The organism is Streptomyces sp. NPDC000410 (genome assembly GCF_040300305.1).
GTDB lineage: Bacteria > Actinomycetota > Actinomycetes > Streptomycetales > Streptomycetaceae > Streptomyces.
In genome coordinates this window covers 288,358-333,605 of the sequence record NZ_JBEPDM010000002.1, presented here as the reverse complement: position 1 = coordinate 333,605, position 45,248 = coordinate 288,358, and the positions used below count along the sequence as shown (strand labels likewise).

35 protein-coding genes and 2 tRNA genes (1 of these 37 running past the window's edge) are annotated in these 45,248 nt (G+C 70.8%); 8 read left to right on the top strand and 29 right to left on the bottom strand.

The window, feature by feature from the left end; translation table 11 throughout:
- The first annotated feature begins 169 nt into the window (after positions 1–169).
- Positions 170–970, top strand: coding sequence for a DUF3097 domain-containing protein (locus ABT342_RS04820; RefSeq protein ID WP_351567020.1), 801 nt, complete (start codon positions 170–172; stop codon positions 968–970).
- A 169-nt stretch (positions 971–1,139) separates the two neighbouring features.
- Here ABT342_RS04820 and hemW read toward each other — a convergent pair whose 3' ends face one another.
- The 4 genes from hemW to lepA form a co-directional block, all read right to left on the bottom strand.
- A complete protein-coding gene (gene hemW, locus ABT342_RS04815) occupies positions 1,140–2,372 on the bottom strand; it encodes a radical SAM family heme chaperone HemW (RefSeq protein ID WP_351567017.1) in 1,233 nt (410 codons plus the stop codon).
- A 133-nt stretch (positions 2,373–2,505) separates the two neighbouring features.
- Positions 2,506–4,464, bottom strand: coding sequence for a SpoIIE family protein phosphatase (locus tag ABT342_RS04810; RefSeq protein ID WP_351567317.1), 1,959 nt, complete (start codon positions 4,462–4,464; stop codon positions 2,506–2,508).
- A gap of 322 nt (positions 4,465–4,786) precedes the next feature.
- Entirely contained in the window at positions 4,787–6,676 is a 1,890-nt protein-coding gene (locus ABT342_RS04805; protein WP_351567014.1) for an AMP-dependent synthetase/ligase, read from the bottom strand.
- Positions 6,677–6,994: 318 nt separating this feature from the next.
- Positions 6,995–8,863, bottom strand: coding sequence for a translation elongation factor 4 (gene lepA, locus ABT342_RS04800; protein ID WP_351567011.1), 1,869 nt, complete (start codon positions 8,861–8,863; stop codon positions 6,995–6,997).
- A 233-nt stretch (positions 8,864–9,096) separates the two neighbouring features.
- Between lepA and rpsT the strand changes: the two genes are divergently transcribed.
- Entirely contained in the window at positions 9,097–9,363 is a 267-nt protein-coding gene (rpsT, locus tag ABT342_RS04795; protein ID WP_351567008.1) for a 30S ribosomal protein S20, read from the top strand.
- A 337-nt stretch (positions 9,364–9,700) separates the two neighbouring features.
- Here rpsT and holA read toward each other — a convergent pair whose 3' ends face one another.
- The 3 genes from holA to ABT342_RS04780 form a co-directional block, all read right to left on the bottom strand.
- Positions 9,701–10,687: a DNA polymerase III subunit delta gene (holA, locus tag ABT342_RS04790; protein ID WP_351567005.1), complete on the bottom strand. Its 987-nt coding sequence runs from the start codon at positions 10,685–10,687 to the stop codon at positions 9,701–9,703.
- A gap of 207 nt (positions 10,688–10,894) precedes the next feature.
- Complete coding sequence (locus ABT342_RS04785; RefSeq protein WP_351567003.1) at positions 10,895–11,140, bottom strand: hypothetical protein; 246 nt, start codon at positions 11,138–11,140, stop codon at positions 10,895–10,897.
- A 26-nt stretch (positions 11,141–11,166) separates the two neighbouring features.
- A complete protein-coding gene (locus ABT342_RS04780) occupies positions 11,167–11,976 on the bottom strand; it encodes an arylamine N-acetyltransferase family protein (RefSeq protein WP_351567001.1) in 810 nt (269 codons plus the stop codon).
- A gap of 123 nt (positions 11,977–12,099) precedes the next feature.
- Here ABT342_RS04780 and ABT342_RS04775 point away from each other — a divergent pair, with 123 nt between their 5' ends.
- Positions 12,100–12,555: a pyridoxamine 5'-phosphate oxidase family protein gene (locus ABT342_RS04775; protein WP_351566998.1), complete on the top strand. Its 456-nt coding sequence runs from the start codon at positions 12,100–12,102 to the stop codon at positions 12,553–12,555.
- On the opposite strand, the gene ABT342_RS04770 is transcribed toward ABT342_RS04775, so the two are convergent.
- From ABT342_RS04770 to leuS, 5 genes are all read right to left on the bottom strand, one after another.
- Complete coding sequence (locus ABT342_RS04770) at positions 12,540–15,041, bottom strand: ComEC/Rec2 family competence protein (protein WP_351566996.1); 2,502 nt, start codon at positions 15,039–15,041, stop codon at positions 12,540–12,542. The genes ABT342_RS04775 and ABT342_RS04770 overlap by 16 nt on opposite strands.
- Positions 15,038–15,964: a ComEA family DNA-binding protein gene (locus tag ABT342_RS04765; protein WP_351566994.1), complete on the bottom strand. Its 927-nt coding sequence runs from the start codon at positions 15,962–15,964 to the stop codon at positions 15,038–15,040. The genes ABT342_RS04770 and ABT342_RS04765 overlap by 4 nt, the downstream gene beginning before the upstream one ends.
- A gap of 381 nt (positions 15,965–16,345) precedes the next feature.
- Positions 16,346–17,191, bottom strand: coding sequence for a DegV family protein (locus tag ABT342_RS04760; RefSeq protein ID WP_351566991.1), 846 nt, complete (start codon positions 17,189–17,191; stop codon positions 16,346–16,348).
- 350 nt (positions 17,192–17,541) lie between these two features.
- Positions 17,542–18,288: a hypothetical protein gene (locus ABT342_RS04755; RefSeq protein ID WP_351566988.1), complete on the bottom strand. Its 747-nt coding sequence runs from the start codon at positions 18,286–18,288 to the stop codon at positions 17,542–17,544.
- Between the two features lie 122 nt (positions 18,289–18,410).
- Entirely contained in the window at positions 18,411–21,284 is a 2,874-nt protein-coding gene (gene leuS / locus ABT342_RS04750) for a leucine--tRNA ligase (protein WP_351566985.1), read from the bottom strand.
- Between the two features lie 456 nt (positions 21,285–21,740).
- Between leuS and ABT342_RS04745 the strand changes: the two genes are divergently transcribed.
- Both ABT342_RS04745 and ABT342_RS04740 read left to right on the top strand, forming a co-directional pair.
- Complete coding sequence (locus ABT342_RS04745; protein ID WP_351566982.1) at positions 21,741–23,216, top strand: ferric reductase-like transmembrane domain-containing protein; 1,476 nt, start codon at positions 21,741–21,743, stop codon at positions 23,214–23,216.
- Positions 23,213–24,787, top strand: a complete 1,575-nt coding sequence (locus tag ABT342_RS04740) for an NADH-ubiquinone oxidoreductase-F iron-sulfur binding region domain-containing protein (protein ID WP_351566979.1) — start codon at positions 23,213–23,215, stop codon at positions 24,785–24,787. The genes ABT342_RS04745 and ABT342_RS04740 overlap by 4 nt, the downstream gene beginning before the upstream one ends.
- A 66-nt stretch (positions 24,788–24,853) precedes the next feature.
- Here the strand turns inward: ABT342_RS04740 and ABT342_RS04735 are convergent.
- From ABT342_RS04735 to ABT342_RS04725, 3 genes are all read right to left on the bottom strand, one after another.
- Positions 24,854–24,926 (bottom strand) — tRNA-Ala (locus tag ABT342_RS04735).
- A 142-nt stretch (positions 24,927–25,068) separates the two neighbouring features.
- Complete coding sequence (locus tag ABT342_RS04730) at positions 25,069–25,302, bottom strand: hypothetical protein (protein ID WP_026277450.1); 234 nt, start codon at positions 25,300–25,302, stop codon at positions 25,069–25,071.
- Positions 25,303–25,541: 239 nt separating this feature from the next.
- Entirely contained in the window at positions 25,542–26,993 is a 1,452-nt protein-coding gene (locus tag ABT342_RS04725) for an MFS transporter (RefSeq protein ID WP_351566977.1), read from the bottom strand.
- Between the two features lie 110 nt (positions 26,994–27,103).
- Between ABT342_RS04725 and ABT342_RS04720 the strand changes: the two genes are divergently transcribed.
- Positions 27,104–27,955 (top strand): helix-turn-helix transcriptional regulator, encoded by an 852-nt coding sequence (locus ABT342_RS04720; RefSeq protein ID WP_351566974.1) that lies wholly within the window; start codon positions 27,104–27,106, stop codon positions 27,953–27,955.
- A gap of 62 nt (positions 27,956–28,017) precedes the next feature.
- Here the strand turns inward: ABT342_RS04720 and ABT342_RS04715 are convergent.
- The 6 genes from ABT342_RS04715 to ABT342_RS04690 form a co-directional block, all read right to left on the bottom strand.
- Positions 28,018–28,090, bottom strand: a tRNA-Ala gene (locus tag ABT342_RS04715).
- A 139-nt stretch (positions 28,091–28,229) separates the two neighbouring features.
- Entirely contained in the window at positions 28,230–28,889 is a 660-nt protein-coding gene (locus ABT342_RS04710; RefSeq protein ID WP_351567314.1) for a histidine phosphatase family protein, read from the bottom strand.
- Positions 28,886–29,326, bottom strand: a complete 441-nt coding sequence (gene rsfS / locus ABT342_RS04705; protein WP_351567311.1) for a ribosome silencing factor — start codon at positions 29,324–29,326, stop codon at positions 28,886–28,888. Before rsfS ends, ABT342_RS04710 begins: the two co-directional genes overlap by 4 nt.
- A gap of 193 nt (positions 29,327–29,519) precedes the next feature.
- The gene (locus ABT342_RS04700; RefSeq protein WP_351566972.1) at positions 29,520–31,196 is read right to left on the bottom strand and encodes an LCP family protein; all 1,677 of its coding nucleotides are present in this window, start codon (positions 31,194–31,196) and stop codon (positions 29,520–29,522) included.
- A gap of 19 nt (positions 31,197–31,215) precedes the next feature.
- A complete protein-coding gene (gene nadD, locus ABT342_RS04695) occupies positions 31,216–31,833 on the bottom strand; it encodes a nicotinate-nucleotide adenylyltransferase (RefSeq protein WP_351566969.1) in 618 nt (205 codons plus the stop codon).
- 38 nt (positions 31,834–31,871) lie between these two features.
- On the bottom strand, positions 31,872–32,033 hold the full coding sequence (locus ABT342_RS04690; RefSeq protein ID WP_351566967.1) for a hypothetical protein: 162 nt from the start codon (positions 32,031–32,033) through the stop codon (positions 31,872–31,874).
- 225 nt (positions 32,034–32,258) lie between these two features.
- Between ABT342_RS04690 and ABT342_RS04685 the strand changes: the two genes are divergently transcribed.
- Positions 32,259–33,332 (top strand): M48 family metallopeptidase, encoded by a 1,074-nt coding sequence (locus ABT342_RS04685; RefSeq protein ID WP_351566964.1) that lies wholly within the window; start codon positions 32,259–32,261, stop codon positions 33,330–33,332.
- A gap of 12 nt (positions 33,333–33,344) precedes the next feature.
- Here the strand turns inward: ABT342_RS04685 and ABT342_RS04680 are convergent, their stop codons facing one another.
- The 5 genes from ABT342_RS04680 to proB all read right to left on the bottom strand — a co-directional run bounded on the left by ABT342_RS04680 (position 33,345) and on the right by proB (position 38,481).
- A complete protein-coding gene (locus ABT342_RS04680; protein WP_351566961.1) occupies positions 33,345–34,415 on the bottom strand; it encodes an SCO2583 family membrane protein in 1,071 nt (356 codons plus the stop codon).
- A 78-nt stretch (positions 34,416–34,493) separates the two neighbouring features.
- Positions 34,494–35,108, bottom strand: coding sequence for an SCO2584 family spore wall biosynthesis protein (locus ABT342_RS04675; protein ID WP_351566958.1), 615 nt, complete (start codon positions 35,106–35,108; stop codon positions 34,494–34,496).
- A 66-nt stretch (positions 35,109–35,174) separates the two neighbouring features.
- The gene (locus ABT342_RS04670) at positions 35,175–36,458 is read right to left on the bottom strand and encodes a glutamate-5-semialdehyde dehydrogenase (RefSeq protein WP_351566956.1); all 1,284 of its coding nucleotides are present in this window, start codon (positions 36,456–36,458) and stop codon (positions 35,175–35,177) included.
- 214 nt (positions 36,459–36,672) lie between these two features.
- The gene (locus ABT342_RS04665; protein WP_351566953.1) at positions 36,673–37,191 is read right to left on the bottom strand and encodes a DUF8830 family protein; all 519 of its coding nucleotides are present in this window, start codon (positions 37,189–37,191) and stop codon (positions 36,673–36,675) included.
- Positions 37,192–37,353: 162 nt separating this feature from the next.
- The gene (proB, locus tag ABT342_RS04660) at positions 37,354–38,481 is read right to left on the bottom strand and encodes a glutamate 5-kinase (protein WP_351566950.1); all 1,128 of its coding nucleotides are present in this window, start codon (positions 38,479–38,481) and stop codon (positions 37,354–37,356) included.
- A 323-nt stretch (positions 38,482–38,804) separates the two neighbouring features.
- On the opposite strand from proB, the gene ABT342_RS04655 reads away from it, so the two are divergent.
- Positions 38,805–40,370: a hypothetical protein gene (locus ABT342_RS04655; protein WP_351566948.1), complete on the top strand. Its 1,566-nt coding sequence runs from the start codon at positions 38,805–38,807 to the stop codon at positions 40,368–40,370.
- 81 nt (positions 40,371–40,451) lie between these two features.
- Here ABT342_RS04655 and ABT342_RS04650 read toward each other — a convergent pair whose 3' ends face one another.
- The 3 genes from ABT342_RS04650 to ABT342_RS04640 all read right to left on the bottom strand — a co-directional run.
- Entirely contained in the window at positions 40,452–42,590 is a 2,139-nt protein-coding gene (locus ABT342_RS04650; protein WP_351566945.1) for a CDP-glycerol glycerophosphotransferase family protein, read from the bottom strand.
- A 154-nt stretch (positions 42,591–42,744) separates the two neighbouring features.
- Positions 42,745–44,244: an SDR family NAD(P)-dependent oxidoreductase gene (locus tag ABT342_RS04645; RefSeq protein ID WP_351566942.1), complete on the bottom strand. Its 1,500-nt coding sequence runs from the start codon at positions 44,242–44,244 to the stop codon at positions 42,745–42,747.
- Between the two features lie 199 nt (positions 44,245–44,443).
- Positions 44,444–45,248, bottom strand: partial view of a glycosyltransferase family 4 protein gene (locus ABT342_RS04640; protein ID WP_351566939.1) — the end only. Its footprint extends 1,430 nt past the window's final position; 805 of the gene's 2,235 nt are visible here — the last part of the coding sequence; its start codon lies off the right edge, out of view — the gene reads right to left on this strand; its stop codon occupies positions 44,444–44,446.

Below are 45,248 nucleotides of genomic sequence, written 5' to 3'. Positions count from 1 at the left end.
GGGCGACCCCCGGACCCCCGGCCACGGACCACGCGGTGCACGCACACGAGAATCGAGCCCATGCGCAGCTACAGCCCTGACCTGACTCCTCCCTGGCTGCATCCCCCGGGGGCGACCCCCGGACCCCCGGCCACGGACCACGCGGTGCACGCACACGAGAATCGAGCCCATGCGCAGCTACAGCCCTGACCTGACTCCTCCCTGGAAGAAGCGCCGGCCCGCTCCGGAGGTGGCCGCCGAGCCGGACCTGGTGGTCGAGGAGGTCACGACCGGCTTCTGCGGCGCGGTGATCCGCTGCGAGGCGGGGACGGTGACGCTGGAGGACCGCTTCGGCAAGCACCGGGTGTTCCCGATGGAGCCGCGCGGGTTCCTGCTGGAGGGCGAGGTCGTGACCCTGGTGCGGCCGTCCTCCCCGGGTCCCGTACGCCCCGCCCGTACGGCTTCCGGATCCGTGGCCGTCCCCGGCGCGCGGGCCAGGGTCGCCCGCGCGGGCCGCATCTACGTGGAGGGCCGGCACGACGCCGAGCTGGTCGAGAAGGTCTGGGGCGACGATCTGCGCATCGAGGGCGTGGTCGTCGAGTACCTGGAGGGCATCGACGACCTGCCCGCCGTCGTCGCCGACTTCGCCCCGTCCGCCGACGCCCGGCTGGGCGTGCTCGTGGACCACCTGGTCCCGGGCTCCAAGGAATCCCGCATCGCGGCCTCCGTCACCGACCCGCACGTCCTGGTGGTCGGCCACCCGTACATCGACGTCTGGGAGGCGGTGAAGCCCTCCGCACTCGGCATCGGATCCTGGCCCCGCGTCCCGCACGGCCAGGACTGGAAGACGGGCGTCTGCCGTGAACTGGGCTGGCCGGACAACACGGGCGCGGCCTGGCAGCACATCCTGTCGCGGGTGACGAGTTACAAGGACCTGGAACCGGCGCTGCTGGGCAGGGTGGAGGAACTGATCGACTTCGTAACGGCCTAGACCTGTTGTGGGCAGTCGTTCCGCAGGGCGGAACGGGTGGGCACAACCCCCGGGGCCGGCGCCGTTACGAGCTCCTGGGCCCCGACGGCCCGGCGGCACAGGCGGCACAGGCGGGGGGCACAGGCGGGCCCGGCGGCACAGGCGGGCCCGGGGGCACAGGCGGGCCCGGTCAGTCCACGAGGTCCCGCACCACCGCGTCCGCCAGCAACCGCCCCCGCAGGGTGAGCACCGCCCGCCCCTGCTCGTACGGCCCCGGCTCCAGCAGCCCGTCCGCCAGCGCCCGCCCCGCCGCCGCGAGCCCATCGGGCCGCAGGAGCTCCAGGGGGCATCCCTCGACGAGCCTCAGCTCCAGCAGGATCCGCTCGACCCGACGGTCCTCCGCCGGCAGGACCTCGCGCCCCGCCCCCGGCGACCGCCCCTCGGCCAGCGCGGCCGCGTACGCACCCGGGTGCTTCACGTTCCACCACCGCACGCCGCCCACGTGCGAGTGGGCGCCCGGCCCCGCCCCCCACCAGTCCGCCCCGCGCCAGTACAGCTCGTTGTGCAGGCAGCGCCCGGCCTCGGACGTGGCCCAGTTCGACACCTCGTACCACTCGAAGCCCGCCCCGGCCAGCCGCTCCTCCGCGATCAGATACCGATCGGCGTGCACGTCGTCGTCCGTCATCGGCACCTCACCTCGCCGGATCCGGCGCGCCAGCTGCGTGCCCTCCTCCACGATCAGCGCGTACGCGCTGACGTGGTCCGGCCCGGCCCCGATCGCCGCGTCCAGCGACGCCCGCCAGTCGTCGTCGCTCTCCCCCGGCGTGCCGTAGATCAGATCGAGGTTGACGTGGTCGAAGCCCGCCGCCCGCGCCTCCGCGACGCACGCCTCCGGACGTCCCGGAGTGTGCGTACGGTCCAGGACCTTCAGCACATGCTGCCGGGCGCTCTGCATGCCGAACGACACCCGGTTGAAGCCGCCCTCCCGCAGCTCCGCCAGATACGCCGGGTCCACGGATTCCGGGTTCGCCTCCGTCGTGATCTCGGCGTCGTCCGCGAGCCCGAACTCGTCCCGTACGGCGTGCAGCATCCGTACGAGGTCGGCGGCGGCGAGCAGCGTCGGCGTACCGCCGCCCACGAAGAGGGTCCGCACCTGGCGCGGGTCGTCGCCGAGGACCTTGCGGGCGAGGCGGATCTCGTCGATCAGCGTGTCGGCGTAGTTGTCGCGGGAGGCGAGCACGCCGCCGCTGCCGCGCAGCTCGGTCGCCGTGTACGTATTGAAGTCGCAGTACCCGCAGCGCGTCGCGCAGTACGGAACGTGCAGATAGAACCCGAGGGGCCGCTCGCCCGCGCCCGCCAGGGCGTGCGGGGGCAACGCCCCGTCGAGGGGCATGGGCTCACCATCAGGCAGTACGGAAGGCATACGGACCATTGTCCGTCACCCCGGGCATTCGCCGGGCCTGCGCCGACGCCGAGCGGCCCTGCCCGGGGGTTCCCCCTCCGTCGCTCCTCCTTCTCCGCTCCTCCTTCTCCGCTCCTCCTCCGCTCCTTCTCCGTCACTGAGCCTGGAGCACCAGCAGCGCCAGGTCGTCCCCCGGCGGGGCCTCGGCGAACGTGTGCACCGCCTGCCTTATCCGGTCCGCGACACCCTGCGCCGTGAGCCCCACGCACTGCGCGAGCGCACGCGCCAGCCCGTCCCCGTCATCGAACATCATCCGCCCGGAGCGCCGCTCCGTGACGCCGTCGGTGACACAGAGCAGGGTGTCACCGGGTGCCAGGTCGAAGGTCTGGCTCTCGTACGCGACGTTCCCGAAGACGCCGAGGAGCAGCTGGGAGGCGGCCGCCTCCCGTACGGTCCCGTCGGGGCGCAGCAGCAGGGGCAGCGGGTGACCGGCGCAGGCGAGCGTGCAGCGGACGCCGGCGCCGTCGGGGAGCGGCGTGAGCTCCCCGTACAACAGGGACAGGAACCGCGACTGATGGCCCTGCCCCTGGCCCTGGCCTTGGACTTGGCCTTGGTTGTCGGAGATACCGCCGTCTCCCGCCGCCACCATGAGCGCGGCCGCCTCGGCCGCCTCCGTCGCGTCGTCGAGGAGGAGCCCGTTGAGCCGGTCGAGGACCTGGCCGACCTGGTAACCCTCGCGGGCGAGCAGGCGCAGCCAGGGGCGGGCGAGGCCGGTGACGACGGCGGCCTCGGGCCCGCTGCCCTGGACATCGCCGAGCATGAAGCACCAGCGACCGCCGCTGCCCGCCGGGAAGATGTCGTAGAAGTCACCGCCCGCGAGTCCCTCGTCGCTCGGCTCGTACACGAGGGAGCTGTCGACGCCGGGAATCCGCGCGACCTGGGCGGGCAGCAGCCCGCGCTGGAGCACCCGGCTGATGGTCACCTGCCGGGCGTACTGACGGGCCGCGCCGATCGCGAGGCCCACGCGCCGTGCGAAGTCCTCGATCAGCGAGGTCACTTCGTCGGGGACACCCGGTCCTCCCTGCTCCTGGCCTTCGCGGCCCGCGTTGAATCCGCCCGTGACGCCGATCCCGTCGCCACCCGCGCCGAATTCCCGGCCGAGGAGGAGCGTGCCCAGGGGACGTGTGCCGGCGGTCAGCCGACAGGCGACGGCTGTGCCCTCCTCGCCCTCCGGCCACGGGACGGGAACCGACACGGCCGCGCCCCTCCGCTCGTCCGGTAACCGGGGCGGGTCCTTGGCCAGGGCCGTACGCAGTGACTCCAGAGCGGACTCGTCGGCGTGCCAGACCCGGGCCAGCCTGGGCTCGGGCCCCGCCTCGCCGTCCAGCCAGACCGCGCACCAGTCGGCGAGCCGGGGCACCAGGAGCTGGCCGGCGAGCGCCGCGACCATGTCCTCGTCGAGCTGGCCGGCGAGCAGGTCGGAGGCCTCGGCGAGGAAGGAGAGCGCGCCTCGGCCGGTCCAGTCCCGGTCGTCGCGCACGCTCCTGCGGGGCGCCGGAGCGAGGATCTCCGCCGCGCGCACCCCGCGCCGCGGTGCTCCCGCCGCCTCCGCCGCACCACGGCCGTCGAGGGCCAGGCGCGCCCAGACCGCTTTGAGCCCGGGCCGGTAGGTGATTCCCCAGGACGCCGCGAGCGCGGCGACGAGGTGCAGCCCGCGCCCGTACTCGGGTTCGCCGGACACCGCCCCCGGGTCCGGCGCGTCGCTGCGTACCGCCCGGGCCGGGTGGTGATCGGCCACCTCGACGACGAGCGACGCCGGATCGTCGTCGCTCGCGGCGTCCAGCCGTACGAGGACGTCCACGGTGGTGCCCGCGTGGACGACCGCGTTGGTCACCAGCTCGCTGACGACGAGCACGGCGTCGTCCGCGAGCCGGTCCGTACCCCGCGTCGCGACCAGGCCGAGGCGGGTCCAGTCGGCGAGCGCGGCCCGCGTGAAACGGCGCGCGGCGGCCGCGGCGAGCGGATTTCCGGGAAGACTGGTGCGGGCCACGGATCGTGCGTCGCCGCGCTGTGAGAGCAGGTGCACCGAGCGGTGCGTGGTCTCCTGCTGCATCGGAACGGACCCCACGCTTCGGCTCCTGTCCGGTTCTGGCGTCGCCCCGTGGACGACTGACGACACGGACAGAGTGACAGACTGAGCCCACTCATAAGCACCGAGTCATCGAACTGGCCGGAGAAACGCCCGCGCCTGCCGTCCCTGACGGCAGGCGCGGACAACGGCCCCGGACTGCGGAGCCGGACTGCTACGGACCCGGACGACGGCCCCGGACGCGTACGACGGAGCCGGCCGGCAGACGCGTACGACGGAGCCGGACTGCGAACCCGAACGGCGGCCCCATACGCGAACGACGGACCCGTACGGCGGACGCGGGCGTCTACGCCTCCCGCGACCCGGCGTACATGTCCTCGATCAGGTCCTTGTACTCCCGCTCCACGACCGGCCGCTTCAGCTTGAGGCTGGGCGTCAGCTCGCCGTGCTCGACATCGAGGTCGCGCGGCAGCAGCCGGAACTTCTTGATGGTCTGCCAGCGCTGGAGGGAGTCGTTGAGCCGCTTCACGTACCCCGCGATGAGCTGCTCGGTCTGCGGGGCGGCGACGACGTCGGCGTACGACTTGCCGTCCAGCCCGTTCTCCTTGGCCCAGCCGAGGATGGCCGGCTCGTCGAGCGCGATCAGCGCGGTGCAGAAGTTACGGTCCGCGCCGTGCACGAGGACGTTGGAGACGAACGGGCACACGGCCTTGAACTGGCCCTCGACCTCGGCCGGTGCGATGTACTTCCCGCCGGAGGTCTTGATCAGGTCCTTCTTGCGGTCGGTGATCCGCAGATAGCCGTCGGCGGACAGCTCGCCGATGTCGCCGGTGTGGAACCAGCCGTCGGACTCCAGCACTTCGGCGGTCTTCTCGGGCAGGCCGTGGTAGCCCTCCATGATGCCGGGGCCGCGCAGCAGGATCTCGCCGTCGTCCGCGATGCGCACCTCGGTGCCGGGAAGCGGCTTGCCGACCGTACCGGTGCGGTACGCCTCGCCCGGGTTGACGAAGGAGGCCGCGCTGGACTCGGTGAGGCCGTAGCCCTCCAGGATGTGGATTCCGGCGCCGGAGAAGAAGAAGCCGATCTCGGGCGAGAGGGCGGCGGAGCCGGAGACGGCGGCGCGCAGCCGGCCGCCGAAGGCCTCGCGGAGCTTGGAGTAGACGAGCGCGTCGGCGACCTTGTGCTTGGCGGTGAGGCCGAAGGAGGCGGAGGCGGTGCCCGTACGGCGGAAGTTGTCCTGGGACTCCTTCGCGTACGCGCGGGCGACGCCCGCCGCCCACTGGAAGATCTTGTACTTGGCGGCGCCGCCGGCCCGGGCCTTGGCCGCGACACCGTTGTAGACCTTCTCGAAGATGCGGGGCACGGCCGCCATGTAGGTCGGCTGGACCACCGGCAGATTCTCGATGATCTTGTCGACCCGGCCGTCGACGGCGGTCACGTGCCCGACCTCGATCTGGCCGGAGGTCAGCACCTTGCCGAAGACGTGCGCGAGCGGCAGCCACAGGTACTGGACGTCGTCCTCGGTGATCAGGCCGGTCGCGGCGATGGCCTTGGCCATGTACGACCAGTTGTCGTGCGGCAGCCGGACGCCCTTGGGGCGGCCCGTGGTGCCCGAGGTGTAGATGAGGGTGGCGAGCTGCTCGGAGGTGATGGCCTCGATCCGCTCGGTGACCGCCTCGGGGTGCTTGGCGAGGTGCTTGGCGCCGCGCGCCTCCAGATCCGCGAGGGAGAGCACCCAGCCCTCGGGGTCGTCCTCGGCGGGCTCGGCGCCGGCGGGGTCGATCACCACGACGTGCTTCAGGTGGGGCAGCTCGGCGCGCTTCTCGCGCGCCTTGGCCAGCTGTTCGGCGTTCTCCGCGACCAGCACGCGGCTCTCGGAGTCGGCGAGGATGTACGCGGACTCCTCGGCGTTGGTCTGCGGGTATACGGTCGTCGTGGCCGCGCCCGCGCAGAGGATGCCGAGGTCGGCGAGGATCCACTCGACGCGGGTGGCGGAGGAGAGCGCGACCCGCTCCTCGGGCCGTACACCGAGATCGATCAGCCCGGCCGCGACCGCGTACACCCGCTCGGCGGACTCCGCCCAGCTCAGCGACTTCCAGTCGGCGGGCCCCTGGCCGTCCGCGGGCGGGACCGGGTAGCGGTACGCCTCCGCGTCGGGTGTGGCCGCTACGCGCCGGACGAAGAGGGTCGCCACCGAGGGCGGTCGGTTCTCGATCTGGGTCTGTGTGTCGCTCACGACATCCTCCGGGCCTGCTGCGGCGTTGCTGCACGACTGGCGACTGGCTGGCTGCTACTGCTTCTGCTGGTTTTGCTGCTTGTGCTGGTTCTGACTGTTACTACTGGCGCTGACTCTGCCTACTGCTGACTGTGCTGCCGATGACACGGTTGGTCACAATTGTTTAACTCGCGAGTAACCACCGGGCGAGATCAGGGTAGAGCGCCGGGGTCCGCCACGTAAGAGGCTGCGGGCTGCCGCTTCATAACGAACGGGCCCCCGCGTGGCGACGCGGGAGCCCGTTCGGAGGATGCGCTGCTCGGCTGCGCTACTGGTGCGCTACTTCTTCGCCTTGCCGCCGGACTCGTCACTGGACAGCACCGCGATGAAGGCCTCCTGCGGAACCTCCACGGAACCGACCATCTTCATCCGCTTCTTGCCCTCCTTCTGCTTCTCCAGCAGCTTCCGCTTACGGGAGATGTCACCGCCGTAACACTTGGCGAGGACGTCCTTGCGGATGGCGCGGATGGTCTCGCGGGCGATGACCCGGGAGCCGATGGCGGCCTGGATGGGCACCTCGAAGGCCTGGCGCGGGATGAGCTCCCTGAGCTTGGCGACGAGCCGTACGCCATACGCGTACGCCGCGTCCTTGTGGGTGATCGCGGAGAAGGCGTCGACCTTGTCGCCGTGCAGCAGGATGTCGACCTTGACCAGGCTGGAGACCTGCTCACCGGTGGGCTCGTAGTCGAGCGAGGCGTAACCGCGGGTCTTGGACTTCAGCTGGTCGAAGAAGTCGAAGACGATCTCGGCGAGGGGGAGGGTGTAGCGGATCTCCACCCGGTCCTCGGAGAGGTAGTCCATGCCGAGCAGGGTGCCGCGGCGGGTCTGGCACAGCTCCATGATCGAGCCGATGAACTCGCTGGGGGCGAGGATCGTGGCCCGGACGACCGGCTCGAAGACCGAGTCGATCTTGCCCTCGGGGAACTCGCTCGGGTTGGTGACGGTGTGCTCGTTGCCGTCCTCCATGACCACGCGGTAGACCACGTTGGGCGCGGTGGCGATCAGGTCGAGCCCGAACTCGCGCTCCAGGCGCTCGCGGATGACGTCGAGGTGGAGCAGGCCGAGGAAGCCGACGCGGAAGCCGAAGCCGAGCGCGGCGGAGGTCTCGGGCTCGTAGACGAGCGCGGCGTCGTTGAGCTGGAGCTTGTCGAGGGCGTCGCGCAGCTCGGGGTAGTCCGAGCCGTCCAGCGGATACAGGCCGGAGAACACCATCGGCTTGGGGTCCTTGTAGCCGCCGAGCGCCTCGGTGGCGCCCTTGTGCAGGGTGGTGATGGTGTCACCGACCTTGGACTGGCGGACGTCCTTCACACCGGTGATGAGGTAGCCGACCTCGCCCACGGCGAGGCCGTCGGCCGGGAGCATCTCCGGGGAGTTGGTGCCGATCTCCAGCAGCTCGTGCGTGGCGCCGGTCGACATCATCTTGATGCGCTCGCGCTTGTTGAGCTGGCCGTCGATGACTCGTACGTACGTGACGACGCCGCGGTAGGAGTCGTACACCGAGTCGAAGATCATCGCGCGGGCGGGGGCGTCCTGCACGCCGACCGGGGCGGGCACGTCCCGGACCACCCGGTCGAGCAGGGCTTCCACGCCGAGACCGGTCTTGGCCGAGACCTTCAGGACGTCCTCCGGCTGGCAGCCGATGAGGTTCGCGAGCTCCTCGGAGAACTTCTCGGGCTGCGCGGCCGGGAGGTCGATCTTGTTGAGGACCGGGACGATGGTGAGGTCGTTCTCCATCGCCAGGTACAGGTTGGCGAGGGTCTGCGCCTCGATCCCCTGGGCGGCGTCCACCAGCAGGATCGTGCCCTCGCAGGCGGCGAGCGAACGGGACACCTCGTACGTGAAGTCCACGTGGCCCGGGGTGTCGATCATGTTGAGGATGTGGGTCTTGCCCTGGCCGTCGCCCTCCGAGGGCGCCCAGGGCAGACGCACCGCCTGAGACTTGATCGTGATACCGCGCTCACGCTCGATGTCCATACGGTCGAGGTACTGGGCACGCATCTGCCGCTGCTCGACCACGCCGGTCAGCTGAAGCATCCGGTCGGCAAGCGTCGACTTGCCGTGGTCGATGTGCGCGATGATGCAGAAATTGCGGATCAGAGCCGGGTCTGTACGGCTCGGCTCGGGCACATGGGTAGGGGTCGCGGGCACGCAGGGTCCTGATTCTTGAGCGCCGAGCGCTCGTCTCGGGTCGATGTCGGATCGATACGCAGGTACCTATGGTCCCACGACCGGTGACCTGCGCTCGGTTTGGGCCGGTCGGATGGCGGCTGGTAGTCTGGGCAGCTGTGTCTCGTGCCTCCCCGGAGGCACCTCCCATGCCCGACGGGCTGCGGGGGAGAGACGCGACCTGAAAGATTCATCGAACCTGAAAAGGCTCTTTCGTGGCGAACATCAAGTCCCAGATCAAGCGGAACAAGACGAACGAGAAGGCGCGCCTGCGCAACAAGGCCGTCAAGTCCTCGCTCAAGACCGCGATCCGCAAGGCCCGCGAGGCTGCCGCCGCCGGCGACGTCGAGAAGGCCACCGTGGCCGCTCGCGAGGCGTCCCGCAAGCTCGACAAGGCTGTCTCGAAGGGTGTCATCCACAAGAACGCCGCCGCCAACAAGAAGTCGGCGCTGGCGTCCAAGGTTGCCGCCCTCCAGGCCTGAGCTACTCCTTCTGTAGCTCCTGCTTCTGTGATGTAACCGCCGGGAGGAACTGAGCGGGCCCTCTCTCTTCCGCTCCCGCCCGGCACACCGGACTCGCACGCGGCCTGCGTTCGCCACGCGGGTGCGAGCCCAAACTCTCACCGGCCTCAGGGCCGGGACCCGAAGGCCCCGCCTTCCCGTCCTTCCCCAGGACGGGAAGGCGGGGCCTTCGTCGTCGTGCAGCCCGGTGGGCGTAGAGCCGGTGGTCGTCGTAACGGACCGGGGTCGTACAGCCGGGTCGCCGTACGGCGCGAGCGCGGTGGTCGTACGTCCCCGCCCCGGCTCGCCCCGCCCCTCGTCAGCGGCGCAGGCGGGCCGCCCTCGCCACCGCTACGACCGCCTTCTCCAGCGCGTAGTCGGGGTCGTCCCCGCCGCCCTTGACGCCCGCGTCCGCCTCCGCGACCGCTCGGAGCGCGAGGGCGACTCCGTCCGGGGTCCAGCCGCGCATCTGCTGGCGGACCCTGTCGATCTTCCAGGGCGGCATGCCCAGCTCCCGCGCGAGGTCCGCCGGCCGGCCGCCACGGGCCGACGAAAGCTTCCCGATGGCCCGTACGCCCTGGGCGAGGGCGCTGGTGATCAGTACCGGGGCGACCCCGGTCGACAGGGACCACCGCAGCGCCTCCAGCGCCTCGGCCGCCCGCCCCTCCACCGCCCGGTCGGCGACGGTGAAGCTGGACGCCTCCGCGCGCCCCGTGTAGTACCGCCCGACGACGGCCTCGTCGATCGTGCCCTCGACGTCGGCGACGAGCTGCGACACCGCGCTCGCCAGCTCCCGCAGGTCGCTGCCGATGGAGTCGACGAGCGCCTGGCACGCCTCGGGCGTCGCCGAACGCCCGAGCGCGCGGAACTCGGACCGTACGAACGTGAGCCGCTCCGCAGGCTTCGTCGTCTTGGGGCACGCCACCTCACGCGCCCCGGCCTTGCGGGCCGCGTCCAGCAGGCCCTTCCCCTTGGCGCCGCCCGCGTGGAGCAGGACCAGGGTGATCTCCTCGACGGGGGCGTCGAGGTACCCCTTGACGTCCTTGATCGTGTCGGCGGACAGGTCCTGCGCGTTCCGCACGACGACGACCTTGCGCTCCGCGAAGAGCGAGGGACTGGTCAGCTCGGCCAGCGTGCCGGGCTGGAGCTGGTCGGAGGTGAGGTCGCGTACGTCCGTGTCGGCGTCGGCGGCCCGGGCGGCCGCCACCACCTGCTGCACGGCGCGGTCCAGCAGCAGATCCTCCTGGCCCACGGCGAGCGTGACGGGGGCGAGGGGGTCGTCGTTCGTGTTCTTCCTGGTGGCCATCGCGGTCCAGCATCGCACGGGGCGCTGACACTCCGGACCCACCCGACCCACCGGGACGGCCCGGCGCCCAGGTGGCCGAGGCGGCACGGGCAGCCCAGGCGGCACTGGCCGGAACAGCACGGGCGGAACGGCCTGATGGCGAGCACCGAGCGGCGAGCAGCGGTACAGACCGTCACACCCGGGCCGCGGCACCGCGCCGCCCGCGCCCTACGGCGCTTCGCGCCAGCCGTCCCAGTCCGCGACGAACTCGTCCAGCTCGGCCGCGTCGAGCCGCCCCTCGGGGTCCTCGACGACCACCAGCCACTGGGCGTCCTCGGCGTCGTCCTCACCGGCAAGCGCGTCCCGGACCAGCTGGGGTTCGTCGGCAACACCGAAGCGGTCCCCTACGGCCTCCGCGACCTCCTCCGCGGCATCGCGGTCGGGCAGCACCAGCACATGTCTCACATCGTCCACCGCCACATTGTGCCGGTTCCCCGTTCTCAGCCGCCCTGCCGCCTGACCTGCGGAACCCGGTCGAGGACCAGGCCGAACCGGTCCCGGTAGGCGGCCAGCACCTCGGCGTCGCCCCCGAGTTCCCGCTCCTCGCGCTCACCGCGCACCGTCGTGACCAGCTTCCGGCCGGTCAGGGTGATCCGGCCGTCCTCGGTGAGGCGGGAGCAGACGAGGGCCTGCGTGAAGTGGGAGGCGGGCGAGGTGCGGTGGTACCAGGCACCGGCCTCGAAGTCCGCCAGCACGCGCGGACGCTGATCCACCCGGAACTGCGGTTTGCCGTCCCGCAGCAGGTCGATGTCCCCGTCGGGCGCCTCGGCGATCTGGAACACCCCCGCCGGATCGCGCTGCTCGCCCCGGTCCTCCAGCAGCAGCGGGTGGTGACTGTTGTTCCCGAATCCGACATCGGCCAGCCATGGGCCGCTGCCGTCCGCCGTTTCCACCCGCAGGGTGAGGTGGTCGTACGGGATGCCCAGGCGGCCGCCCTCCCCGAAGAACACCCGGGCCTGGAGCATCGTGACGCCGAAGCCCAGTCCCCGCAGCAACGCCGCGAAGGCACCGTTGAGTTCGTAGCAGAAGCCCCCGCGGCGGGCGCCCACGACCTTGTCGACCAGCGACTTGTCCTCCAGGACGATGCTCTCGCCCAGATGGACCGAGAGGTTCTCGAAGGGCACGGAGAGCAGGTGCCGCAGCTGGAGCTCGCGCAGCGCCTCGGCGTCCGGCCGCTCCGGGCGAGGGGCTCCGATACGGCGCAGGTAGGCGTCCACGGTGTCCTGAGGGAGCTGCGATGGCTTGTCCATGCGGGCAGTCTCGCCGGAGCTCCGCCGATGCGCCATCTGCTTTTGGACCTAGGCCGCTCGACGGATCGGAATCCGTCCGGCGTCCGACGTGCGACGCCGTGCCGGTGCCTGACGATGGCCGCCATGACGACTCCGGAACCGGCGCGCGGCCGGGTGCAGCGCAAGCGGGACACCCTGACACGGCTGGAGGACGACCGGGACGCCTGGGTGGCCACCGCCTCGGTCGACGGAACTCCTTCCCTCGTCCCCCTCTGGTTCGTGTGGGACCGGGGCGCCCTGGTGATGTGCACCCGGCGCACCGCCCCGACCGCGCGCAATGTGACGCCCCACGGCACAGCTGTCGTGACGGTCGGCACGGCCACGGACGTCGTGCACATCACGGGCACTGCCGTGGTGATCGAGGGTCCTGCCCTGGAGCCGGAGTCCGCCGACGCGTTCGCGGTGAAGCTCGGCTGGGATCCGCGGGATCTGGACGCCTGGGTGTACATAAAGATCACTCCTCTCGTGGTGAAGGCGTGGCGCGAGGAGAACGAGCAGCCCGGCCGGGTGCTCATGCGCGACGGTCAGTGGCTGGACTGATCCGCGCCCCGCGGCACGGCGCGCAGCTCCGGGCCCGTTCCCGTCACCGCGATCGCCCCGTCCCTGTCCGTACGCAGCACCCGCGCCCCCTGATCCCGCAGCGCGTCAACGGTGCGGGGTGACGGGTGGCCGTACGAGTTGCCGCGACCGCAGGAGATCAGCGCCAGCCGCGGCCTGACGACTGTCGGCAGAGCGGGGTGCTGGTACGCCGAGCCGTGATGGGCGACCTTGAGGACGTCCACCGGCGGGAGCACCGGGTGGGCTCGTATCAGCGCCTGCTGGGCGGGCGGCTCGAGATCTCCGAGGAGCAGCAGGGACAGACCGCCGGCCGCGCGCACGAGCAGCGCGACACTCGCGTCGTTCGGCCCCTCCGGCGCCGGGCCCGGCCCGTGGTCCGGCCACAACACTCTCCAGTCGAGCCGCCCCACCCGGCGCCGCTCCCCCGGCGCCGCACGGACCACCGGCACCCCGGCCGCCGCGGCCGTGCGCCGCACGAACGCCGCCTGGTCGTGCGGCTCTTCGAGCGTCGTCGTCTGGATCGCTCCGACCGTTCTGCCACGCAGTGCTCCCGGCAGCCCGGCGACATGGTCCGCATGAAAGTGCGTCAGCAGCAGAAGCGGGATCCGGGTGACCCTCAGATCGCGCAGACACCGGTCGGTGAGTTCCGGGTCCGGCCCCGCGTCCACCACCACGGCCGTGCTGTCACCGGCCGCCAGCACCATGGCATCGCCCTGACCGACATCGCACATCGCGAACGACCAGCCCTGCGGGGGCCATCCGGTGACGATCCTCGTGACCGGCTGCGGCCGCACCACCGCCAGGAGGAGCACCAGGGCACAGCAGATCGCCAGCCAGGGGCGGCGTATCAGGCTCCTGGCGAGGAGCACGACCAGCCCGGTGATCAAGGCCAGGAGCATCCCGCCGAACCAGCCGCCCGGCCAGTCCGCCTGGGCGCCGGGCAGCGCCGCGCCGGTGCGGGCGATCCCCGCGATCCACTCGGCCGGCCAGCCCGCGCACCGGGCCAGCACCTCGGCCGCCGGTATCGCCACCGGCGCCATGGCCAGCGCCGCGAAGCCCAGCACCGTGGCGGGGGCGACCGCGACTTCGGCGAGGAGGTTGCAGGGGATCGCCACGAGGCTGATCCGCGCCGCGAACACCGCCACCACAGGCGCGCACACGGCCTGCGCCGCCGCGGCCGCGGCCAGTGCTTCCGCGAGCCGCCCCGGCATCCCTCGTCGCCGCAGCGCGGCGCTCCAGCGCGGGGCGATGGTCAGCAGGGCACCTGTGGCCAGCACGGAGAGCACGAAGCCGTACGTCCGAGCCAGCCATGGGTCGGCCAGCACCAGCAGCAGCACGGCCGCGGCCAGCGCCGGGATCAGCGATCTGCGGCGGCCGGTCCCCAGGGCGAGCAGGGTGATCAGCCCGCAGGCAGCGGCCCGCAGCACGCTCGGGTCGGGCCGGCAGACCACGACGAACGCGAGGGTGAGTCCCCCGCCGAGCAGCGCTGTCGCACGGAGTGAGACTCCCAACCGGGGTGCCAGCCCACCTCGTTCCGCCCTGAGCGCCTTGCCCGGAGGCCCGATGAGCAGGAACAGGACGATGGTGAGGTTGCTGCCGGAGACCGCGAGGAGGTGTGTGAGGTCCGTCGCCCGGAACGCGTCGTACAGCTCGGGCCCGATCCTGGAGGTGTCCCCCACCACCAGCCCCGGGAGCAGCGCCCTGGCGTCGGGGTCCAGTCCTTCGGTCGCCTCGCGCAGCCCGGCGCGCAGCTTCCCGGCCACGCGCTGAACCGCGGTCGGCGGCCCGGTGATCCGGGGCGACCCGCCGCCCCGGACTCTGAGCACGGCGGCGAACCGGTCGTCCCCGGTCGTCGACGGGGCTGCCCGGGCGGACACCAGCAGCCGCGTAGAGGGCAGCAGCCGCTGCCATTGCCCTGCCGCGGCTCCCGGCCCGGCGATCACCAGGACGGGCGCCCGTGTGGCGACGACAGACCCGTCGGGTGCTGTCAGCCGCTTCACCTCCGCATCGAGCACCATGGCAGCCCCTCCCATGTGATCACCCCGGACTCGCGGCCGGGTGGTGCGCGGGTCCGAGGTGACGGTCACCTCGGCCGTGACCCGTCCGTACTGCCGGGCGGCTTCGGGCACCGGGCCCCGGTACAGGTCCGCCCCACGCAGTCCGCCCGCGCCCGCCCCGGCGGCAGCGCAGAGCAGCACGGCGGCTGCCGCGACCCGGTTCCCCGTGCTCCTCCACGGCCGGCGGCGCACGGCACGCACCAACGTCGGTGCGAGGAGCAGCACGGCCGCCCCGAGGCAGATCAGCGCTGCCACGGCCGGCCAGGGCGGCGGAGCGGACAGGGACAGGGCTGCCGCGCCCCACGCCGCCAGAGCGGGCGGGACCAGGCGGAGGTCGGTCGGGCCCTCCTGGTGAGGGTCGGACACTCCCAGCCGATGGCCGGACCGTGTGTGAACCGCCGGGCGCGTCATGGCCGTACCAGGGACCGCAGGTCCGCGAACCGGCGGTCGCCGATCCCGTTGACTTCGCGGAGCTCGTCCACGGAGCGGAAGCCGCCGTTCTCGGTGCGGTAGTCGACGATGTGCTGGGCGAGCACCGGGCCGACCCCGGGCAGTGTCTCGAGCTGCTCCACCGTCGCGGAGTTGAGACTCACCGGCCCCGGTGCCGTAGCCCCGGGGCCCGTCGGCCCATGCCCTGGCGCCGGCGCTCCGGGCGGCTGGACGACGCCCACCAGCACCTGCTCGCCGTCGCTGAGCACCCGCGCCCGGTTGAGCGCTGTGAGGTCTGTCCCCGCCTTGACGCCGCCCGCCGCCCTCAGGGCGTCTGCCACCCGGGAACCGGCGGGAAGCCGGTGCACTCCCGGCCGCCGCACCTTCCCGCTCACATCGACGAAGATCGGCGCGCCGGTCCCGTCCGTGGGCGGCGCCCCCGGTGCGGGCCCCTGTGAGGGCCGTGGCTCCGGCGCGGGGCGGCCCTCGTTGACCAGCTCCGGCGCATGGACGGGCTCCGGCCGCCCGGCCCAGAACTGCTGGACGGCGAAGCCTGCGGCCACCACGAGCACCAGCACCAGCGCCGCCAGTGCCCGCGGCTCCAGCCCGCATCGGAGCTGGACCCACAACGGCAGCCGCTCCCTCAGCGCGAGGCGCCCGCGCTCCCGCATCGTCAGCTCGGGCGGCGGCAGTTCGGGCTGGAGCCTCAGCTGCCCTGTCTCCCCGGCACCGTCCGGCTCCGACAGGCCTGCCGGGCCCCGGGACCCGCCCGAGCGGACCTTGCCCGGTCCCGAGGGCTCGTCTGCTCGCGACGTCTCGTCCTGCCCCAGAAGGTCGTCCGGCTCACGCCGGGCCCAGCGGGGCAGGGACCGCACAGGCGGTGCGGCCTGCGGCGGCCCGATCACCACCGCCACCGTCGCCCGGCCGCGCTCCGGAGCCTCACTGCCCGCACCCGGACCCGGAGGGTCTAGAGCCGTACCCGGCGCCGGAAACAGCGCGTCCCCGCGCCGTCGTGGGGCCATCGACGTCGAGGCCGACGCCGGTGAGAGGGGCACTGTGCTCCTACCGCGCACCCGCCGCCCGTGCGGCGGCCGTCGGCGGTCACGGACGCGGCCGTCGGAAGCTGGTGCACGACCGGGGCCACTGGTTACGGAGTGTGATCGGTAGCTCATGCCACACGACGCTAGACACTTCCGCCGGCCCTCGCCGAGCCGCCTCAATTCCGGTGGATGACCAGCCTGTTGTGGATAACTCCATCACCCGTAGGGGGGACGGATCCTGCTCACTCAGCGCGGTGAGACCACGGCGCCCAGCAGCCCCGGCCCCGTGTGCGCACCGATCACCGCACCCACCTCGCTGACATGAAGATCGGCGAGGTGGGGCACTCGCTCCCGCAACCGCTCCGCCAGGGCCGCCGCCCGCTCCGGCGCCGCGAGATGGTGCACCGCGATGTCCACGTGCTCCGTACCCGCCCGCTCGGCGACGATCTCCTCGAGCCGGGCGATCGCCTTCGACGCGGTGCGAACCTTCTCCAGCAGTTCGATGCGGCCGCCGTCCAGCTGCAGCAGGGGCTTCACAGCGAGCGCCGAACCGAGCAGGGCCTGGGCCGCGCCGATACGACCGCCGCGGCGCAGATAGTCGAGGGTGTCGACGTAGAAGTACGCGGATGTGCCCGATGCCCGTTTCTCAGCCGCGGCGACCGCCTCGTCCAGCGTGCCGCCCGCGTCCGCCGCCTCCGCAGCGGCCAGCGCGCAGAAGCCGAGCGCCATCGCCACCATGCCGGTGTCCACGACCCGCACCGGTACCGCCGCCTCACGAGCGGCCAGGACCGCCGCGTCGTAGGTCCCGGAGAACTCGGAGGACAGATGCAGGGAGACGATTCCGCTCGCGCCGGCCTCCGCGGCCGCCCGGTAGGCGGCGGCGAAGGTCTCGGGGCTGGGCCGGGACGTGGTCACAGCACGCCGCTTCTGCAGCGCTACGGCCAGCGAGCGGGCCGAGATCTCGGTGCCCTCCTCAAGGGCTTGATCGCCGAGTACGACGGTCAGCGGCACCGCTGTGATGCCGTGCCGCTCCATCGTCTGCGGCGGCAGGTAGGCCGTGGAATCGGTGACGATCGCGACATGGCGGGACATGAGCGGGAGGTTACCCGCAGGGGCCGTCGCGCGGCAGCCCGACCCCGCCCCGCGATCGATTCCGCTCGACCGAGTTCTTCGCCCAGGGCCGTCTCGGCCGGACCGGGCGAGAGGCTTGTCCGCTCGGGCCTCCGGCCCGGTGCACGAATCACCACGCCTCCCCGGCAAGCCGTCGGCGTGGATTCCGCTTACGTTCCCCCGTCACCCCGATTACGTTCCCCGGCCGCGACGTCGTACACCGTCCGCCGTCCCACACCACCACCGTCACGACGGAGGACCCGGCCCTCTCTCGCCCACGGCAGCGGGTGCCGGCAGTCCCACCACACCAGTACGCCCCCGCAAGGGCTGTACTAGGTCGTCGTCTCCGGACGTGACGTCTTCTGCCACGAGTACGCCGTCGGCTGCCGCGGATCGGGTGCCGTGATCGCCTGCGGCCCCTCGGCACCGGCCCCGTGCTCCCCCGCCCCGGTCGCGGACGAGGCCCCCGGAGACGTATCCGCAGCGGCCCCCGTGGCGGACCCCGACGTCGGTTCCGGCTCCCACAGCGGATCCGAGCGCGACCAGTCGCGCAGCGCGCCGGCCTCCACGTCGATCTGCGCGCTCAGCGCAGTCAGATCGTCGTCCGCGAACGCCCGCGCCCGGTCCCGCGCCGCCCACCGCAGCGATTCCGCTGAGTGTGTGATCCGCTCGGTCCGCTCACGCAGCTGCGGCAGCCGCTCCGCGACCCGGCCCTTGTCCGGCTCGCGCTCCAGTCGCTTGAGCTCGTCGTCCAGCTCCCGCCCGTGCGCGCTCAGCCGCTCGAAGAGGCCGATCGACTCCGACAGCGACGCGTCCTCCGCCACGCCCGCCTGGAGTGCCTGCTGTGTGGCCCTCAGCGACGTGCGCAGCGACAGCCGGAGCTGCGCGAGCTCGCCCACCACACCCACCTGCCCGACGCTCTTCGCCCGCAGCGTGGTGTCCTCGACGGTGCGGCGCGCCTGCGTGATCGTGCGGTCCACCCCGCGCTTGGCCGCACCGATCACCTTGACGCCCACATACACCCCGAGCGCCACAAAGGCGACGAAGAGCAGCGCGAGGATGGTGAGTACGGCTTCCATGTGCGCCCTCCGGCAGTCGTGCGGCGTGTCCCCTCCCACCGTAAACGCAAGGGGCAGGCCAGGGGTTCCAGCGGAACCCCCAACCTGCCCGTAGGGGAAGCCCCCAATAGACGGCTACGCCATTACGCGGGGACGATGTTCACCAGCTTCGGCGCCCGCACGATCACCTTGCGGATGCCCGCGCCACCCAGCGCCGCGACGACCGCCGCGTCACCCAGTGCCAGCGCCTCCAGCTCCGCGTCCGTGATCGACGGGGAGACCTCCAGGCGGGCCTTGACCTTGCCCTTGATCTGCACGACGCAGGTCACGGACTCGTCCACCACGTACGCCGGGTCGGCGACCGGGAAGTCCTGGTGCACGACGGATTCCGTGTGCCCCAGCTTGCGCCACAGCTCCTCGGCGATGTGCGGGGCCAGCGGCGCGACCAGCAGCACCAGGCGCTCCGCGACCGAGCGGGCGATGGGGCCGCCCGTCTTCGTCAGGTGGTTGTTCAGCTCGGTGATCTTGGCGATGGCGGTGTTGAAGCGCATCGCGGCCATATCCTGGCCGACGCCGTCGATCGCCTTGTGCAGGGCACGCAGCGTCGCGTCGTCCGGCTCGGCGTCGACGACGGTGACCTCTCCGGTCGCCTCGTCCACGACGTTCCGCCACAGCCGCTGCAGCAGCCGGTACTGGCCGACGACGGCGCGGGTGTCCCACGGGCGGGAGACGTCCAGGGGGCCCATCGCCATCTCGTACAGGCGCAGCGTGTCGGCGCCGTACTCATGTGCGATCTCGTCCGGAGTGACGGCGTTCTTCAGGGACTTGCCCATCTTGCCCAGCTCGCGCTTGACCTGCTCGCCGTCGAAGAAGAACTTCCCGTCCCGCTCCTCGACCTCTCCGGCGGGGACCGGGAAGCCGCGGGCGTCCCGGTAGACGTACGCCTGGATCATGCCCTGGTTGTACAGCTTGTGGAACGGCTCCACGGAGGAGACGTGCCCCAGATCGAACAGAACCTTGGACCAGAAGCGGGCGTACAGCAGGTGCAGTACGGCGTGCTCGGCACCGCCCACGTACAGGTCGACGCCGCCGTGCGGCTGCCCCTCGCGCGGGCCCATCCAGTACTGCTCGATCTCGGGGTCGACCAGCTTGGAGTCGTTGTGCGGGTCCAGGTAACGCAGCTCGTACCAGCACGAACCGGCCCAGTTCGGCATGGTGTTGGTCTCGCGGCGGTACGTCTTCACGCCGTCGCCCAGGTCCAGCTCGACGTTGACCCAGTCCTCGTTGCGGGACAGCGGGGTCTCGGGCTGGGTGTCGGCGTCGTCCGGGTCGAACGTGCGCGGCGAGTAGTCGTCGACCTCGGGCAGCTCCAGCGGCAGCATCGACTCGGGCAGCGAGTGCGCGACGCCGTCCTCGTCGTAGACGATGGGGAACGGCTCGCCCCAGTAGCGCTGCCGGCTGAACAGCCAGTCGCGCAGCCGGAAGTTGATGGTCCCTTCACCGATGCCATGCCCGGTCAGCCACTCAATGATCTTCGACTTGGCCTCGGCGACAGCCAGGCCGTCCAGCGAGATCTCGTCGTTCGACGAGTTGATCGCCGGCCCCTGGCCGGTGAACGCCTCGCCCTCCCAGCCCTCCGGCGGCTGCACGGTGCGGATGATCGGCAGGCCGAAGGCCTCGGCGAACTCCCAGTCACGCTCGTCCTGGCCGGGGACGGCCATGATGGCGCCGGTGCCGTAGCCCATCAGGACGTAGTCGGCGACGAAGACCGGGACCCGCGCGCCCGTGACCGGGTTCACGGCGTAGGTGCCGGTGAAGACACCGGTCTTGTCCTTGTGCTCGGTCTGCCGCTCGACGTCGCTCTTCGTCTGGGCCTGCTTGCGGTACGCAGCCACGGCCTCGGCCGGGGTGGCTGCGCCGCCCGTCCAGGCGTCCTTGCCCCGGGCCTCCTCGGGCCACTCGGCGGGCAGGATCGAGTCGATCAGCCCGTGCTCGGGCGCCAGGACCATGTAGGTCGCGCCGAACAGGGTGTCGGGGCGGGTGGTGAAGACCGTGATCTGCTCACCGTCGTGGCCGTCGACGGGGAAGTTGACGCGCGCGCCCTCGCTTCGGCCGATCCAGTTGCGCTGCTGCAGCTTGATGGCCTCGGGCCAGTCCAGCGCGTCCAGGTCGTCCAGCAGCCGGTCGGCGTAGGCGGTGATGCGCATGTTCCACTGGCGCAGCTTGGCCTTGAAGACGGGGAAGTTGCCCCGCTCGGAGCGGCCGTCCGCGGTGACTTCCTCGTTGGCCAGTACGGTGCCCAGGCCGGGGCACCAGTTGACGGGGGCGTCGGAGGCGTACGCCAGGCGGTACTCACCCAGGGCGTCGGAGCGCTCGACCGCGCTCAGCTCGCCCCAGGGGCGGCCGGTCGGGGTCGCACGCTCCCCGTTCTCGAACTGCGCCACCAGGTCAGCGATCGGGCGGGCCTTCTTGGCGTCCTCGTCGTACCAGGAGTTGAAGATCTGCAGGAAGATCCACTGGGTCCACTTGTAGTAGTCCGGGTCGATCGTCGCGAACGACCGGCGCTTGTCGTGGCCCAGGCCCAGCCGGCGCAGCTGGACCTTCATGTTCTCGATGTTGGCGTCGGTGGAGACCCGGGGGTGCGTGCCGGTCTGGACGGCGTACTGCTCGGCCGGCAGGCCGAAGGCGTCGAAGCCCAGGGTGTGCAGCACGTTGTGGCCGGTCATGCGCTGATGGCGGGCGTAGACATCGGTCGCGATGTAGCCCAGCGGGTGTCCGACGTGCAGGCCCGCACCGGAGGGGTACGGGAACATGTCCATGATGAACTTCTTGGGGCGGGCGACGACGGCCTCGCCCCCGGCCAGATCGCCGCTCGGATTGGGCGCCTCGTACGTGCCCTCGGCGTCCCAGAAGTCCTGCCAGCGTGCCTCGATATCGGCCGCCATCACCGCGGTATAGCGATGCGGCGCTGCCGCCTCGGCGGCTGCGGAAGCGGCAGCGGAATTCGTCTCGCTCATGATCCTTAAGGCTCCATCGATCGTCTCTGCCTGGCGTTCCCGGAAGGGGCTGTGCCCACAAACAAAAGGACCCCTCGCACAGGAGGGGACGCCGCGCCGATTCCGACCGGAGAATTTCACCGGTCGGGACTGATCAGCGCGGCCCGCTAAGCAGAAGGCGTACGGCACGCATGGCGTCAGGGTACCGCAGGGCCCCCAGGGGCCGCATCGAGCGTCCGGACGGTGATCACGACCGAGGTTACTCGGCGTATCGACCCTATCCGGGGCAACCCCAGAGTCAGTTGTCGGCCAGCCTCCCCACTAAACGAGCAAACCTCGTACCGGCCGGTATGCGGCGACCTAGCATGCGATCCACGGGACCGCTTTCCCGCACCATTCGGAGTCGCCCTCATGAACCCTCTGAACCCTCTGAACCCACGTCGCAAGATCCGCTCGTCGTCCGGTATGACTCCGGGCATGAGCCGGCAGGTGCAGGGCGGATTGAGTGTCGCCGCTCTTGTTCTCCTGCCTCTGCTCGCCATCGGCGGGAGTGACGATTTCCGCGCCGCGCTCGACTTCACCACCGGCGTTCTGTCACTCGTATCGCTGACGGCCTCGGTCGCCTGGGGCCTTATAGCCACCGACCGCCTTCTGCTTTCCACCCGCCACCGCCTGCTGGCCCAGGGGATTCACCGAGGCACCGCGGTCGCCTCGCTCGGCTTCCTTCTGCTGCACGGCACAGTCAAGGTCTCGCTCGGGCATGTCGAACTTCTCGGCGCCCTGGTCCCGTTCGGCCTTGGCGTCACCGGTACGTCCGGCCTCATCGGATTCGGCTCGCTCGCCGGTCTCCTGATGGTGATCGCCGCCTCGACCGGCGCGGCACGCAGCGCGCTCGCGGGCAGGAGCCGCATCGCCGGCCGCTGGCGGGCCCTGCACATGCTGGCGTATCCGGCATGGTGCTCGGCGCTGGTGCACGGCCTGTACGCGGGCCGTCCCGCGGCGACCTGGGTGGTCGTCATGTACTGCCTCGCGCTGACCGGAGTCGCCGCCGCCGTGTCGATTCGGCTGATGCCGCGGCCCGTGCAGCGACGCCTGGCCGATCGCGTCATCACCCTGCTGGGTTCCGGCGCCGAGACCTCCGAGGACAGGGAGAGGGCACTGGAGCAGGCCCTGCGCGACGTGTCGGCCACGCCGCTGCCCGGCACCGGGGACATTCCCCCGCAGCCACAGCCGCAATACGAGCGCGAGTTCCCGGGCCGGGGCCCGGCCGCCCGGGGCGAGCCGTCCGGACGGCCGATCGGGCAGCCCCTGGGACAGCCGCTGGGCCCCTCGCGGGACTGGCAGGCCCGGCCTCTCACCGCGCCGGCCCCGCAGCTCTACGAAGCGGCGCCTCCGCTCCCCACCGAGCAGACCGCGACCGTGAGGTCTGCTCGGCCCTTCCCCGGAGCCGGCCCCGCCGCCGGACGACCGCTCCCGGGCGAGGGCCCGGAAACCGGAATCTCCGCCGCCTACCGTGCCGTCTCGCTGGCCGGTGAAGCCGCCCCTCGTGCGGCGGGAGCACCGGCACCGGCCTCCCAGGGCGGGATCCCGCTCGCCGAGCGCATCCCCATGACCGAGGAGCTGCCCGTGGTGGACGATGCGGGTCCCAGGCCAGGGCTCTGGCCGGCACCGTCCCCTCCGCCGCCCGCTCAGGCCTTCCCGCCGCCCCCCGCATCCCGGTACGGCTCACCCCCTGAACCCCCGTACGACTCCTCGTACGAGTCCTCCTACGCCCCGGGCACCACCGGGGGCTACGCCGGCGGGGCTCCCTACACCCAGGAATCCGGCTACGGCGGCCAGGACCCGGCCGCACCGCTCCCCCGCTCTTTGGACGACACCCAGCAGTCACCCGGCCCGCTCTATCCGCCCCCGGCCGGGGAACCATGGCACGCACCCGCAGGAGACCGACCGTGAACGCCCCTCTCCCCGATGTCCCCGAAGTCCGTGTCGTCGGCCTCCCCCAGCTGACTCAGGGCTTCGATCTGGTCGAGCGCCTCGACCTCTCCATGCACCTGAAGGTGCACGGCCCGCTGGAACCCATGACCGGGGAGCTGCTCGCCCAGCTCGCCGAGAACGTAACCCTGCGCGGCCGGGGCGGCGCAGGCTTTCCTTTCGGCCAGAAGCTGCGGGCCGTGGCCAAGGCTTCGATCCGGCGCGGGGTGCGGCCCGTCGTCGTGATCAACGGCAGTGAGGGCGAGCCCGCCTGCCGCAAGGACACCGTGCTGCTCAACCGCGCGCCGCATCTCATCCTGGACGGCGCCCTGCTGGCAGCCGAGGCTCTGGGCGCGCGCACCCTGGTGGTCGCGGTGACCCGTAACTCCACGGAGATCTCCATCCGCGCGGCTCTCGCCGAGCGGGGGCTGTCGGACCGGCGCGGACAACAGCTGCGCGCGCGGGTGGTGCGTACCCCGGAGCGCATGGTCTCCGGAGAGGCCTCGGCGGTCATCCGGGCCATCGGCGGCGGTCCTGCGCTGCCTCCGGGGCGCCGCGAGCGTGCCTCCGAGTCGGGCGTCGGCGGCGCGCCGACGCTGCTGTCCAACGCGGAGACATTCGCCCAGCTCGCCGTCGCCGCCCGGATCGGCGCCCGCCGCTACGGCCACACGGGCCTGGAGAGCGAGCCCGGCACGGTGATGCTGACGATCTCCGGGGCGGTCGCGCGCCCCATGGTCGTCGAGGTGCCGACCGGCGTGCCGCTGCGATACGTCCTCCAGCTGGCGGGCGCTCCGCCGCTCCCCCAGGGGGTGCTGACAGGCGGCTACCACGGCAACTGGATCGACGCGGTCGCCGCGCACGACGCCGTCGTGTCGCGCGAGTCGCTGGCGACGGCGGGCGGCTCGCTGGGCGCGGGCGCGATCCTGCCGATCGGCCCCGAGACGTGTCCGCTCGGGGAAGCCCTGCGGGTGGCCAACTGGCTCGCGGCCGAGACGGCCGGTCAGTGCGGGCCCTGCAAGCTGGGACTGCCCGCCGCGGCCGGCGGGCTGTCCGATGTGCTGAACGGCGGCGGACCGGCCGCCCTGGAGGCGCTGCGCGAGGTGACGCAGGCGGTGAAGGGGCGGGGCGCCTGCAAGCACCCGGACGGCTCGGCGCGCTTCTTCGCCTCCACCCTGTCGGCGTTCACGGACGATCTCGCAGCGCATGTCCTGGACGGCGGCTGCGGCCGGGAGACGACGGGCGTGCTGCCGCTGCCCGCTCCGGGCTACCAGGATGCGGAGGAGTCCATTCCGAGCGGTGAGAAGCTCGCCGTGGACTGGACGCTCTGCCGGGGCCACGGGCTCTGCGCGGACATCGTGCCGGAGCTCATCCGGCTGGGCCCGGACGGGTATCCGGCCCTCGCGGACACGTCGGTGCCGATGCATCTGCGGGGGCGTGCGCAGCGCGCCGTGCGCCGTTGTCCGGCGCTCGCGCTCCGGATGGAACAGGCTCCGGCCGAGCGCCCCGCGCTGCCGAGCGTGAACCGCAAGGCCCTTGGCAGCGGCCGAGGTTGACGACAGGAATGAAGAAGAGGGCCATCCGGATCGGATGGCCCTCTTCTTCGCTCTGTCGAGCTACTGTGGAGCTAAGGAGAATTGAACTCCTGACCTCTTGCATGCCATGCAAGCGCTCTACCAACTGAGCTATAGCCCCTTGCTGTGTGCCGCCCCGTTTCCGGGTTTCCCCCGCGGCGACACAGAGAACATTACACGGTCCCCCCGGTGGTTCACCAAATCCATTCCGGCAGGCAGGTCCGGCAGGGGGCAGCCGGACCGGTCGGGCAGGTCCGGACCGGTCAGGCTGTCGCGAACGAGTAGAACCGTTTCAGGGTGCAGTGCTCGTCGAGGAGCCGGCCGTAGATCGGCTCCCCCTCGAGCTCCCGGTAGGTCTCGATGGGGTCGCCCTTTATGATCAGCGCCCGCGCGCACTCCTCGCACCAGTACTGGTACTCGGGGTTGACGGGGTCCATGTCTCGGACGATCGGCGTACCACTGCCGCACCAGTCGCATTTCCGCCTGTGCGCACCCATCATTCAGCTCCAGCTGTGGCCGCAGGCCGTGCACACGTACGAGATACCTCCGTTGTCACCAAGCATTTGGGCGACATGGGACGAACCGCATGAGGGGCAGTTGAGGCGAGTACGGACCTCCGCAGCGGCGAGCGGGTCATCACCCTCCCCGATGCTGCTACCGGGCATCGCCTCTCCCTCCCGTACGGGCCGTCGTCCCCCTCCGGCCGTCCCGATTCTGCCATGGCCCCGCAAGAGGGTCAGTGCCGTCGGCGTACGAGGCCGGCCAGCAGCCCGATGATCGCGGCCGCCGCCAGCGTGAGGGTGCACGCCCAGAGCGCGTTCGCGGACGCTTGCGCCCCCGGCCCGGTCAGCCGGTTCAGGAACAATGTGCCGAAGGTCGCGACTCCGAGCAGCTGGCCGAGCTGAGTGACCGTCGCCAGCAGCCCGCTGGCATCCGCCGCGTCCTCCTGCCGTACGGTCGCGAGCGCACCGGTCAGGGCGGGGCTGAACGCGAGCGCCAGGCCCGCGCCGACGCCCGCGAAGGCGGCGTACACCGCGAGACCCCCGCTGCCGCCGTCCCTCAGCACCAGACCCACCGCCACCACGGAGACGGCGGTCAGCGCGAATCCTCCCGGAATCAGCGCCCCTTGGAGCTTCCTCGGCCACCGCCGCCATGTCAGTCCGACCGCACCGAACACCAGGGCCGACGGACCGAAGGTCAGCCCCGCTCGCAGGGGGCTGAATCCGAGCCCGCCCTGGATGTGCAGCGTGAGGGTGAAGAGGAAGCCCGCGTTGACGCCCATCACGAGCATGATCCGCAGGACCGCCCGGCCCATGCCCGGAATGCGCAGCACGCGCGGGGCGATCAGCGGGGCTCCTCCGCGCCGCGCGAGCCGTGACTCGTACGAGAGGAAGGCGGCGAAGAGAATCACGGAGGCGGCCAGCGAGAGCCAGGACCAGAGCGGCCAGTCCTGCTCCTGCCCGAGTACCAGCGGGACGGTGAGCAGCGACACGGCGGCGGCGAGCAGCACCAGACCGGGCAGGTCGAGGCCGCGCGTACGCTCCGGTTCATCGCGCCGGTCACGCGGCAGCACCTTCGCTCCGAGCACCAGCAGTACGAGCCCGATCGGGACGTTCACCAGGAAGACCGGGCGCCAGCTCGCGCCGAAGAGGTCGGCGCTGACGAGCACCCCGCCGGCGACCTGTCCGGCGGCGGCCCCGGTGGCGAGGACGGCGGAGTAGGCGCCGAGCGCCCGCACCCGCCGCTCACCCGTGAAGTTCCGCTGGATGAGACTGAGCACCTGCGGGATCATCAGCGCCGCACCCACGCCCTGGACCAGCCGGAACGCGATCAACTGCTCAGGACCGGCGGCCAGTCCGCAGGCGAGCGAGGCGATGGTGAAGACCCCGAGCCCGCCCAGGTACATCCAGCGGTGCCCGAGCAGATCCCCCAGCCGCGCGCCGGTGATCAGCAGGACGGCGTACGAGATCGTGTAACCGGCGATGACCAGCTGCAACGCAGCACCGGAAGCGCCGAGTTCCGTGCGGATCGTCGGCGCTGCCACGTTGACGATGAACACGTCGAGCAGCGCCATGAACTGCGCCGCGAGGACGACGGCGAGCAGCAGGCCGGGCCGCCTGTCAGTGGCAGGGTCTTTACTGAGTAAGGGAGTTACCGAGGTGTGGACGGTCGGGGAGGTCGTGGTCATGGACCGAGCCTCGCCGCGATCCGGTACCGGTAACGAGAGCCCGCTGATGCTGGTACTGGCAGCACCTGGCAACGGCGGTCCAGATCTTCGACCATGGGGGTGTGACGACGATGGCAGCACCGACCCAGCGCCGCCGTCCCGAGCTGGCCGCGTTCCTCCGCAGCCGCCGGGCCCGGGTGACACCCGCAGACGTCGGCATGCCGCCGGGGCTGCGCAGACGCACGCCGGGGCTGCGCCGCGAGGAGGTCGCCCAGCTCTCCGGCGTGGGCGTGACGTGGTACACGTGGCTGGAGCAGGGCCGACCGATCAACGCCTCGGCCCAGGTCCTGGACGCGGTGGCACGGACGCTCCGGCTCGATCAGCCCGAGCGCGAGCATCTGTACCACCTGGCGGAGGTCGCGTACGCGCCGGACCGCACCGCGGGCGCGGAGAGCGTCAGCCCGGAAATCCAGGGCATCATCGACGCCCTCGATCCGCATCCGGCGGTCGTCTACAACACGCGGTACGACATCCTCGCGACGAACGCGCCCTACCGGACCCTCTTCAGGGTGGCCGGACCGGAACCTGGCATACGCAACGTGCTGTGGACGCTCTTCACCGTCCCCGACAACGACTGCCCGGTGGTCAACAAGGACATGGAGCTGCCGCTGATGGTCGCGCAGCTGCGCGGAGCGTATGGGCTCCATGTGGGCGAGCCGGTCTGGGAGTCGTTCGTCGAGCGGCTCTGCGAGGCCAGTCCGCACTTCGCCCGGCTGTGGCGAAGCGGCGACGTCGTCCCGCCGGGGACCAGGGTGAAGACCTTCCAGCACCCTTCCGTGGGCCAGATACGGATGAAGTCCATCTCCCTGTCGATCAACGGCATGCCCGAGTGCCGGATCGTGGCCTATACGCCGGACGACGAGGAGAGCCGGCTGTCGATACAGAAGCTGCGCGTCCACGCAGCCGACGCATGGGGGCGGTGAAGGCGCGATAAAGCGGAAATCCCGCCCCCCTGGAGGGGACGGGATCCGGATGTTGAATCTTGTGGAGCTAAGGAGAATTGAACTCCTGACCTCTTGCATGCCATGCAAGCGCTCTACCAACTGAGCTATAGCCCCTTGTGTTCTTCGCGCTCCGCGCTGCGAACAAGAAGAACCTTAGCCTGTGACCAGCCGGAAAGTGAAATCCGGCCGGTCCGCGGCCGTCGGCGGGGGACGAGCGGGGGTCGCCCGCCGGTCCTCCTGCCCTTCACCGACCTCAGTCGTCGTCGCCGAGGACCGGCTCGGGGAGCGTGCCCGCATTGTGCTCCAGCAGCCGCCACCCGCGCGCGCCTTCGCCGAGGACCGACCAGCAGCAGTTGGACAGGCCGCCCAGGCCCTCCCAGTGGTGGGCCTCCAGGCCGAGCAGCCTGCCGATGGTGGTGCGGATCGTGCCGCCGTGGCTCACCACGACGAGCGTGCCGCCGTCGGGCAGCTTCTCGGCATGGCGCAGCACGACGGGCGCGGCCCTGTCCGCGACCTCGGTCTCCAGCTCTCCGCCGCCGCGCCGTACGGGCTCACCGCGCTTCCACGCGGCGTACTGCTCGCCGTACCGCCCGACGATCTCCTCGTGGGTGAGCCCCTGCCAGTCGCCCGCGTAGGTCTCCCGCAGCGCGGCGTCATGGGTGATCTCGTGCCCGGTGATCGCGGCGAGCTGGGCGGCCGTGGCCGCCGCCCGCTTCAGGTCGGAGGCGATGATCGCGTCCGGCTTCAGCGAGGCGAGCAGCCGGGCGGACCGGCGCGCCTGGCCGAGGCCGGTCTCGGTCAGCTCGATGTCCGTGGAGCCCTGGAAGCGGCGCTCCAGGTTCCAGGCGGTCTGGCCGTGCCGCCACAGGACGATGCGGCGGCCTCGGCCCTTGCCGATGTCGCTGGCGCTCAGCTCAGCTCACCGTCCGTCCCGCTGCCGTCGCCGACGAGCTTGGCGTGCTCCTCGGCCTTGCCTCGCGTGTTGCGGGCGTCCTCGGGCAGCGGCAGCTCGGGGCAGTCCTTCCACAGCCGCTCCAGGGCGTAGAAGACGCGCTCCTCGCTGTGCTGGACGTGCACGACGATGTCGACGTAGTCGAGGAGGATCCAGCGCGCGTCGCGGTCGCCCTCACGGCGCACCGGCTTGGCGCCGAGCTCCTTCTGGAGCTTCTCCTCGATCTCGTCGACGATCGACTTGACCTGGCGGTCACTGGGGGCGGAGGCGAGCAGGAAGGCGTCCGTGATCGACAGCACGTCGCTGACGTCGTAGGCGATGATGTCGTGCGCGAGCTTGTCGGCCGCCGCCTGTGCGGCGACGTTGATGAGCTCGAGGGATCGGTCCGTGGCGGTCACATGCAGGCTTTCGTCGGCGGTCAAGACTCTTCCAGGGTCTCACGGACCACCGATACCCCACGCCGTGTTTATCGCCGCCCCGCTCCGGGCACCGGCACGGGCACGGCTGGGCGGGGCTCCCGCGCTCGCGGACCGGGGGCCGGCGGGCCGGCCCGCCCGGCCCGCCGGGGCGTTGCCGGGCAGGGCGCCGGTGTTACTTGACCTTGTAGTCGCCACCGAGAACGACCGTGACGTCCGCGTTCGGCGCCGCCTTGCCCTTCTCCACCGCGTCGTCCGGGAGGCCGAGCGTCTTGGCGACCTCCACGGCCTGCGGCTTGCGGGCGTCATCGCCGTAGATGACCTGCGAGGACGAGGAGGTGTCTGCCTTGCCGGCGTCGACGAACGCGTAACCGCCATTGACGAGGGTGATCCTCGCCGCCTCGGTCGCGTCCGCGTCGCCGCTGGCGTTCCGTACGCCGACACGTACCGCAGCACCCTGCTCCGGGGCGCTGACCTTGCCGCCCAGGATGTCCTTGACCACGCCTGCGCTCGCCTCCTGGCTGAGCGTGCCGTCCTGCTGTACGGGCAGCACGGCGGTCTTGTAGTCGCCGCCCTTGGCGTACTCGGAGAGTTTGGCGAGTGAGGCGCCGAGGTCCTTCTCCGGCAGCGAGGGGTCGAGAATCTGGGCCAGGGTCTCGATGGTCATCGTCGCGCCCTGCGGGTCGCTGGAAACCTTCCTCAGCACGCCGTACATCACCTGGCCGAAACGCTGCAGCTGCTTGGCCTCGGCCTCGCCCGAGCCACGGTAGGTGGCGTAGCCGACGGCCATACGCCCGTTGAGCGTCTGGTTCTCGCCCTTCTTCACCAACGGCGCCTCGCCCTGCTTCGCGCCGGGCACATCGGTATCGGTGTCGATGTCGATGCCGCCGACCTGCTCGACCAGGTTCTCGAGGTAGGGAGTGTCCAGCCGCCAGGTTCCGGTGATCTTGGTGCCCAGGAGGGTGCCGATCGCCTCGCGCGTGCCGGTCGAGCCGTCCTCGTCGACGGACTTGCCGAGCGTGGTGGTGATGCCCTCGTCGTTGGCGACGGAGAGTGCGTTGGGGAGCAGGACGGTGGTGCCCTGCTTGGTCGTCGCGTTGTCGACGAGCAGGGCGGTGGAGGTGCCGCCCTTCCGGGTGTTGTGCAGATGCAGAACGATCACGTCGCGCTTCTGCGGGCCGGTGGCGGTGTTCCGCGCGTCGCCGGGGCTGGAGGTTCCGGGCAGCTTGCCCGCGTACCAGAGGTAGCCGACGCCACCGACGAGAGCCAGGGCCAGTACGACGACGAGGGCCACGACGCGGTTGCGCCCGCGACGCTTGGCCTCCTCACGCCGCTCCGAGCGGCTCTCGGTGAACTTGAGCCAGTCGATGACGTCTTCGGAGTCCTCGTCCGGCTCCTCTATGAAAGAGAACTGCTCGGTGCGGTACTCGCGGTCGCCTCGCTCGGGGCCCTCGGACGCGGGTCGGCGGGGGCCGGGCACGGCAGGCTGTTGCGGTTGCGGTTGCGGTTCGGGCTCGGCATGGGGCACCTGCGCCGACTGTTGCTGTTGCTGCGGGATGTTCCACTGCTGCGTGGCGTCGACGGCGGCGGCCGCGGGCTGCTGACCGGTCTCGTACCCGTAGCCGTAACCCTGCTGGCCGTACGGATGCTGTTGCTGCTGGGCGTACGGGTCATAGCCGTACCCCTGCTGTTGTTGCTGCTGCTGCTGCTGCTGCTGCTGCTGCTGCGCGTACGGATCGTAGCCCTGCGATTGCTGGGGGTGCTGGTACACCGGCTGCCCGTACTCGTCGTAGCCGATGATCTGCGGCTGCTGCGGGTGGTACGGGTCGTACGGGTTCTGCTGGTCGTTCACCGGTGCCCCTCTCCGAGGCTCACTCGCCGCGGTACAACTGGCGCTTGTCGATGTAGCGCACCACACCGTCCGGCACCAGATACCAGACCGGGTCCCCCTGCGCGACCCTCGCCCGGCAATCGGTGGACGAGATCGCCAGCGCGGGCACCTCCACCAGGGAGACTCCGCCCTTGGGCAGACCGTCGTCGGTCAGGTCATGGCCCGGCCGGGTGACACCGATGAAGTGGGCGAGCGAGAACAGCTCTTCGGACTCCCGCCAGGTGAGGATCTGGGCGAGCGCGTCGGCTCCGGTGATGAAGAACAGATCCGAGTCGCTGTTGAGCGACCGCAGGTCCCGCAGGGTGTCGATCGTGTACGTCGGCCCGGCCCGGTCGATGTCGATGCGGCTGACCGAGAACTGCGGGTTGGACGCCGTGGCGATGACGGTCATCAGATAGCGGTCCTCAGCTGGAGAAACCACCTTGTGACTCTTCTGCCACGGCTGCCCGGTCGGTACGAACACCACCTCGTCGAGGTGGAACAGGGCGGCCACCTCACTGGCGGCCACCAGGTGTCCATGGTGGATGGGGTCGAATGTCCCACCCATCACGCCGAGTCGGCGCTTGCCGTGGCCGGTAGGCACTTCCTGCTGTCCCATGCGTGCAGAGCCTACTGGCACGGCGATCCGGCCCTGCCTCAGCGGTCGCGGTTGAAGCGGGTGGTGACCCACAGCAGCAGGAGCAGCACGAGGAGAGCGCCGCCACCGGTGACGTAGGGGTTGAGACTTTCGTGGCTGCCACCGCCCTCGGCGCCCTCGGCGATCGTGACCAGGTTGGCGGCGGTGCTGGCGAGACTCATCTTCTGCGGGACCTTCTCGTCGGGGGTCGGAGCGGAGACTTCGCGCACATCGTATGCGGGAGGTACGGGCACGCTCACGCCGACTCAGTCGTTGTCGGTTCGTCGCCGCCGATTCCCGGCGCCGGTTCGAGTTATCCACAGGCCCCCGCCGCATCACGGCCCAGCACCTAGTCTGGATCTGTCAGGGGGACGAGTCAGCACTCGTAAGGAACAAGGGGGCAACCTATGACCGACAGCAGTCACGAGAAGGTGCCGAGCAGGCAGCGCAAGCGCTTCCCGGGCATCTCCTCCCGGGCGTACGAGCATCCCGCGGACCGTTCGGCGCTGGTGGCCCTGCGCAAGCTCAGCGGCTTCGACACCGTGTTCAAGGCGCTCAGCGGGCTGCTGCCGGAGCGCAGCCTGCGACTGCTCTTCCTCTCCGACTCCGTGCGGGTGAGCGACGCCCAGTTCGCCCACCTCAACGCCATGCTGCGGGACGCCTGTTACATCCTGGACCTCGAGAAGGTCCCGCCGATGTACGTCACCCAGGATCCTGTGCCCAATGCCATGTGTATCGGCCTGGACGAGCCGATCATCGTCGTCACCACCGGCCTGGTGGAGCTGCTGGACGAGGAGGAGATGCGGGCCGTCGTCGGCCACGAGGTGGGCCACGCCCTCTCCGGGCACTCCGTCTACCGCACGATCCTGCTCTTCCTCACCAATCTCGCGCTGAAGGTCGCCTGGATTCCGCTCGGCAATGTGGCGATCATGGCCATAGTCACAGCGCTGCGGGAGTGGTTCCGCAAGTCCGAGCTGTCGGCGGACCGTGCCGGGCTGCTCGTGGGCCAGGATCTGCAGGCGTCGATGCGCGGCCTGATGAAGATCGCCGGCGGCAATCATCTGCACGAGATGAATGTCGACGCGTTCCTGGCGCAGGCGGAGGAGTACGAGGCGGGGGGCGATCTGCGGGACTCCGTACTGAAGATCCTCAACATGCTGCCGCGCTCGCACCCGTTCACCACGGTGCGCGCCGCCGAACTGAAGAAGTGGTCCGAGAGCCGCGACTACCAGCGGATCATGGACGGTCACTACCCGCGCCGCACGGAGGACAAGGACACGTCGGTCACGGACTCCTTCCGCGAGTCGGCCTCCCACTACGCGGAGTCGGTGCGGACCAGTAAGGATCCGCTGATGAAGCTGGTCGGGGACATAGCCGGAGGCGCGGGAGACCTCGGCGGCCGGCTGCGCGACAAGTTCACCGGCGCGGGAGGCTCGAGCAATGGCGACGGCAAGGCCGAAGGAGGCCAGGGGCAGGGCTGAGCGCGACGGCCGTCAGGGCGAGGGCTGAGCGCTGGGAGCAAGGACGCCACAGAGCGCGACGGCGGCTCGGCCCGTCTCGTACGGGTCGGTGGCCGCCGGGCCCTCGGGGGTTGTCCGCTGGCCTGCCAGCAGCGGCCGCAGCGCACCCGAGGGATCGGACGAGCAGGCCATCGGCCCGGCCTGCACGTAGCTGAACAACAGTTCGGCCCGGTGGGTGCGCAGATCGTCGCGGTCGAAGCGGAAGTGCAGTTCACGGCGGACGGTGAACAGGGAGGCTTCGTCCGTCGGGGCCCCGCCGGCCGGGCGCAGGGCGTAGGCGAAGGTGTGGTCCGAGGTCACTTCGAGGGCGTCGGGTCCGGTCTCGCTGACGCGCATCGTGCCCTGGACCCGCACCTCGGGGTCGGCCAGCGCGACTTTCGCGGGGTCGAACCGGACCAGCCAGCCGGTCGCGGCGTGTCGCCCGTCGTGGACCGGGGTGGCCATGGACCGGTCGAACTGGTCCAGCTGATCGGGATCGATCAGTATCCGTACAGGCTGCACGGCGACGCCGGTGAGCACATCGGGGGCGAGCGAGGACTCCACGAGGTAGTCCTTGACGGTGGTCAGCGCGGTCATGACCTGGCTGTCCGAGAAGTTCTTGGTGCGGCGGGCGCCCGGAAGGGTGATGCCGACCGCGCCCTTGCCGAACTGGGCGGCGGGGCCGTGGGCGTACAGCTCGGCCGGTTCCCCGCCGGGTACACGGCCGACGGGCGCGAGCGGGATGACCGTGCTCCGCAGTGGCTCGGCGGGCTGGGCGGGGGCCGGCTGATAGGGGTGGCGGACGCCCATGTAGATCGCGGTGCCGAAGGCCAGGGCGATCAGCAGGACCAGCAGCAGGGCCTGCTTCGACCCGCCCCGCACCCTCCGTCTGGGAAGGCTGCGGACGGCCCTGGCATGGTCGGCCATCCGCTCCTGCGCGGAGAACTCCTGAAGTCGGGCAGCGCGGACGAACGATTCGTCGAAGACGACGGACCGGTATTCGTCCTCACCTCCGCCGGGGAGCCCCTCGGGTGTCCCCTCAGGTGGGTCTCCACGCCCTGCCATACCTTCAGAGTAGGTCGGGAGAAGCACACGTAAACGCCGGGCCGCGGGTCAAGTTCCGACAAGCTCCCACGCGACCCGTCAGGGGGTGCGGGGCACCGCGGAAACGGGCGGAGCTGAGTACTCCGCGGAGGCGGACGGGCTCGTCACGCGGTCGGGGGCGGAGGTGCGGGAGGGGACGTCGATGCCGGTCGTGGCGGGCTGGGGCACCCGGTCCTGGCGGTTGCCGGAGGCTCCTCGATACACGGCGGTGAAAGCGAGGGCGACCATGCCGATGCCCATGACCAGGGCGAGAACCCAGGCGACCGGGCGGTGCCAGCGGGCGGTGCCGCGGTACGGGCGCAAAGCGCCGCCGTGCGGGCCGTAGGGGCCGGTGTCCCGGTCGTCGGGGTCCATCGGGTCGTACGCGTCGTCGTACGGGCGCTCACGGCCGTATTCGCCGCCCGGACCGTAGCCGTCCTCGTAGAGGTCGTCGTCCGTGGGGCCCGCGCCGGCCCTGGCGCGGGCGGCCTCGGCCTCGGCACGTGCCTCGGCCGCGGCGAGCAGTCGCTCGACGGCGGACGGTTCGTGGATCTCGGCGGCCCGTACGAAGTCCTCGTCGAACACCACGGAGGCGAAGTCCTGGTCCGCGCCACCGCGGTCGTCGTCGGGCTCCCAGCCGTCCGGGAACGGCCTGCCCCCCACGTCGTCCGGCACGCCTTCAGAGTAGACCTGGGCCGGGGTTTTGGGCAGGGAGTGCGGGCAACTGCCCGCACTCCTCCGTCACCGGGTGTGACCGTCGCCCGTCACGATGTACTTCGTCGAGGTCAGCTCCGGGAGGCCCATCGGCCCCCGGGCGTGGAGCTTCTGCGTGGAGATGCCGATCTCGGCGCCGAAGCCGAACTGGCCGCCGTCGGTGAAGCGGGTGGACGCGTTCACGGCGACGGTCGTGGAGTCGACCAGTTGGGTGAATCGGCGGGCAGCGGCCTGGGAGGTGGTGACGATGGCCTCGGTGTGACCGGAGGACCAGAGGCGGATGTGCTCGACCGCCTTGTCCAGGGAGTCGACGACGGCCGCGGCGATGTCGTAGGAGAGGTACTCGGTCTCCCAGTCCTCCGGCGTGGCGGCGACGACGGTGGCCTTGGAGCCCTCCGCGTAGGCCTGGATCCGTTCGTCGGCGTGGACGGTGACGCCGGCCTCGGCGAGGGCGTCCAGGGCGCGGGGCAGGAAGGCGTCGGCGATGTCCTGGTGGACGAGGAGGGTCTCGGCGGCGTTGCAGACGCTGGGGCGCTGGGCCTTGGAGTTGACCAGGATGGAGACGGCCATGTCGAGGTCGGCCTGGGCGTCCACGTAGACGTGGCAGTTGCCGGTGCCGGTCTCGATGACCGGGACGGTGGACTCCTCGACGACGGTCTTGATGAGGGAGGCGCCGCCGCGCGGGATGAGCACGTCGACGAGGCCGCGGGCGCGCATCAGCTCCCGTACGGAGTCGCGGCTCTCGCCCGGGACGAGCTGGACGGAGTCGGCGGGCAGGCCGGCTCCCTCGACGGCGTCGCGCAGGACCTTCACCAGGGCGGTGTTGGACGAGTAGGCGGAGGAGGAACCACGGAGAAGAACAGCGTTGCCGGACTTCAGGCACAGCGCGGCGGCGTCCACCGTGACGTTCGGGCGGGCTTCGTAGATGATGCCGACGACGCCGAGGGGCACGCGGACCTGGCGCAGGTCGATGCCGTTGGGGAGGGTCGAGCCGCGGACGACCTCGCCGACGGGGTCGGGCAGCGCGGCGACGTCGCGGACGTCGGCGGCGATGGCGCGGACCCGCTCGGGGGTCAGCGTGAGCCGGTCGATGATCGCCTCACTGGTGCCGGCCTCACGGGCGCGGGCGATGTCCTCGGCGTTGGCCTCGACGATCTCGGCGGTACGGACCTCGAGGGCGTCGGCGATCGCCAGCAGGGCGTCGTCCTTCACCGATCGCGGGAGTGGCGCGATCTCGGCTGCGGCCGTGCGGGCCCGGTGGGCGGCCTGGGCGACCGGGGTGAGGTTGTCGTTCGAGGAGAGCGAGGTCATGTCCGCAGGGTAATGCGCGGCCTGCGGGCATCCCGCACGTATCCCGCAGTACGAGACAGGACGCGAGACGGAGAACGGGAGGGGACATGCGGGGACAGGAGCGGACAGGACGGGACAGGCCCCGGTGCCGTACCGGGGCCTGTCCGGAAACCGCTCCCCGGCATCACTGCGGAAGCGAATCGGGAAACGAATCGGGGAGCGGGTCGGAAAGCGCTCAGAACGGGTGAACGCCGACCGGGGCCGCGGGCGGCGGGCCGTAGCCCTCCGCGACGCGCTGGTGGTAGGTCTCGCGGTCGATGACCTCCAGGCCGACGATCTCCCAGGGCGGCAGCTGGGCGCTGGAGCGGTGCTCTCCCCACAGGCGCAGCGCCACCGCGGCGGCGTCGTGCAGGTCCCGGGCTTCTTCCCAGTAGCGGATCTCCGCGTGATCGTTGGCGTAACGGCTGGTCAGCAGGAAGGGATGGTCGTGGGCGAGCTGTTCGAGCCCGCGCCTGACCTCCTGGAGCGGGGCCTCCGCGCCCGAGACGCAGAGGGTGATGTGCCAGAGCTTGGACATCACGCCGTCCTTGCCGTTCGGGTCCGGGCCGGGGCCCGGTTGCTCGTCGTCGAAGTCATCGCCGAAGTCGGCCCCCGCCTCCACGCTGGTGAGGGCTCGTTGCTCCCCCACGCCCCTGCGGGTGCGGGTGGTGCCCCCTGTCCCTCGGGGCGCCGCCCCTGGGCGCGCTCGTCTCACCAGCGGCCTCCTGTTGATGCGTTGTGGTGCTGAACCTCGCCTTGCCCCCCTGACAAAATCCCCCTGACAAAGTTGACCAGCCCGGGGCCGGGCGTGTGGCGGTTTTGGTAAAGGTCCTTGTCGGCAGGCGGGACTTTCAGCCGTTTCAGCGGCAGGGGCGGGTCAGGGGTGCAGGACGACGAGGTCGTCCCTGTGCACGACCTCGCGCTCGTAGGCGGGGCCGAGTTCCTTGGCGAGTTCGCGGGTGGAGCGGCCGAGGAGTTGCGGAATCTCCTTGGCGTCGAAGTTCACGAGGCCACGGGCGACGGCCCGGCCCTCGGAGTCGCGCAGCTCCACCGGGTCTCCGGCGCTGAACTCGCCCTCGACGGCCGCGATTCCGGCGGGCAGCAGGGACTTCCTGCCCTGTACGACGGCATGGACAGCGCCGTCGTCGAGGGTCAGCGAGCCCTGCGGGGTGGAGGCGTGGGCGAGCCACAGCAGCCGGTCGGCGGAGCGGCGGCCGGTGCGGCGGAAGTAGGTGCCGGTGTCGCGCCCGGCGAGCGCGTCGGCGGCGCGGCTGGCGGAGGTGAGGACGACGGGGACGCCCGCGGCCGCCGCGATCCGGGCGGCCTCGACCTTGGTGACCATGCCGCCGGTGCCCACGCCCGCCTTGCCCGCGGAGCCGATGGAGACGCCTTCCAGATCCTCCGGTCCGCGGACCTCCGCGATCCGGGAGGTGCCGGGCTTGCTGGGGTCGCCGTCGTAGAGCCCGTCGACGTCGGAGAGGAGGACCAGGAGGTCGGCGCGTACGAGATGGGCGACGAGAGCGGCGAGCCGGTCGTTGTCGCCGAAGCGGATCTCGTCCGTGGCGACGGTGTCGTTCTCGTTGACGACCGGGACGGCGCCCATGGCGAGGAGCTGGTCGAGGGTGCGGTAGGCGTTGCGGTAGTGGGCGCGGCGGCTGGTGTCGTCGGTGGTGAGGAGCACCTGTCCGACGCGGACGCCGTAGCGGGCGAAGGAGGCCGTGTAGCGGGCGACGAGCAGGCCCTGGCCGACGCTGGCGGCGGCCTGCTGGCGGGCCAGGTCCTTGGGGCGGCGGGCCAGGCCGAGCGGGGCGAGCCCGGCGGCGATGGCGCCGCTGGAGACCAGCACTATCTCCTTCTCGCCGCCACTGCGGACCTTGGCGAGTACATCGACGAGGGCGTCCACACGGTCGGCGTCGAGGCCCCCCGCGGCCGTGGTGAGCGAGGACGAGCCGACCTTGACGACGATCCTGCGAGCTTCCGTTACGTACTGCCTTGCCACATTCACATGGCGAATCTATGCCAGGGGCCGCTGTCGGCGCGCATCCATTTCACCCGATGGACAGGAACCCGGCCGGCGTCCCGGGACGGCGTCCCTGCCGGAGACGCCATACGCGCCACCCCCTTGCACACGGAAACACCGCAAGGGCCGGAACGGCCACTCCCCTCATTTGTGACGATCCCTCAAAGGCCCTGTGACCAGGCAGTGTTACCCTCGTCCAGAGGCCGAACTCCGTTTGTCCCCGCAATGTTTGCTCTGCGATCATCCACGCGCCTCATTGGCAAACATCAGTCTCGGAGACAACTTTGTCGAACCATCGAACACCGGTCATGCGCCGCGGACGGATGATCGCCGCCGGCGCCGTAGCCGCGGTCGCCGCGGGCCTCCTCGTCATCCCCGCCATGGGCAACGAGGCCCCTGAGTCCGACCCCACGCTCATGACCGAAGAAACGGCCACGGGGGCCGAGCAGCCAACAGCCCTTGCCGCGGAGGAGCCGTCACCCGCGATCGCCACACTGTCGTGGCCCGGCGCGGGCTCCGCCGCCAGGACCGCCGACTTCAAGCTCGAGTCAGGTGCCGCCCTCGGCAAGCGGGTCGCCAAGCTGGACGCCGCGCTCCCCAAGCAGGGCGTCCAGAAGATCCTCAAGTACGCCAATCGCGACCTGAACCCCGGCGGGAAGTGCGCGACGGACCCCTTCGATACAGGCGGCAAGGCGAAGGCTCTGCCGCCCGCCAAGAAGTACTGCTTCGAAAGCGCCGACGCCAAGAGCAAGGAATGGATACCCCAGGCCGTCACCGGGGTCTCGGACGCCACGAAGGACGAGAAGTGGGGCACCGAGCGCCCCATCCTGATCGGCTCGTACGACGCCATCAACCCCGGCCGCAAGAACGGCTGCGGGGCGAAGGAGTCGGACCAGTGCCAGGAGAAGGGTGTACGGATCACCTTCGTCGATCCGGCCACCAAGAAGTACCGCCACGCGCTCCTGGTGTGGCCGTACGTGGACAAGTCGAAGAAGATCAACTTCGACGCGGTCCACGCGAACGAGAAGAAGGGCCAGAACGGCATCCACATCGGCGGGATGGCCTGGTACAAGAACTACCTGTACGTCGCCGACACCTACAACGGCATCCGGGTCTTCGACATGAGCAAGATCATGGATCTCGACCCGGACAACAAGCCGAGCACGAAGGACAAGGTCGCCGGCGGGTACAAGACGGACATCACGGCCAAGGGCAAGAACAAGATCGGCCGGCACGGCAAGACCTGGTACAGCTTCGGCTACCGCTACGTGATGCCGCAGGTCGCCACCTGGACCTTCAAGGCCAAGCAGTACAACAAGGCCAAGGAGAAGGACACGAAGGACCGGAACGGCAAGGTGATCAAGAAGGGCAAGAAGATCACCTACTGCGCGACCAGCGGCGCTCCGAAGTCCTCGTACCTCTCGATCGACCGGTCCGTCTCACCGCACGTGCTGGTGATGGGTGAGTACTGCCGCCCCACGGACAAGCACCCGTCCACGGGCCGCCTCACCGGCTACGCGATCGATTCCAAGTCCGGCAGGCTCGTCTCCGGCGGCGGTGTCACCAAGACGCCGGCCTGGGGCTACTACCTCCCGGCCGAGGGGATTCAGGGCGCCGCGCACCACGACGGCGTGTACTACCTGAACCAGAGCAATCTGCACGCCAACGGGAAGATCATCCGGGCCACGTTCGACTGGAAGCGCGGGCTGGTCACGTCCGGGCGTCCGGTGCCCACCGCCGTCGGTCCCGAGGACCTCTACGTGGAGCACGGCAAGGCGACCAAGAAGTCGCCGCTGCTGTGGTCGGTCTCCGAGCACGCCCCGAAGCGCGTGATCTACGCCCACAAGATCCAGGACATCCTCGCCAGGCCGTAGCAGGAAGACGCCCACGGCACACGCAGCGGCCCGTAAGCCCCCTCTTGCCGGGGACTTACGGGCCGCTCGCGGTTCGGCAGGTCAGCGGGCCACCGTGGCCGGTGCCTCGGCGCCGTTGCCCTCGGTGCCGTTGCCCTCGGGGCCACCCGCGCCGGTCTCCGACTCCCGGTCGAGCTCGCCGATCGGCTGCTCCCCGATGCGCTGCTCCACACCGGCGTTGCGCGCCTCGGCCTTGGCCGTCAGCGCCTGCACCGCCGCGTCGAACTGCTCGATGGAGGTGGGCTCGTCGGGCCCGAGCAGGTACTTCTTCAGCTCGGCGCGCGCGTCCGCCTGGGTGTCGGCGGCCGGGTCGGCCACGGCGGCCAGCAGCTGGTCGAGCTCCTCGGCGGTGTTGGAGAGGATGACCGCGGCCCGTACCGCCGTGTTCTGCCGCTTGAACTCCTCCACGCCCAGCTCCGCCGAGTCCGTGACGGCGTACGGCTTGCCGCTCGCGATGAAGTCCGAGACGACGCTGGAGATGTCGGAGACCATGCCGTCGGACTCGTTGAAGCAGTCGTACAGCTTGGGCTCGGAGCCCGTGACGATCTTGTGCTCCCACCAGCCGGAGGTGCGCCAGTACGCCTCGTTCCACTCGGCCCGCAGCTGCTTGATCTCGGCGAGCCGCTGGGGGTCGGCGAGCGAGACGCGCGATACCTCGGCCTCGTCGCCGCCGGCCCGCCCCGGCTTGCTGAGCTCGGCCAGCTCGGAGTCGATACGGGCCAGTTCGGCGCGCGCGGCCGCCTGGTCGGACTGCGCGGCCGCGGCCTGCTCGGCCCAGCGCGGGTCGCCCGCGCGCTCGGCGGCGGCGGCGCGCACCATCGCCATGATCCGCTCGTGGACGGCCAGGGCCTTCTTGTTGCGGATGCCGGTGAAGGGGTGCGGCTTGTAGATCACCCGGACCGGCCGCTCGGCCTCCAGCAGCCGCCGGACGATGTTCTCGCCGGCGAGCAGCAGGGAGGTGTTGCCGGGGTTGTTGTCCCAGCCCTCCCAGGTGGGGGCGTACAGGATGGTCGGGATGGGGTTCTTGGGCGCCCCGGTCCACGTCTTGATGGGGGCCAGCTGCGGGCGGCCGACCTCGACGATGTCGTCGTCGCGGACACCGACGTCGGCCAGCGCGTACCGGTCGCGGCCCGCCCGGCCCGCGGTCCACACCTCGTCGTACACCTTGGAGAAGGGGTTGACGCTGGCGAGCTTGTCGCTGTCGCCGTGGCCGATGAAGACGTGCTTCATGGTCGGCACGCGCAGCATGTGGATGTTCTTGCCGACGTTGGCCGGGTAGAGCGTGACCCGGACGGTGTCGAGCTTCATCGCCATCAGGTGCTGGCCGCCGGGGACACAGAGCACGGGGACGGACGTCTCGTTGAGCTTCTCGACGAGGACGCGCTCGCGCATGATGACGATCGGCCGGCCGTCGAGCTGCTCCATCGTCTCCAGCCACATGTTGACCTGGTACGCGGACTCGTCCGAGCCGGAGAAGTACAGGGCGACGGTCGGCTGGTACTCGCTCAGCCACTTCTGCACGGCCTTGAGCACGGCGGGCCCGGACGGCACGCGGCGCGCCCGTCGCAGATACGGCACGAGGGCGAGGGTGTAGAGCAGGCCGAGGCCGATGGTGAGCGCGGTGCCGACGAAACCGATGATGTCGCGGCCGGTGGCCGCCGCGATCAGGACACCGGCCATGGCCGGGATGTCGAGGTGCAGCATCTTCTCGCCGGAGCGGTGCAGCAGCGCGCGCGGCGGGGCGTCCGGGATGCGTACGGCGTTGAGGTCGACGTTACGGGTGATGACCGGCATGGTCCGGCGCAGCCGGATGAGGGTCGCGAGGGCGCCCTGCGGCGCCTGGAGACCGTAGAAGAGCAGGAAGCAGGCGACCGTCGCGTAGAACAGCGGCTGCTCGGCGAGGTTCTCCCGGGCGAGCAGCAGGATCAGCAGCAGCTGGCGGAGCAGGAAGCGGATCGGCAGCCCTGCCCGGACCTTGCTGAGGCGGTTGATCAGATAGCTGCCGCGCTGATGCAGGTACCAGTCCGCGACATAGGTCACGAGAGCGGCGGCCGCGAAGAACCAGATGTTCGGGATCAGCGCGGCGATCATCACGCACGGATAGCCCAGTCCCATCAGGACTGCGGCGGCCAGCTCTGACCGGCTGCCCACACGTGCCAGGCGAATGGCGGTCGAAATCACGAAGAACCTGCTCCAAAGGTGCCGGTTGATTCACGTTCAAGTACACATTGGGACGTATAAGGAATGTGTGAAGAGGGAGCTTCACGCACTCGGGCCTCTGTTTTCGCTCGAAGCTCGAAGCGACCACAGAGGCCCGAATAGCAATGGCAAAGTATTACACATCTTCCTGGCGGTCCAGCACGGACGCCAGAGCCTGCTCGAAGTCCGAGGCCTCGGTCGCCCCGCGGGTCGGATCCTGCTGCCGTACGTCGATGACATGGCCGGTCAGCTCGGAAAGCAGCACGTCCAGCGAGGTCCGGGCCACGGCCTCGGAGGAGAGCAGCGTCCCGGCCGGCTCCTGTCCGAACGCCTTGGTTCGCATGGGCGTCGCGGTGCGCTCGGGATTGACGCAATTCACCCGGATACCGTCGGCCGCCCATTCGTCGGAGAGGGCCTGGGTGAGATTCACCATAGCCGCCTTCGTCGATGAGTAAAGACTGTATTCGGCGCGGCCTCGGGTGTAGCTGGAAGAGGTGTAGAGGAGCAGCTGCCCCTTGGTCTCCGCCAGGTATTTGTACGATGCACGTGCAATCTGGACGGGCGCCAGATAATTGACGTTCAGCGCTTCCTGAATGGTCGCGTTGTCGGTCTCGGCGAGCTTGCCGATGCGGAGCACGCCCGCCGTGTTGATCACGTAGTCGACACGCCCGCTCTCCGAATACGCCTTGGACAGCGCGTCGTCCACGTGCTCCGGGTTCTCGATATGGGTGCCGGTGGTCGAGCGGCCCAAGGCGTAGACCTTCGCACCGTACTGCTCGGCGAGAGCGGCGATGTCCGCGCCGATGCCGTACGAGCCTCCGAAGACGACCAGGGTCTTGCCCGCCAGCAGCTCACGGTAGGCGGCCTCGTCGGCCTGGCGCGGGGCGGCGGTGGAGGCCAGCTGGAAGAGCTTGTCGGCGATGAAGACGTCGACCGGCTGCGTGACCTTCATGTTGTACTCGTCGCCCGCGACGACGTAGATCGGCACGTCCGGCAGGTACTTGAGCACGACGCTGCAGTCGTCCGTGGCCTGGAAGTTGGGGTCGCCCGCGGCGATCTCGTAGGCCCGGCGGATCGTGGAGAGCTTGAAGGCCTGCGGGGTCTGGCCTCGGCGCAGCCGGGAGCGGTCGGGGACGTCGGTGATGAACTCGCCGTCCTCACCATGGGTGCGGGTCACGATGATCGTGTCCGCGGAGGGGATGGCGACGTCGACGGCCTGGTAGCGCTCCAGGGCGTCCACACAGTCGGCGATCACTCGCTGTGACAGCAGCGGACGCACCGCGTCGTGGAAGAGGACGTTGCGGTCCTGGCCCTCGGCGAGGCCCTCGCTCAGGGCCTCGATCGCGCGCTCCGTGGTCTCGTTGCGGGTCGAGCCGCCCTCGATCACCTTGGTGACCTTGGTGAGCCCGGCCTTGGCGATGATCTTCTCCACGTCGGGTACGAACCCCGGCGCCATCAGCACGATCACGTCATCGATGGCCTCGGCGTGCTCGAAGATCGTCAGGGTGTGCTCGATGACAGCCTTCCCAGCGATCTTCAGCAGCTGCTTGGGGATCGCGAGTCCCACCCGCTGACCGGTACCACCGGCAAGCACGACTGCTGTGGTGCGGGGCTTGGCTTCGTGCGGCACGGACACAGACGACCTCTACCTTGCGATGACTGGGGGACGGTGTGATGGTCGCACTCTCCGTGACCGTCCCGCAAGGCGGCTACGCGGCGCCGGGCACCCTCCCGAAACCGTCTGTTCACCGGGTGGCCAGGGATGTTGGCGCTGCCGCGGCGGCTCGTCGGGGTGAGCGACGCCACACGTGTGCGGCCCGCCGGTAACCGCGATTTCACTGGTCAGTGACATCGAGTACCAACGCGTTCTGCGGGTCGTAGGCGAGCCTGGCCGCGACCATCAGCTGCGGCCGGGAGCGGAGCCTGCGCAGTGCGCGGCGGAGCAGGAGGAGGGGGCGGGTCCGGTGCAGAAGCACGGGCGGATACGTGAAGACGGGACTCTTCGCCACCACGTCGTCGAGCAGCCTGGCGATCCTGACCGGGGCCGCGTCGGGGGTGTGGCGCAGCCAGAGCTCCCAGCTCTCCTTCTCCCGACCGGCGGGTCCGCCGGGGCCGGTGGACCCGGCGGGTCCGGTGGACCGGCGACGCTCGACCGCTGTCGCGCAGGACAGCGTGGCCCGGAAGCCGTCCGCGCCCTCCCGGACAGCGGGGAACTCCAGGTCGGCGGGCTCCGCGCCACCCCGGCGGAGCAGCAGGACGGGCCGCTCCCCCAGCTCCGCCGGACCGTAGAAGCGTCCGGACACGGTCACGTTCGGCCCGTCGACGCGGATGTCTCCCGCCTCCGCGTGCAGGGGTCGCACCCAGGAACGCAGCACGAGCAGGTTCTTGGGCGCGCGGATGAGCGGGACGAGATGCCGGACACCCTCGGCGGGTGTGACGCGCCGCACGGCGGTCATCGAACCGCGCTGGTCGACCGCGCGGGCCCGGATGCCGACACGCGTGCCGGAGGCCGGGTGGTCCGCGTGGCAGACCCAGGTGCCGTCGGCGAAGTCCTCGCCCGCGGGGACGGTCGCCGTGCCGTCGGCCGCGAACGGATAGACACGCTCCTCGGCCTCCTTGGCGAGGTCGGTGCATACGAGC

Excerpts from the sequence above, each read along its gene's own strand:
- ABT342_RS04760 (WP_351566991.1), bottom strand. The coding sequence starts at position 17,191 with ATGTCCCGCCATGTCGCGATCGTCACCGATTCCACGGCCTACCTGCCG.
- ABT342_RS04775 (WP_351566998.1), top strand. The coding sequence starts at position 12,100 with ATGACGACTCCGGAACCGGCGCGCGGCCGGGTGCAGCGCAAGCGGGAC.
- ABT342_RS04680 (WP_351566961.1), bottom strand. The coding sequence starts at position 34,415 with ATGGCAGGGCGTGGAGACCCACCTGAGGGGACACCCGAGGGGCTCCCC.
- ABT342_RS04745 (WP_351566982.1), top strand. The coding sequence starts at position 21,741 with ATGAGCCGGCAGGTGCAGGGCGGATTGAGTGTCGCCGCTCTTGTTCTC.
- leuS (WP_351566985.1), bottom strand. The coding sequence starts at position 21,284 with ATGAGCGAGACGAATTCCGCTGCCGCTTCCGCAGCCGCCGAGGCGGCA.
- ABT342_RS04820 (WP_351567020.1), top strand. The coding sequence starts at position 170 with ATGCGCAGCTACAGCCCTGACCTGACTCCTCCCTGGAAGAAGCGCCGG.
- ABT342_RS04720 (WP_351566974.1), top strand. The coding sequence starts at position 27,104 with ATGGCAGCACCGACCCAGCGCCGCCGTCCCGAGCTGGCCGCGTTCCTC.
- ABT342_RS04780 (WP_351567001.1), bottom strand. The coding sequence starts at position 11,976 with ATGGACAAGCCATCGCAGCTCCCTCAGGACACCGTGGACGCCTACCTG.
- hemW (WP_351567017.1), bottom strand. The coding sequence starts at position 2,372 with ATGCCTTCCGTACTGCCTGATGGTGAGCCCATGCCCCTCGACGGGGCG.
- ABT342_RS04690 (WP_351566967.1), bottom strand. The coding sequence starts at position 32,033 with ATGAGTCTCGCCAGCACCGCCGCCAACCTGGTCACGATCGCCGAGGGC.
- ABT342_RS04670 (WP_351566956.1), bottom strand. The coding sequence starts at position 36,458 with ATGACCTCGCTCTCCTCGAACGACAACCTCACCCCGGTCGCCCAGGCC.
- ABT342_RS04770 (WP_351566996.1), bottom strand. The coding sequence starts at position 15,041 with ATGACGCGCCCGGCGGTTCACACACGGTCCGGCCATCGGCTGGGAGTG.
- ABT342_RS04685 (WP_351566964.1), top strand. The coding sequence starts at position 32,259 with ATGACCGACAGCAGTCACGAGAAGGTGCCGAGCAGGCAGCGCAAGCGC.
- ABT342_RS04725 (WP_351566977.1), bottom strand. The coding sequence starts at position 26,993 with ATGACCACGACCTCCCCGACCGTCCACACCTCGGTAACTCCCTTACTC.
- holA (WP_351567005.1), bottom strand. The coding sequence starts at position 10,687 with ATGGCCACCAGGAAGAACACGAACGACGACCCCCTCGCCCCCGTCACG.
- ABT342_RS04755 (WP_351566988.1), bottom strand. The coding sequence starts at position 18,288 with ATGGAAGCCGTACTCACCATCCTCGCGCTGCTCTTCGTCGCCTTTGTG.
- ABT342_RS04810 (WP_351567317.1), bottom strand. The coding sequence starts at position 4,464 with ATGCAGCAGGAGACCACGCACCGCTCGGTGCACCTGCTCTCACAGCGC.
- nadD (WP_351566969.1), bottom strand. The coding sequence starts at position 31,833 with ATGGGACAGCAGGAAGTGCCTACCGGCCACGGCAAGCGCCGACTCGGC.
- ABT342_RS04655 (WP_351566948.1), top strand. The coding sequence starts at position 38,805 with ATGCGCCGCGGACGGATGATCGCCGCCGGCGCCGTAGCCGCGGTCGCC.
- ABT342_RS04730 (WP_026277450.1), bottom strand. The coding sequence starts at position 25,302 with ATGGGTGCGCACAGGCGGAAATGCGACTGGTGCGGCAGTGGTACGCCG.